Origin of the sequence: Robiginitomaculum antarcticum DSM 21748 (assembly GCF_000365025.1) — a bacterium.
GTDB lineage: Bacteria > Pseudomonadota > Alphaproteobacteria > Caulobacterales > Maricaulaceae > Robiginitomaculum > Robiginitomaculum antarcticum.
Map to the genome: position 1 here is coordinate 1,277,594 of NZ_KB823011.1, position 56,371 is coordinate 1,333,964.

Below are 56,371 nucleotides of genomic sequence, written 5' to 3' on the forward strand. Positions count from 1 at the left end.
GACTTGCTTTTGTCGATGGCCGTGACGTCCGCGCCGGCCAGAGCCAGCTGCATGGTTTTGCCGCCGGGCGCGCAGCACAGATCCAGCGCAGTTTTGCCGGATAAATCGCCGAGCTGGCGTATGGGCAGGGCGCTGGCAATATCCTGCACCCACCACTGCCCGTCCTCAAAACCCTCCAGCGCCGTGACATCGGATGCGCCGGTTAGCCGCACCGTGCCCGTGGGCAGAACCGTGCCGCCTAATGTGTCAGCCCAGCCCTGCGTATCAGATTTAACCGTCAGATCCAGCGGCGGGATCTCAGCATAAATTTCGGCCATATCGCGCACCGCCTCCGGCCCGTAATCGCGCTCCCAGCGATGGCGCAGCCAGTCATGGAAATTTGTCTCCGGCGGGACCGCGCTTGCCAGCGTTTCTTTATTTTCGGATATGCGCCGCAATACGGCATTGGCCATAGGCGCGGCATTGGCGGTCTTACGGTCACGGCTACGCTTCATCACGGCCACGGTTTCAGCGACGACAGCATGGTCGGCGACGCCCAGATAAAGAAGCTGCGCGGCGGCAGTGCGCAGCAAGCTCTCGGCCAGCGGGGAGGGCCGGCGCTCGACATATTGGGCGATGGCGTGATCAATTTGACCCAAATGGCGCAATGTGGTTGAGGCGATCAGACGCGCAAAGGCCCGGTCCCGGCCGTCCATTTCGGCATAGCGCGGCTGTTCAAATAGCGCCTGATCCATAGAAATGCGTCCATTGATTATGTCCGTGACGGCCCGGGCAGCGGACAAGCGCGCAGCGCGCCCGTTTTTGGCCGGCTTGTTTTTTTCGGGTGGGGCGTCTGGGTTATTATCTGTGCTCATAAACGCTGCATGGCACAGAAGGAGGGGTTTGGCAGCACTTTATTTACCATGCTTCTTAAACGGACATTATCTTCGTCTGTGTATGAGCACGGCACAGGGTAAATTTGCGGCGAAGTTCGCGGGCCTGCTGTTTTCGACACTGTCGTAGCGGCGCGGTCAAAAAAACCCTAACGTCAAGAGACTGCGCAAACATGGCGGAGCCTCTTGATCCGATTGGCTACGGAGCGTAATTTCCGGAGCATGAGTGGTGAGATAGATAAGACTGAGCGCCAAACCCGTCGGGATGGCGCTATTGTGCAAAAACCGGGCGCTTTGGCTCCGGGGGCTGCACCGGGCAAACTTATCTCGGCTGCGGCAAAACGGGCTCTACGCGAGGCCGATGCACGCAGACAGGCGGCATATGCCGCTGATCCCGCTCAGGCTTCCAAAGAATATTCCGGACCCAAAGGGGCTGAACCCACGCGCTTTGGCGATTGGGAACGCGGCGGAATAGCATACGACTTTTAGTCGGGCGCCCGTCTCCAGCCTTACATTTTAAGGGCCGCCTTTTGCGGTAATGGGGCTTTGCCGCGCGCAGAGTTGAATTATGGGAGCGCGTTATGCGTTTAAAATATCTAATTTGCTCCGCTATGGGCGGACTGTTTACACTGGCTGGTTCAGGATGCGCGGCTGCGGGGCCTGCCGGCAGCGATTGCGCCGTCGGTGACCGGTGTAATCCGGGCTATGTCTACAGCAAATCACCCGTACAGACCGCGCCGATGGGCGTACATTACGGACAGCCTTATGATCATTTGCGCCGCTCTGAATTTGTACAAACCCCGCAAATTAATGTCACCCGTATCGAGACGCGCGCCGCCATGGCTGAGCTCTCTGATGCGCCGTCCCATTACTGGAAAGGCTGCGGCGCCTCCGGACAGGCGATCTGCGCACGGCCTGCGCCGCGCCCGGTCTACAGGCCCGCGCCGCCTCCGCCACCTGCCGTTGATTGCAGCGTGCCAACGCGCGTTGTCTGCATCCAAAATGCACCGCAGCCTATCGCCGCGCCCGTTTTCAGGCCTCTGCCTGCCCCCGCGCCTCATCCAGTCTATACGGCTCCGGTCTCCGGCTCGACAGCTATTAGCGGATCCAGCGTTGTCGCCGTCAATTCCGACGGCACGTCATGGACACAAGCCTCCGGCCCGACTTCGGTGGACGGCCTCTATGCCTCATCTGTTTTGTGTAAACAGCCTGCGCCCGCTCCGGCCCCGGTGACTACTGTTGTGCAGCAGCATCGCTTTCAAGTCGTGCGGCCTGTTGTAAATGTTCATTATCCTGTTCCGGCGCCGGGTTGCGCCCCGCCCCCGCGTAACATCGCGCCTGCGCCTTATGGCGCGACGCAAAATTCCGGCGGCTATGGCGGAAACGTTTGGACTTATTAAAAATGTGGGGGGAGCCCGGCCGCGAGACGTCGCCGGGCCAATGAAAACCGCCGCAGCGCAATGTGGGAAGGCGCTGCGGCGGTTTTATAAGCCGGGCTATAATGCATTAGATTTTCGCCCGTCAGGAGTCTGCGCTCGACGCGCGGCGTCCGTCATATAAATATTGTCTGCGATATGGTTAGAGGTAATGACATGATAAAAACTGAAACTGGGTTAGGCGCATTGTCAGCTATAGTTATATCTCTGGCGGCGGCATTCGTCATAGCGGCGCCCGCTTCGGCAACGCCTAATTGCGCCTCGCCCGAAGGCTGCACGTCATGGACATCCGTCGGGACAAATTATGGCACATCCTATTCAAACCAGCGCGCTGCACCACCCGTTACGACATATAACAGCTATCCGGCGCAGCGCTTCGCGCTCTCAAGCCAGAATAGCTATCAAAATGTTAGCGCGCCAAGCGCCAATATGGTGCGGGTCCCGTGTCCTTATACAGTCGATGTTCCGACAGGCGGCCGCGTTCTGGATTGCTACGCCATATCACGTCCGCGCAAGGTTGTGCGCCAATATCAGCGCGCCTATCAGGTCGTGCGGCCTATAATTTACGTGCATTATCCCGTGCTTGTCCCGCCGCCCGTCTATTGCGGCGCGCCGGTTTATAACGGGTGTCGGTAAGGCTCCCTACAAAGTCAGGAGCCCCCGCGCATATTGGCGGTAATCGCGATCGCCGCTGCCCGCGGGTCGCGGGCGGCGTTGATGGGGCGGCCTACCACGATATGGCTGGCACCATTCTTAATCGCGTCAAAAGGCGTGGCAACGCGTTTCTGATCGCCTTTATCGCCGCCCGGCATACGCACGCCCGGCGTCACAATTAAAAAATCATCCGGCACGATTTTACGCGCGGCGGCCGCCTCCAGCGGGCTGCTGACAATGCCGTCCACGCCCGCGTCGAGTGCTTGCTGCGTGCGGCGCATGACCAGGGACTGCGCATCGTCGGTATAGCCAATGGCTTCGAGGGCGGGCTTATTCAGCGAGGTGAGAACGGTCACGCCAATAACGCGAAGGCCGCTGCCCGCTTTGCCGCGCGCTGCTGCGGCCATAACATCGGGTCGGGCATGAACGGTCAGGATGTCCGCGCCCAATCCCGCGACAGAGCGCACAGCTTTTTCAACCGTGGCGTCAATATCGTGAAATTTAAAATCCAGAAAAACATGTTTGCCCTGATCAATCAACTCGCGGGCCAGATCCATGCCGCCAATTGGCAAAAGCTGCAGACCAATTTTATAACTGATGACGGCATCGCCAATCGCCGCAGTCAATGCGCGCGCCTCCTCAACGCCGGGCAAATCAAGCGCCACATAAAGGCGCGGGTCCGCCCTTGTCATGTCAGCCCGCAGCGTATCAGGCGTCGTCACGGCGAAACTTTTCTGACTGTTTGCGCATAAGAGACAGCGCCAGACTTTCGGGCAGGATTTTAGCCAGCGCCGCAATGGTCTTGTTCGCCCCGCCTGTCACATGCACGGCTTTGCCCCGTTCGCAAGCAGCATAGGCGGCGGCGGTGACCTCCTCGGCTTCCTGCCACATCCAGCTTGGCATTTTAGAGACCGCGCCGCGCGTGCCATTGACGTCATGAAATTCGCTATAGGTGAAGCCCGGGCACAGCGCGCAAACATTAATGCCGTCTTCGCCCATTTCCAGATTCAGGCTCTGGGAGAATTTAATCAAAAAGCTTTTAATCGCCGCATAGGTTGTGTGACCGCGGCTGCCCGGTAAATGACCGGCTAACGACGCGACATTGATAATGCGGCCAAATCCGTCAGCCTTCATATCCGGCAAGACGCGATGCACCAGCTCGCATGGGCCGTTCAGCATGAGATCCAGGCTGGCGCGGTGGGCGTCCCAGTCCTGATCGTGATACCGTCCGGGCAGGCCATAACCGGCATTATTAATCAGGCCGTGAATTTTGCGGCCCTTGGCGTGAACGCGCGCGATAAGCTGTTCATTTTCGGTGCGGTCTGATAAATCCGCCGGAAGGATTATAGATGTGCAGTCATGCTGCGCCTTGAGGGTTTCGGCCAGCGCGACCATCGGCTCTTCACGCCGCGCGACGAGAGCCAGATCCCAGCCATTGGCCGCGTAAATACGGGCTAATGCGGCGCCGATACCGGCCGAGGCTCCGGTAATTAAAATAAGAGGACGTTGGGTCATATGCGCTCCGTTTATATGTCGTAACTCAAAATGCCCTATGGCGAGAAACGTCTAATCTAATGACAATCATGGCTTGAGGATATTTCGCCGGTGACAAGCTCGCGCCGCGCCTGCTTGATGATAGAATAAGAGCTTTTCAAAAATAATGAGGCCAGCAAGATCGCCACCACCAGATCAGGCCATGCCGCGCCGGATACAAAGACCATAATGCCGGCGATTATAACCCCTACATTTCCGATCGCGTCATTGCGCGAGCACAGCCAGACTGAGCGGATATTGGCATCGCCATCGCGCCATCGCATCAATATGACCAGACTCAGGAGATTGGCAGCCAGCGCAACCGCGCCGACAAGGCCCATAATTTGCGGGGCGGGGACGCCTCCGGCGAAGAATTTCCAAAATGTTGTGCCTAAAACGATTAGCGCGATAATAGCTAGCGACACGCCTTTGAACATGGCGGCTTTGGACCGCGTCGCCAGCGGCGCGCCGATAACGGCCAAACTTATGCCATAAGTTGCCGTATCGCTTCCGAAATCCAGCGCGTCAGCCAGCAAAGCCTGTGAGCCAATTTGGATACCGATAATAATCTCGGCAATAAACATAATGCCGTTAATAGCGATCACTATAAGCAAGGCGCGTTTATAGGCCGGGGACATGCCCGTAAATGTACTCGTATGTGACGTGCCGCAGGATTCGCTCATAGGGACTGCCTAACATGCATATTGCCGCGCGCCTATTGCGCGGTGAAGGTAAAATAATGCGGAATGCGCCCTTCGCGGGTCGCTTTTTTCTGATAGCGCGTTCCGGGCCAGCCCGTATAGGGTGTTAGGAAATCCGCCTTGCTATCAGGCGAAAAGCCAAACCCGCTATGGGCGTCGATACGGGTCAGCGTCCAATCGACATAATCGAGAATATCGCTGGCAAAACACAAAAATCCGCCCGGCTTAATCAAGCCGTGAATTTGCGTGATAAACTCCTTGGACATGATCCGGCGCTTATTATGCCGTGATTTGGGCCAAGGGTCGGGGAAAAGTATATACATACCGTCCAGACTGTGACGGCCCATAGCGGGAAAAAGATCGCGGACATCTCCGTGATAAAGCCGGATATTGTCGAGACCGCCGCGGTCAATGCCGGCGCAGGCCTTGGCCACACCGTTTAAAAACGGCTCCGCGCCGATATAAGCATTGCGCGGATTTTCCGAAGCGCGGTGCAATATATGTTCGGCCGCCCCGAAGCCGATCTCGAGATAGCGCGAGTCAAATTGCTCCAGCCCGTACAGAGGGGCGTCAACGCTCACGCTGATGTCGGGCAGAAGCGTCTCGATCAACCCGCTTTGATAAGCGGAGAGCGGTTTGCCTTTGGCGCGGCCATAAAGGCGGTTTGCGGTATCAGGAATTTGGGCAAGTGCAGACATACGGGTCCGTTAATCTAAACCGGGCATCAAATAAACAGACGTCAGACTTTATTTATCATCATCTTCGGATAGAGAGCGGGCCAATTCCAAAATCCGGCGGCGCACGGCGCGGCTTTTAATTTTGGACACCGCCATAGCCAGGGCAACGCCGTCGGTTGATTTTATAAAATCATAGACAATCGGCATTTGCTCATCTTCAGCAAAATTCATATCACCTTCATTGCCGCCCAAGCCTTCGAAGAAATATTGCACAGGAACATCCATAACCTGCGCCATTTTAAACAGACGGCTGGCACCGACGCGGTTTGTCCCGCGCTCATATTTTTGAACTTGCTGAAAGGTGACGCCCAGAGCATCGCCGAGTTTTTCCTGGCTGAATTTAAGAACTTTGCGGCGGATACGCACACGGGATCCGACGTGAACATCGACGGGATTGGCTGAACGCGGGGCGTGTGGTGATTTTTTCATATCGATCTTCTAAATGCTGAGTGATCTCTGCGGGGCGCAATATGTATGTGGCAGACATAAATTGCTGGGTTCAAAACAGAGAACTTTTGTAGAGCAAAAACGTTCCGAACATCACTCATATGCTTAACCTAAGTAAACGAAAATGCAAGCTCTGAACTATCAGTATATACTAAACCTAATGAAACTTAAATATAAATGGCTCATAAAGGAGCGGGTAAAACAGTATCAATTACAGTTAATGCATAAGGCGATGTGTCATTTAACCGGCGTCCCAAGGGATCAATAACGCCTGACACACCATTAGACGCGCTGCGCACCACCGGAAGTCCGGTCTCAATCGCCCGGTATCGCACCTGATTTAAATGCTGCCACGGTCCTGTCGAGCGGCCATACCAGGCGTCGTTAGAAATATTGAGAATATAGTCAGGTTGCGGCTCAGTCGATAAATCCGTGAAGCCCGGAAAAATAATCTCATAGCAGATCTGCGCGCTGGCGGGCGGAAGGCCGGGCGGGGCGAACAGTCCTGTCTCGCCTTTTGTGAAGCTGGCCACGGCGGCGGATAAGGTCGGCATATCGAGTTTTTCAATTAACCCGCCGCCCGGAAAATATTCGCCGAAAGGCACAAGCCTGCGCTTGTCATAAAGCGCGCTCAGGCCGGCAGAGCCGTCAGCGCCAACTGTAATGGCGGCCATGGAATTGTAATAGCGTCCCTCAAGGTCGCGCCGGGTGACGCCAAGTACTAATGTCTGTCCCGGACGCAGGGCCGATACAATCGCGTCCATGACCTCACGGCGTTCCAGCACCAATCCCGGGATCGCGCCTTCGGGCCAAATAATTACGTCGATCGTATCCAAACCTGCGCTGCGCGTAAGTTCAGTATAGCGCGTCACGATCTCATTATAATACTCCGGATCAAATTTGCGGGTTTGGTCGATTGCGGCCTGCACGACACGAATATTTAAATCCGTCATCTCAACATCACTATGAGTGTTAAGGCGCATATGGCCCCACACAAATAGTCCGGCAAAAACCGCGAGACACACTGTCGGGGCGACGAAGTGTTTGCGAGTGTCAATGAGCGCCGGGCCAAAGGCCGCGCCCAGCAATAGGGTCAGCAGAGTGAGGCCGTAAATCCCGAACAGGCTCGCGCTTTGGGATATGGGGTTTCCGCCTTCGAAAATATATCCCGGCAGATTCCACGGAAAGCCCGTCAGAATATGTCCGCGCAGCCATTCCGCAGCCCCTATAACCACCGCAAATATGAGCGCGCTCACCCCAAGATGTGTAACGCGAAGACGGGCATATAAGGACGCAGCGAAAGCCCAGAATAAAGATAGTAAGGCCGGCAGAACCACAACACAAAGCGGCATGATCCACACATAAACTCCGCCGCGCACTAAAAATGCGCTACCGATCCAGTATAGCCCGGCCAGAAAATAGCCAAAAGCAAAGGCCCATCCGCTCCAGAACACAGCGCGTTTTGGGCGATCATCCCAGCGGCTCACCGCGTCAATGCGAATCCAAAACAGAGCAAAACTCAGGATAAATGCGGGGGCGATGAAAAACGGTGCGTGACCTAAAACGCTGATGGCGCCCAGCAAGATAAGCAAAAAGAACGGCCCGCGCCCGCGCGCCGTCTGCCACCTCGTCAGCGCCCCCTGAAACATAATTATTCGGCGGGCCGGGTCGGCCGTACGCGCAGGCGTTTGACGCGCCGCGGATCGGCATCAAGAACTTCAAATTCAATGCCGTAAGGATGGGCGATAACTTCGCCGCGCTCGGGCACGCGTCCGGCCATGGTAAAGACCAGACCGCCCAGCGTATCAACATCATCTTCCTGCTCATCTGTGGCGATTTCGCGTCCGAATTTATCTTCAAAATCCGTAATAGCCGCGCGGGCTTCGACGTCCCAGACTGCGCCCATATTGGTTTCGCCAATACAGATCATTTCCGGCTCGCCGTCGCTATGCTCGTCTTCGATATCGCCGACAATTTGCTCCATCAAATCTTCGAGTGTGACGAGGCCGTCCGTGCCGCCATATTCATCCACGACTATGGCCATATGCACACGTTTGGCCTGCATCCGGCGCAGCAAATCCTGCGCCAGCATGGAGGGCGGGACATAAAGGACAGGCCGTTTAATAGATTTCAGGATTTTGCGCTCAGGATAAGTCTTGGCTGTTCGCCCGCGGGCATTAAACGCCAGATAAGGCAGCAAATCTTTGATATGCACCATGCCTGTTGGCTCGTCGAGATTTTCCCGAAACACCGGGAGCCGTGAATGGGAGGCCGTGGTAAAGGCAGCGGTTAAATCCTTCAGGCCTGTATTTTGCTCTACAGCGATAATATCGGCGCGCGGAACCATAACATCGTCGACGCGAAGGACATGGAACTGCTCCGCGGCATATATCATATTTTTCTGTGAGGCGGCGCCAACGGATTCAGGCGCGTCGCTTATTGCGGCGCGAGGCCCCAATAGCCGCGAAAAGAACCGTTTATCAGTCTCTTTTCCGGCTTCTGGCGACATTTGCGGCGCGTCAATGTCAGACATAGTTTTCCTCATAGGGGTTAGCCAAACCCAAATGGGTCATGGCCTTGGTCTCGAGCCCTTCCATAATGTTGGCGGCTTCGTCTGTATCGTGGTCATATCCCGATAAATGTAAATATCCGTGAATAATTAAATGAGTCAAATGCTCGCCGGCGCTAATGCCTTTGTTTTGTGCCTGCTTCGCAACGGTCTCGCGGGCCAGGGCGATATCGCCTAGAATATATCCGTCATCATAGGCCGGGCCGGTTGCCGGAAAGGACAGCACATTGGTCGGCTTATCCTGACCGCGATAGTCACGGTTTAATGTCCGGACTTGACAGTCGCTCATCAAGGCTATGGACAGCTCCGCTCTCGGCGCGCGGCCCAAAACATCACAGGCGGCCTGAACCGCGCCGGCAATACGCGGGACGTAATCCGGGACAAACGCCGTCCATTTCGGGTCAGAGACAGCAATATCGATTAAATCTGAGAGGGTGGGCATTATAGGTTCAGCAGGGCCGATTTGGCATCCTTTTCATAGGCTTCAACGATACGTCCGACAAGCGGGTGGCGGACCACATCACTGGCTTCAAATGTGATGGCGTCTATATTTTTGATATTCTGTAAAATGCCTAAAGCATGAGCGAGGCCGGATTGCGTGCCGCGCGGCAGGTCGGACTGGCTGGGATCGCCCGTAACGGCATAGGTGGCGCGCTCGCCAAGCCGGGTCAGCACCATTTTCATCTGCGCAATCGTCGCGTTTTGCGCTTCGTCAATGACGACAAAAGCATCCGATAATGTGCGGCCGCGCATAAAGGCCAGCGGCGCGACTTCGATCTCGCCGGACAGCTTGCGCCGCTCGGTCTCTTCGCGGCCCAAAGTCATATAAAGCGCGTCCCAGATGGGCTGCATATAGGGATCGACTTTCTCGTTCAAATCACCGGGAAGAAAGCCAAGATTTTCGCCTGCTTCGACAGCGGGGCGGCAGGCGATAAAGCGGCTAATCTCTCCGCGCGCCAGCAGGCTCGCGCCATAAGCGGTCGCCAGAAATGTTTTACCGGTCCCCGCCGGGCCAACCCCAAAGACGATCGTATTCGTACGCATGGATTTAATAAATTTTTCCTGACGCGGGGTTTTCGGCACGATCGGCCGGCGGCGCGGAAAGGGAATAACGGCTTCGACCGCGGCGGCGGCGACTTTGCCTTTACCGACGGCTTTAATCAGGGCGCGGACATCGCCCGGCCCGGCCGGCCAGCCGCGCTGCAGCCGCGCATAAAGCTCGCGCACAATCTCTGCCGCGCGTGCGCGCGACGGCCCGTCGCCATTAATCGTGACCGACGCGCCGGGCGCTTCGAGATAAACGTCAAAGGCGTCCTCGATCAGAGCCAGATTGGCGTGTCCGGCTCCGGCCATATCGCGCACCAATCCTGCATCGTCAAATTCTAGTGTATCTGTGGCTTTGCTCATGGACTCGTATGTAAGGGCACAGCGCCGTTTATGCCAGAGGTCTTATGCGCTTATTGCGGTAATGTTTCCACATGGCGGGACAAGGCGAACAGCGCATCTTGCTCTTGTGCGCGGTTAGACATGGCGACGAAACTATAGCTGCCGTCCATGGCATATATAGCAACAACATTTGTCGCGCCATTTGAGCCTGACTGCCAGGAATAGAGCTTCTCCGGCGCGCCGTCATAAGCGGTGACGCGGCCGCCATAGGCATAATTCTCGTCGGGGGTCGTGATCGTATTAAATCGGGTCAGCCCGTCCGCGCCGATGATCTTGCCGTCATAAAGCGCCTCGAAAAAGTCGAGCATGTCTGCGCCATTTGTATAGGTTCCGCCGCCAATCATGACCGGAAGAGGATAGTCGCCTGTATGGTTTTCATCATCATTGTCATAGCCGACGGCGACATCGAAATCGCCGACGTCCTTGCCATCCAGATCCATGGTGAAAACGCCGCTGCGTGTCATGCCGGCCGGGCGGAAAACATATTTATTTAAGACATTGGCATAGCTCTGGCCGCTGACGGTTTCGATAATGTGATGTATGACAACCCAATTGGTGATGTTATAATCAAAGGCGCTTCCCGGCGTAAAGTCGAGATCGCCTTGAGCATAGGCGCTCACCGCCTGTCCCAACGTCATATCTATGCCCAGCTCTTCATCCGTGGCTTTGGAATTGATTTGCAGCCGTTTGGGCAGGCTGCCGATAAGGGCGCGAAAGCCTTCGGGAAGGCCGGAGCGGTTGGTCAGTAAATCGGCGACGGTGATTTGCCCGCCCGTATCGGCGCGGTACTCCGGCAGATATGTCGTGATTGGCGCGTCCAGATCAATCACGCCCTCATCGGCCATCGCGAATATAGCGGCGGAGGCGAATAATTTATCGATAGAGCCAGTTTGAAATACGCTCTGCTCCGTTAGCCATGTTTGCCGGCGTAAATCGGCAATGCCTTTGGCATAACGGAAATCATTTTGCCCCGCGCGCCGCACAGCAATAACGCCGTTAAAGTCATTCTCCTGCACCCATTTTTTGACATAGCTGTCCAGCGCCGCTTGCGTGGCTAAGCCGGGCTGCGCCGACGCGCTGCTCTCGAATATTGAGCCTGACCCATTGCAAGCTGACAGGGATAATGCAGCCGCGCAAATGGACGTAATTAAAATGGATTTCATGATCGCCTCCTCAAAAGTCGAGGTGCCGGCGATCAGCTAGACCCGCAAATTCATCGGTGGCGATGAATTTATCCTAGCGCTTGGCACTTAAGTTATTATCGTTTTTCGATAAGGATCAAATCACGCTTTGTAAAGTAGTTTTTTGAAAATATAGATACTTTGTTGCTCTATCCATATTTTTATAACTCTAAATCCGCCATAAAACCGCGCCTTTTAAAAGACTAATCCCCGCCTTTCAAACCTGACCTATATTCAAACTGTTCTTATCTCACGGGGCAGGCAAGCGATCGTTGGCTGGCTGGGGGTGAGACGGTGTTGGAGCAAACCACGGCGTGACGAAACGTGGGGCGCTTCGCCAGTGAGAGCTAGAACGGCGAAACCCGGCTCATGGCCGCTGGCAGAGACATTGCTGTGCTGCGTCTTTGTGGAAAAGGGCGCATGTCGAAAGCTTGGGATCACATTCAAGCTGGCGGCAGGGAGTTTGATAAACGAAACGCTTTTTTACTTTTGGTCACCCAGTTTACCTTAGTCCCGCACAGACGCCCTACTAAAACAACAATAAGAGACAAAAAAGTGAGATAGACAACACACCAAACACCCGGTCATTCAGAGGGGCGCAGCCCCGAAGAATCCATACCTAGATTTTGAATTATATGCTTAACTGATAATCCTAGACTTGGATCCTTCGCCGCTTTGCGGCTCTGGATGACAGGGCGGGATGTGCGTTTGGCTGACGCTAAGCGAGGACGCCCCTGGGCTCAGAAGTAATTATACCTACCTATTTGCCAAAATAATTGTGGTAATAGCGAGAACTGCTTTAGTAGGAGACGCTACGTATTGTAGCGGGTGTGCAGCCTATACGTCTCAGGAACTTCTCGAATTCTTTGCTCAGATCCTCATGCATCTCACCGACCAAGAATTGGTAATCTTCGACACACTTTTTTGCCATACTTTCTGTAATTCGTTGAGGTTTTTCTTTGATTCTATCACAATTGTGAATGCAGTCATTTCTACGTTGGTAATGTTTAGCAAACAAGTTTCGGAAAGTCTTACCTGCATTTTTTTTAGCCGAACTTTTTTGAGTAGCCCCCAGCGATCTATATGTACGTGAGGTAATCCCATAATGGCGTTTTTTTACACGTTGGTTATGTATCCAAGAAATAATTTTATCGTCGGTCAATGCCTTGGGCATGTTAGGTTCGTAAAATACGTTGAACTTCTTTTTTACAGAATTTAGGGAAAGAAAACTTTCTTTTTCCATAATTAATCGCGAACCAATGCGGTATCCTAATCCACTAGTCCCTCTGCTAGCTATTATGCTGATCGGAAACATGACATTAAAAATTCCATCTGGAACTTCCAGATTTGATTCTCTTTGCATAGCGCGCAATGTTCTGGAAATAAGGTCGACGTAAGCTTTGCAAAAAAAAGCATCTGACGCCCCGACTGCCATCATGATGGCAGCTCGCCAAACATCTTGTCGAGCGACTTCATCACTAAAGTTTGAGCTCTGAGTTAATAACGTGAATGCTCTACTAATATCATTTTCAAAATGATTAAGAGAGGTCTTTAGTACGTGTTTTGGCAATTCAGTATAATCCCCACATTTATAGCAATTAGCTAATATGGTGTTGAAGAGCTTGTCAATATTTCGGAGAGATGCTTAGCGACTAAGCTAGGAGGCCCGTCAGGCTGTTGCGTCCGGCGTCGGTGATTTTAACCTGTACAATTTGTCCGACCGTCTCCGGTCCGGCGGCGAAATGCGTGCCTTGCAGATAAGGCGCGCGGCCAAAGACAGTGCCGTCATTTTTAGCAGATACATTTTCGACCAAGACCGGCAGTGTCTTGCCAATCAGGCTTTGGTTAAATTCGGTTTGCTGCTTTGCGAGCAGCTCTTGAAGACGGGTCAGGCGCTCTGATTTTACGTCTTCAGGCACTTGATTGTCCATGTCCGCGCCGGGCGTACCGGGACGGATAGAATATTTAAAGCTAAACGCGCTGCCATATCCGATCTCGCGCACGGCGGTCATGGTGGCTTCGAAATCCTCATCCGTCTCGCCGGGGAAGCCGACGATGAAATCAGACGACAGCGCGAGGTCAGGACGGGCGGCGCGGATGCGCGCAATTAAGTCGCGATAATGGGCGTAACTATGGCCGCGGTTCATGGATTTGAGGATTTTGTCGCTCCCGGACTGCAGCGGCAAATGCAGATACGGCATTAATTTGGACTCTGTGCCATGCGCCGCGATCAGCGCCTCGTCCATGTCGCGCGGATGCGAGGTGGTAAAGCGGATGCGCTCTATCCCGCCGATTTTGGCGACATGGGCGATAAGCTCGCCAAGGCCGAACTCGTCTTGGGTGCTACCGGCTGGCGCGGGGCCGTGATAGGCGTTGACGTTTTGGCCTAACAGCGTGACTTCGCGGACGCCTTGGGCCGCAAGACCGCGAATTTCGGCCACGATCTGGTCAACCGGGCGGGAGACTTCCGCGCCCCGCGTATAAGGCACCACGCAGAATGTGCAAAATTTATCACAGCCTTCCTGGATGGTCACAAAGGCGGCAAAGCCTTTGATCATGCGCTCTACGGGAAGCTCATCAAATTTTTCTAACGTATCGAACTGCGTCTCTAAAACTTCGTCATTGCTGCGGGCTAGGCGCGCAATCATTTCAGGCAGCTTGTGATATGTCTGCGGGCCGAGAACCATATCGACAACAGGCGCGCGGCGAGTGATCTCCGCGCCTTCGGCCTGGGCCACACATCCGGCCACAGCGACGGTCATCGTGCCCTCGCCGGATGCGTCTTTTTCCTCTTTCATTTTACGAATGCGGCCTAACTCAGAATAGACTTTTTCGGCGGCTTTTTCGCGAATATGACATGTATTGAGGATCACCAAATCCGCGCCCTCAGCGCTGTCGATCGGCGCGTAGCCAATCGGGGCCAAAATATCGGCCATACGCTGGCTGTCATAGACATTCATCTGGCAGCCATAGGTTTTGATGAAGACTTTTTTAGTGTTGGGGCCGGCGGGCGCAACGTCAAGGGTATTGGCCACGACGACATCTTTGGCCGCAAGCTCCTGCTTACGCGCGCTCACTTTGCGCTTGCTGTCTATGTCTAATGTCTTGGCCATCAGGCGCTCTCATCATCACGGCGGTAGGCGCGCGATAAAGCGCAAATGCGCCGCCAATGCAAGCGGTAGGGACAGACCCTATTTAAGGCGGGCGGCGAAAAAGCCTTTAATATCGGTCGGTCTTGTTTGGACGGGGCGCGCGATATTCGAACTTGTCAGAATTCTTTTTAATTTAATTTCAATTTTTTTTAAGTCTCACTTATGAGTTGGAACTCCATGCATTGCGCAGTCTACCTGCCTATGCCAAAACGCGCTCTGATTTGCATTCCCAATGTCAAAAAATGAAAGCCCGTCATGGCCACACCTCCTGCGAAGAAGCGCCCTAACACTATATCCCAAGCCGTGCCTGATCTATCTGTCGTTATTCCTGTTTATAATGAAGAGGATAATGTCGGGCCGCTGGCGCGCGAAGTGGATGCGGCGCTGTCTCATATTAACCACGAAATTGTTTTTGTGAATGATTGTAGCACGGATGCGACGCTGGCTAATCTTACCGCATTAAAAAAAGAATTACCGCAACTTCGCGCCGTGTCCCACCGCGCTAATGCCGGACAATCGCGGTCCGTACGCACCGGTATTTTAGCGGCCAAGGGGGCAGTAATCGCGACGCTGGACGGAGATATGCAAAATGTTCCCGCGGATATTCCGGCGCTTTATGCGCGGCTCACATCGCCCGATGCCCCCAAGGCATTGGCGCTCATTGGCGGGGACCGCACGGCGGGGCGCAAAGATACATGGTCAAAGAAACTGGGTAGCCGGATCGGCAACGGCATTCGCAAGAAACTCCTTAACGATGACTGTAATGATACGGGGTGCGGGTTGAAAGTGTTCAAGCGCGCCGCGTTTTTGCGGCTTCCCTATTTTGACCATATTCACCGTTATCTTCCCGCGCTGATGAACCGCGAGGGATATAGGTGCGAATTTATGCCGGTCAATCACCGCGCGCGCGAACATGGGGTATCCAAATACACTAATTTCGGACGGCTCATGGTGAGCTTTGCCGATCTACGCGGCGTAATGTGGCTCAATAAACGCGCCCGCAATCCTGAAGGCTGGGACGAGGCTTGACCTCTCCCAGAATGAAAATGGGATGAGAAGTCTGTTGGGGCGGTTCTGAATAGACGCGGCTATTGGCTCTAGCTCAGCCCTAATAGTTCGGCATTGCCGCCAATCGCTGCCGTATTAATTGTGATGACTTTCTCAGTGACAAAATAATGCAGATCATCTGGCAGAGGCGCGCGCTTTGCGTCCGAGATAAAGAAACGCAGAATAATTGCGCCCTCGCGATTTGCGAGTTTGCGGTTTAGCTCAACCACATTGTCTGCGGGGCCGGCATAAACAATCCCGTCAATATCCTGCGGTAGTTTTTCGTAATTATCAGCGATGATAACGACATTACCCGCCAGCGTGGCGCAATAGGCCATATCATCGGCTATGACTTGAAATTTCGGCGCGCCGCAGAGCACGGCGATGGTGCCTTTGGGCGCGTAGGAGAGGCGGTTATCCTCTCCTGTCGGGCCGGGCAGGGGCGTCTCTGCCAGTTCAATCTTGGCCAGACCTTCGCGCCAGACCATAGACGGATCGGTGAGCTCCGCCGCCGTAACATTCATAAATCGCGGCAGGTAATGCGGCCCGCCCGCCTTGGGCCCCGTCCCGGACAGGCCGCGCCCGCCAAAGGGCTGCACCCCGACAACAGCGCCGACCTGGTCGCGATTGACATAGACATTTCCGACGCGAACGGCCTTTGCAATGCGGGTACACGTCGCGTCAATGCGGCTTTGCACGCCAAAGGTCAGGCCGTAACCGGAGGCGTTTATATCGGAGATAACCGCATCCAGCTTGGATGCTTTGAACCGCGCCACATGCAAGACGGGGCCGAATTGTTCTTCGACGAGATCTGTGATGCCGCCCACTTTGATCAGCGTTGGGGCAACAAATGTTCCCGCGTCACAGGCCGCGTCCATCGCCGTTTGATAGACGATATTATTTTTATGCGCCTGAATATGCGCGTCTAATTTGGATTTAGCCTGCGCGTCAATGACGGGGCCGATATCGGCGGCGCGCGGACGCGGGTCGCCCAAACGCAGCTGCGCCATCATGCCCGTAATCATCGGGACAACACGGTCATAAATCTCGTCTTGCAGATAGAGAATGCGCGCCGAAGAGCAGCGCTGCCCCGCGCTGTGAAAGGCGCTGCGCACGGCGTCGACGGCAACCTGTTCGGGCAGGGCCGTGCTGTCCACGATCATGGCGTTCAGCCCTCCCGTCTCGGCAATGACAATAGCAGGCGCTGCGTCGCGCGCGGCGAGGCTTTGATTGATCTTGCGCGCTGTGTTGGTGGATCCGGTAAAGGCCAGCCCGTCAATGGCGGGATGGGCCGTGATCGTCTGGCCCAGATCGGGCCCGCCCGGCGCGAAAATATAGCGGTCTTTCGGCAAGCCCGCATCCATCATATGGCGGCTGGCGGCATAAGCGATGAGCGGCGTTTGCTGCGCGGGTTTGGCGATCACGCGGTTTGCGCCCAGTAATGCGGCGACGACCTGGCCTAGGAAAATGGCGAGCGGGAAATTCCACGGTGAGATACAGGCAAATGTGCCGCGCGGTGCGTAGTCCAGCGATACGCTTTGGCCATTTGAGCCGATAAAGCTGTCTGGCAAGGCTTCAAGCTGATCCGCGTAATACCGGCAAAAATCGACAGCTTCTCGAATCTCGTCAATGCCGTCCTGCCATGTTTTGCCCGCCTCGCTTTGGCATAGCGCAATAAGCGCCGGCATATCGGCGTCCAGACGATCTGCAAGATCGCGCGCCCATACGGCGCGCTGCGCTACAGGCCAATCGCTTTTCACTTTTTTATCCAGCGCCGCCGTCACATCTTCCGGCTTGGCCCATATGACATGGCCTGCAATCTGGCTGTGATCAAAGGGGCACGGCAGGGGCTGAGCCTCGCCGCGCTTTTCTTTGCCAAGGATAATCGGTTTTGCGACCGGCTTGGTTTGCGCGGCTGTTTCTACGGCCTTGCGCAGCGGTTGCCACTGGCTTTCAATATCCAGATTTACGCCTCTGGAATTTTCCCGCCCGGGCAGAATATGAGCGGGTTTCGGAATCGGCGACAGGCTAAGATTAAGGTCATTGACCGGATGGGTTGTGAGCTCTCCAATCGGGGTCTGCGCGTCAATCAGACGGTGAACGAAAGAGCTATTGGCCCCGTTTTCAAGCAAGCGGCGCACCAGATAAGCGAGCAAATCTTTGTGGTGTCCTACGGGCGCATAGATGCATACATTGACGCCGAAGCGTTTTAGCACTTCGTCATACAGCGCGTCGCCCATTCCGTTCAGACGTTGAAATTCATAATTACGATCTTCGGGCGCCATAGCGCGGATGGCGGCAACGCTATGGGCATTATGAGTCGCAAATTGCGGGTATATAGCGCCCTCGGTTGCTTTGCTCAGCATGAAGCGCGCGCAGGCCAGATAGGATAAATCCGTCGCCGGTTTCTGCGTATAAACCGGATAATCGGGCAGGCCTTTTTGCTGTGATTTTTTAAGTTCGGCGTCCCAATAGGCGCCTTTGACAAGGCGCACGGGAATGCGCTGTTTGTGATATTTGGCGAGCGCCGTAATCCACGCCAGCACAGGCAGAGCGCGTTTGGAATAGGCCTGCACAACGATGCCCAGCTCGCCCCAGCCCAGCAGGTCAGGATCGGTAAAGAGTTGCTCATAGAGTTTAAGCGACAGCTCGAGCCGGTCGGCTTCCTCGGCGTCGATATTCACGCCAACGCCTTCGCTTCGCGCTTGAACCAGCAGACGTTTCACCCGCGCGGACATTTCGGTCATAACGCGGTCAGTTTGGGAGACGTCATAGCGCGGATGCAGGGCGGAGAGCTTGATTGAGATCGTCGCCGCGCGGTTTGTCTTGCCTTCATAGCGCTCTTTGCCCATGGCCGTAATCGCGGCAGCGTAGGCGGCTTCGTAGCGGCTGGCATCCTCTTCGGTCAGCGCCGCTTCGCCCAGCATATCGAAGCTGTGGCTGGCGCCTAGGTCGCGGTCTTTGCGCGCGCGTTTAAGCGCCTCGCCAATGGTCTGGCCGAGCACAAAATGACGGCCCATTATTTTCATCGCCTCGCGCATGGCTTTGCGGACGACGGGCTCGGAGGCATTATCAACCAGTTTGGAGAGTAGGCCCGCCCCCTGCTTTTTATCCAGCGTGACCACCTTGCCCGCCACCATTAAGCCCCATGTCGAAGCATTGGCGAAGAGGCTCTCGGATTGTCCGAGATGGGCGTTCCAATTGGCCCCGCCGATCTTGTCTTCAATCAGGGCGTCTGCCGTGTCCTTGTCGGGCACACGCAAAAGCGCTTCGGCCAGACACATCAGCAAAACGCCTTCGCGGGTATCCAGCGAATACTCTAAAAGAAGCGCGTCGATTTTATGCAGGCCTTCGCCGTTGTGACGCACGGCGGCAATCAACTCCCCGGCCAGTTCTTCAATCTGCTGTGCTTCATTGCCGCGCGGCGCCGCAAGCGGCGTAAGGCGGGTGAGCCAATCCGTTTCATCAACGTCATAATGCGCTGTCACCGATGGCCAGATGTCTTCGGGCGGGCGGTTCGTGAACTCGGTCTTGAGAACGTCTACAGGATTAAATGTCATATGCGCGCCCGAAAATGCGCTCGTGTCGGCGCGGGGTGAAAGGAGCTGATTATCGTGTAAATCTGTGCTCGCAAAGCGAAAAGACGTCCCATATCGCGTTAACACCTTGCTAGCCATATGTGTTTAGCCTTCATTAAGACTTGATTCGCGCGCCGGGGCGGCGCCGCGATATTTGATTGGGCGCGCAAGGCCGCGCCGTGGGAGAGACACTATGGGATTTATGACAATTATTCCCCTCATGTTCATTCCGGTGGCGATTTATAACGTCATCGCATGGAGCGGGGAAACATTTGCCAGTGCAGACTGGGTGCGCGCGCGGCTCGATACTGACTTCATATCTGTGCCGATGGCGTCCGGCGCGACATGGGATATTACCCCCGGCGCGGCGCTGATTGCGCTCGCTTTATTGATGCTATTTTTTGAACTTTTAAAATCGACAGGCACAGGCAAAGCCGCCGTGATGAATCACGCTTTCTCTATGGTAATCTTTATCGTCTGTCTGATCGAGTTTTTGATGTTCGGCGCTTTTGCCAGCTCGATCTTCTTTTTAATAACTTTGATGACTCTGCTGGACGTTATGGCCGGATTTATGGTCACAATCGCCGCTGCACGCCGTGATTTCGGTGTCGGAGAAGGCTTTGGTGATTAATGCCGTCTGCGCCTGTTCATATGACCGATATGGACTGCGCCGCGCGTATGGCGCTGGATCTCACAGGCGCGGTCTGCGCCATTATCGATGACGGGTGCATTACATTTGAAAGTATCTCGGCGGCGGAAGCTTTATTTGGCTTTGACGCGGGAGATGCGCCAAAAACGGTCAATGCGTTGGCGGCTAATATGACAGGCATGGAGCGCGACGCCGCGCTGCAAACCCTTCGCTTCGACGGATCAAAATACCGGATACCCTATACGTACACCCGCCCTGATGGCGCTAAAATCACGCTCGAAGAACACACGCGCAGATTATCCGGTGAGGGCGAGCGCGCGACAAAGCTGCTTATTGTGTGGCGTGATATTTCGACTCAGGCGGCGCGGATAGATGACGCCTTGCGCCATGGCAGCCGCTGTACCGTAACCGGCCTGCCCAAGGGCGCGGCTGCGAGCACCGCGGTGCAAACACTGATTGATGTATCCGCGCGGTTTGGCATGTCTGGAGCACTGATGGCGTTTAAAATCGCTGACATCGATAGATTATATATCGAGCATGGGCAGACCGCTTTGAACCGTATTTTGCGCGAAATATCGCTGCGCATGAGTGACGTCTTAGACGCGCCGGAGTTTGCCGCCCGGGTCTCGCATGACACATTTATAGCCGGATTATACGGCGAAGACGGGAGCGCTGATCTGTCGCGTTTCGGCGCGCTGATGACGCAGATAACAGACCCGCCCTTTATCCTGCCCAGAGGCGCGGTCAGGGCCGCTTTTGACACGGCTCACATCACAATTGATGATAACAGCGCGGATGCGCGCGCGGCGCTGTTCAGTCTTAAGCAGAAATTGGACGGCAGCGATGCGCAGGAGACGCCGCGTGATATCGATAACGTCTTCACTGCAGATGATATATTGAGCGCGCTCGAAGAGCAGCGTATTACGCTGGCTTACCAACCCATCGTTGATGCGCGCGATGCATCCGTCCATCATTTCGAAGCGCTGTTGCGCTTGACCTTGCCGGATGGCCGCCGCGTTTCAGCGTGGCCGCTGATTGATGCGGCTGAACGTTTGGGTCTTGTGCATTTGCTCGATAAGCGCGCTCTGGATATTGCGACGCAAATGCTGGCGGCGCGTCATGACATCGCGCTCGCGCTCAATATTTCCGCAGCCACGCTCCAGAATGCGGACGCGGCCAGAGACTATATCGCCGCGCTCAACGCGCTGGGCCCGCAGGCGGCGCAGCTGACGATAGAGCTGACCGAGACGGTAGCGCTGGATGATCCTTCAGCGGCAGGCGCGTTTTCCGGCCGCGTCCGCGCGCTGGGCTGCCGCTTCGCTGTCGATGATTTTGGCGCAGGACACACCAGCTTCCAGAACCTGCTCGCGATCGAAGCCGACCAGATTAAAATCGATGGCAGCTTTGTCCGCGATATTGCCCTGACTCCGCACAAGCAGGTCTTCGTCAAAATGATTGTTGATATGGCGCAGACTTTTGACGTTAAAACTGTCGCAGAATTTGTCACCAATGACGCCGATGCCGACATGCTGCGCCGTTTCGGCGTCGATTATTTGCAAGGCTATTTATACGGCGCGCCTGTCGCCACTCCCGACTGGCCGCTCCGGTCTGCACGATTGGCCGAGACCGGATAGCGTTATTTAAGATAGGGCTTAATACGCTTAGCAATAGTTTCAGGACTATCATCTTTGGTGAAAAAGGCGGCGAATTTGCCGTCCTTATCCATCAGATACATCAAGCTCGAATGATCTACCGTGTAATCATCCGTGTCGGCGCCCATCGAAACCTTTTTTGCGTAAACTTTAAACGCGGCTTTGGCGGTGTCGACTTGCTCTACGCTTCCGGTCAAACCGATTAAATTATCCGGAAAGCCGTTTCCGGTCACATATTGCGCCATGATACCAGGTGTATCGCGTTCGGGATCGAGTGAGATTAAAATCGTCTGCAATTTTTCAGCATCTCTACCGAGCAGGTCTGTTGCCGCGCCCATTTGCTGTAAGCCCATCGGGCACACATCCGGACAATAGGTAAAGCCAAAATAGATCAGCTGCGGCTGACCGAGGAAGTCTTTGTCGGTCACAGTTTCGCCTGCGCCGTTGACCAAAGTAAACGGCCCGCCGACCTGCGCTGTTCCTGAGCTTACCACCGGGCCGGAGCGCGCCACAGGCGTTTCGGGCTGACAAGCGGGAAGAACGGCCAGTGATAATAGAGCCGAGAGAATAAATACGGTTTTCATAATGCACTCCGGTTAAATACGGGCTTTGCGCGGGCCATAGCGCGTGGCAAGCTGTGCGTCTATGAGACCGGACATCGCAGAAGATTTACCCGAACAGTCACAGCGCAGTGGACTTGCGCGTATCGCGCCGGGTCGGCTGCGTCGCAGTACGCTCGTCAATTTGCGCTGGGGCGCCGTCGCCGGACAGGCTTTGGCCGTTCTCATCGTCGTTCTGGGTCTGCGCTTTGCAATGCCGGTATTGCCTGCCATTGCGGTTATCGGAACCAGCGCGCTGGTCAATCTGGCCGTGGCGATACTCGCGCCGCTGGACCGCCGCGTCTCTGATGGAGAGGCCGTGTTGCAGCTGGGTTTTGATATCGTGCAGCTTGCCGCATTATTATGGTTGTCGGGCGGACTGACCAACCCTTTCGTCTTATTATTTATCGGCCCCGTGGTGACCAGCGCGGCGACCCTGCGTTTGCCCGTGGTCGCCTTCCTTATGGGATTGACGGCAATGCTTTCGCTGATTTTGATGCATTATAGCGCGCCGCTTCCGTGGTTTGCAGGGCAGTCATTTTCGCTGCCTGCGACCTATAAATTTGGCCTGTGGACGGCGCTGATGATCGGTATGGGATTTACCTCGCTTTATGCGTGGCGGGCCTCCTCGGAATCACAGCGTATGTCCAATGCGCTGTCGGTAACAGAAGCTGTGTTGGCGCAAGAGCAAAAGCTTTCCGCGCTGGGTGGCCTTGCGGCGGCGGCGGCGCATGAGCTGGGCACGCCGCTGGCCACTATACAAGTCACGGCTAAGGAAATGGCCAATGAGCTTCCACCGGATAGCGGGATGTATGAAGATGCGCGATTGGTCGTGGATCAGGCCAAACGCTGCCGCGATATATTGCAACAGCTCGGACGCCGTGGCGATGAAGGCGACGCCATTCACGATGTCATTACATTGGGCGGGTTATTTGATGAGGTGGTCGACCCCTTCACCGGCTTCGGAACGCAGATCGAGATTGAGCTGATGGATCACACGGGAACCCTTGCGCTTCGCCGCTCGCCGGAGATTATTTACGGCCTGACAAATTTGGTCGAGAACGCCGTGGATTTCGCCCGCACCACCGTCACCCTGCGCGGGCGATGGGATAATGAATATGTCCATATTGATGTGCTCGATGACGGCAAAGGGTTTGAGCCGCAAGTGCGCTCGCGGCTCGGCGAGCCTTATGTGACATCGCGTGAGGGCCGCGCGGATCAAGCTGGCGGGCTGGGTCTGGGATTCTTTATTGCGAAAACCCTGATTGAGCGCACGGGCGGGACTGTCACCTTTGGTAACCGACGCCGCAATCCGGGGGCATTTGTGCGGATACGCTGGCCCCGCGCGCGGTTTGAGGCGCGCGCAAAATTGTAGCCGGATAATGAGTTATGCAAAAATGCAGATCCGCTCTGTCTGACAAATCAATCGAAAACACCTATATAGACGTAGGAACCCAAGGACTATAACATTCCGACACATGTAGAGCAGCGTGACCATCGTGGCCGCGCGACATACAGGAGACGACAATGTCGACAAAATACGACCTTCCCGAAGATGCTACATTAATGATGCTGGACGATGACGGCCCGTTTCGAAACCGCATGGCCCGCGCCTTAGAGCAGCGCGGATTTACCGTCAGCGCGCTTGAAACCGTAACTGAAGCCAAAGCCGTCGCGCGCGCCAATCCCCCCGCCTTTGCGGTTCTGGATATGCGGCTGGAGGACGGCAACGGCCTCGACGTTGTCGAAGAGCTGTACCGCGCGCGTCCCGATTGCAAAATTGTGATGCTGACGGGGTACGGCAATCTGGCGACTGCCGTCGCCGCCGTCAAAGCCGGCGCGGTGGACTATCTCGCCAAGCCTGCTGACGCCGATGATGTCTGCAAAGCTTTGCTCGCCATGCCCGGCGATAGTCCCGAGCCGCCGGAAAACCCGATGAGCGCCGACCGCGTACGCTGGGAACATATTCAGCGCGTCTATGAGCTATGCGGGAAAAACGTTTCTGAAACGGCGCGCCGACTGAACATGCACCGCCGCACATTGCAGCGTATTTTGGCGAAACGGGCGCCGCGCTGAGCGATTAAATTTTCTGTGCGGGGGATAGAAAATCGCGAATCGCCGTGCCCGTTGCGCCGCGCTAAAAGCCGCGCACTACCCCGCAAGAATATTTTCGACCCAGGCCGGAACGGTGTTTCCGGCTTTGCCGAGGCGGGTCTCGTCGAAATAAAGGTTGCCCTCTGATGGCTCGAGATTTAGCTCCAGCGTCTGCGCGCCGTAATGCTTAGCGACGCGCACAAATCCGGCGGCGGGATAGACCGCGCCGCTGGTCCCGATAGAGACGAATAAATCGCACTGGCTAAGCGCGCGGTCTATGGCGTCCATGTGATGCGGAATTTCGCCGAACCAGACGATGTCGGGACGAACGGTTCCAACCGTCCTGCAAGCGAGGCACGGCGTATCGACACTAACATCGCCGTCCCAATCTGCGTGAAAATCACAGGCTGTGCAAAACACACGTTTCAGTTCTCCATGCATATGCAGGACATATTTCGCCCCGCCGCGCTCGTGCAGATCATCCACATTCTGGGTGACAATCATGACGTCACCGCCGCGCGCCCTAATCTCAGATTGCAGGCGGGCCAGTGCAATATGGGCGGCGTTGGGCGTCACGGTTTTGAGAGCTGCGCGCCGCAAATTATAAAATCGTTGAACAAGCACGGGATCCGCGGCAAAGCCTTCGGGGGTAGCGACCTGCTCCACCGGATGATCTTCCCACAGCCCGCCTGCATCACGGAAGGTTTTAATCCCGCTCTCGGCGCTAATCCCCGCGCCGGATAATATGACGATGTTCTTGCTCATCGCGCCAAGAGATATAGAAACGCATTATGCGTCAAGACCATAAACCTTCAGTCCTCTTCGTCTGCCTCGGAAACATATGCCGCAGCCCTACTGCAGAGGCCGTATTTCGCGCACGCGCCAAAGCCGCCGGATTGGACGTCGAAATAGACAGCGCGGGCACAGGTGCATGGCATGCCGGAGAGCCGCCGGACGCGCGCGCGATGGACGCAGGAGAGCGGCGCGGCTATGATTTTACCGGCCAAAGCGCGCGGGCGGTTGAAGGTCTGGATTTTGCTCGCTTTGATTATGTACTGGCCATGGACAGTGAAAACCTTGCCCATCTAAATGCGATGAAACCCGTCACTTATTCAGGGCATTTGGGACTGTTTTGCGATTTTAGCGGCGCGCAGGATACAGGCCGTGATGTGCCAGACCCCTATTATGGCGGGCCGCAGGGCTTTGAAACTGTGCTGGATATGATTGAGCGCGCCAGTGACGGCTTGATTGCGAAAATTAGATCCTAGTTTTTCGGCTGCGTCTTTTTACTATATTTGCAAATATCGATAACCGCGCAGTTCTGGCATCTGGGCGTGCGCGCCACGCAGGTATAGCGCCCGTGCAGGATCAGCCAATGATGGGCGTGAAGTAAATGCTCGTCTGCTGTGACGCGAAGCAGATTAAGCTCAACCTCCAGCGGGTCTTTACCGGGCGCCATGCCTGTCCGGTTTGAGACGCGAAAAATATGCGTATCAACCGCCATAGCGGGGATATTATAGGCCTCATTGAGCACGACATTAGCGGTTTTGCGCCCCACGCCCGGAAGGCGCATAAGCTCCTCACGGCTGCGCGGAACCTCACCGGCAAAGTCATCAATAATCATTTTTGACAGCGCAATGACGTTCTTGGATTTATTGCGATAAAGCCCAATTGTTTTTATATAATCACGTACCGTATCCTCACCCAGATCAAGCATTTTTTGCGGCGTATCGGCCACGGCAAATAACGGCCCGGTCGCCTTGTTCACACCAACATCCGTCGCCTGCGCGGAGAGGGCGACGGCGACGGTCAGCGTATAGGGATTGGAGTAAACCAACTCCGTGCGCGGGGCGGGATCGAGAGCTTTGAGGCGTTCATACAGCATATGAATTCGCGCCCGCGTCAGTTTTGGACGCGGGAGCTTTTTATACAGTTTTTCTTTTTGAGGTGTCACGTCAGCCTTTGCGGGCGACGCGGGTTTTGAGACCGTCGGCGAATTTTTCAGCGAGTTTGATATCATTGTCACGCGCGAGCAAGCCATCATCTGTAAACGCATCGCCAGCATTTCCGACGCCGCATTGCACCGGGAGAACTTCGCCCCCCAGACGGCCCAGAATGTAATTGATCTGGCGCATGCACATAATGCCGCTCATCGCGCCGGGGGTGCAGGACGCAATCCCAAAAACCGGGCTATGGTAATGCTTCATATCGCCCAGCCGTGTCAGCCAATCAATCGTATTTTTCAGCAGACCCGGCAGGCCGCCATTATATTCCGGCGAGACTATAATCACGGCGTCATGGGATTTAAAGTGCGCAGCCAGCTTTTTGGCGGACTCAGGCGCACCATGCTTGTCTTCCCAATCGCCGTTATAAATCGGCATGTCATAATCGGAGAGCGAGATTTGCGTGACCTCAAATCCGGCATCCTCTAATTTTAGGATGAGCGCGCCCGTCAGTTTGCGATTGATAGAGCCACTGCGGGTCGATCCGGAAAAAATAAGTGCTTTCATGTCAGTCCTGTCATTTGGAATTTGCTAAAGTGTGATTATATTACGTATAAGAGTTACTCACCGCGTGACGGAAAGCTGAATTAAATGATTCTTGTTGTTATCACCATTTGCCTCGTCGTGGCGTTTATTTTCGCTTTGCGTACATTTACAGGCTATCGCGGCCTCACCGCAGAAGCCCTACGTGAATATAATTACCGCCGAGAGGACGGCCTGGTTCCGACTAATGTCACCGAAACGCAATTTGTCACGGCCTATCGCCGCGCTCATGGCCCGCGCGGAGCGGCCTATATTGCTATAACCATGATCGGAGTCTGTTTGATAACGCCTGTTTTGCTCATCGCCATGCAATGGGGCTATGAATATCTCTGGCGCTGGTCGGGTCAGCCGCGCGAATTTGAGCCCGGATATCTGGTTTGGCAGTTCATGCTGTTTGGCGGCTTGCTGGCCGGCTGGGCCGTGACGGCCTTTATGGGGGCGCGTATATATTATCGCGGCGCGTCCGGAACGCTGGATGACGAACTGGCCAGAATAGCCTAACACTCACCCAATGACTGGCTTGACGGCGCATCCCTAAATCGCGACATTAGCCCCATATAAGGGGGCCGTATGAACACCGTCATTATTCTCATCATTGCTGCTATAGTTCTACTCGGCGCTTTGATTGCCATCTATAATAAATTCGTGAAATTGCGCCAGCACGTCTCTTCGGGCTGGGCGGATATTGATGTGCAGCTTAAGCGCCGCGCCGACCTTATTCCCAATCTTGTTTCTGCGGTCAAAGGCTATGCGGCCCATGAACGTGACCTGTTTACCGATATAGCGGCCACGCGCGGCAAGGCTTTGGCCGCCGGGGACGACACACAGGCCCGCGCTGCGGCCGAAAGCGCTTTGTCCGCCAGCGCAGGACGACTGCTTGCCGTGGCCGAGGATTATCCCGAACTGAAAGCCAGTCAGAATTTTCTGGATTTGCAAAATGAGCTGTCCGAGACCGAAGACAAGATCGAAATGTCGCGGCGCTATTATAACGGCACAGTGCGCAATATGAATACGGCAGCCCAGAGCTTTCCGCTTAATATCGTGGCCGGGCTGTTCGGCTTTAATAACGCGCAATATTTCAATATGGATCATGGACAGCGCCTCGCGCCGTCTATTGACCTTTAGGAGCCATTATGCGGTCATTTTTTATCGGATTATTGGTTGCGCTTACTCTCATCTTTGCGGGTTACGCCCATGCCGAAGAGCGTATCACCTCTTACGGTATCACTATGGAAGCCACGGAAAACGGCGACCTTATCATTACAGAAAATATTACGGTCAATGTTGAAGGCGACCAAATCCGGCGGGGTATTTTCCGCGATTTTCCGCGCTACCTTCTGCGTGAGACCGGCCAGAAAATTCCGCAGAGATATGAAGATATTCGCGTTACACTGGACGGTGAACGCGTCAAATACGAGACCTCCCGAAACGGCAATCAAATGCGCCTTAGAATTGGCGATGAAGATATTATGGTTTCGCACGCAATTCACACTTATGCCATTTCCTACCGCGTCCCCAATGCCTTGCGCCGCGCTGATGGCCGCGAAGAGATTTATTGGAACCCTATCGGGGCGTTTTGGCTGTTTCCAATTGATCGCGCCGAAATAACGCTAAAATTGCCTGACGGTATTAATGCGGACGGCATAGTGTTTTATCGCGGCGGTCAGGGCAGCAATAGCCGCACCGCGCCGCAGGTTGCGCGTGAAGGCCCCGTCACACGGTATGTTTTCGACACGCCCTTTGCACGCCTCGAAGGGCTGACAATGTCTTTGATCGTTGAGCAAGGCAGTTTTGCGCCGCTGACCACCGCGCAAAAACGCGCGCAGTGGTGGGAGCAATATGGCGGCTCGGCGGCGCTGGGTATGGCGCTTGCCGCGCTTCTCGCTATGTTTGGTCTGGGCTGGAATCGCGTGGGCCGTGACCCGGACAAAGGCCCAATTATTCCGCTTTATGGCCCGCCGGAAAACCTATCTCCAGCTGTGGCCAGCTATATTTATTACCGACGCATCAAGGGTCATCAGCCAATCATCGCAACACTGACCAATTTGGCGATCAAAGATTATTTGAAAATTGATGTCGATAAAAAAGTCACAACCATCATCACATTAAATAATGAGAATGGCGAAGGCCTCCCCGCCGAAGAACAGCTTCTGTATGACAAGGCTTTTAAAGGCAAAACCGTTAGGCTTGGCAGAAAGCCCAACCCCGCATTTGCCAGTGCGGCGCGCAAATTTAGCACCTATCTGACGAAGCATTTTGGCAATCCCTATTATAAACGAAATGGCGGATATGTTTTTCTATTCACCTTGCTGGCCTTTGGCGGGATTATTGCGGGAGTTACTCTGTCGCGCGGCACACTTGCGCCGCTTAGCTTTGCGTTGATTGCGGCGCTGCTGCTCACTTGGGCGGGGGCAAATTATCTGATCGCTGCCCCGACGCCAGACGGGCAGAAATTACGTAGACAAATTGCAGGGTTTCGCCTCTATCTGGAAACGGCGGAAAAAGACCGCCTGAACGCTGCAGATATTACGGGCAAACGACCGCCGCCTATGACAACGCAGCTATATGAGCGCTTCTTATCTTACGCGATTGCACTGGATGTCGAAGAGCCGTGGACGGAGCATTTCGAAGTCATCATGCCGCGCGAGTCTGCACACCATCAGCTAAATAATATTTCCGGCACTATGGGCCATGGCGGCATGTCAAATATGACCAAAGGCATGATCGCGGCGATGGCCACAGGCGTCGCCGCAGCTGCGCCTGCCAGCTCCTCAGGCTCTGTGGGCGGCGGCTCTGTGGGCGGCGGTGGCGGCGGCGGCGGCGGCGGGGGCTGGTAGTTTACCGCGCTAAAATTTGGCGGCCGTCAGCCGTTTTTAAAATGAGCGCTCCCGTGCCGTCATGATAAAAGCTTTGCACGCCGCTTAAGACGTCCAGAAACTTTTGTTCTTGGTTCATAAGGGCGGGCGCGCAAGCTCTGCGCGTTAGTGCAATGTTGCCGGCCGTCAGGTTCATACCGTCACGGCTAAATTCTGTGGTGTAGTTGTTACAGCCCGACAGACCCGATAGACGCCCATTTGCGTCAAAATTCAGCGTCATCCGCGAGCTGTCAATAATTCCGGTATTGGCGATATCTTCGACAACCCATTCGCGCCCGGTCAAATCTATTTGCAGGGGAGCGTTTTCAGTATCAGAGATTTCCATACAGCTGACTTGCGCTTCGTCATTCATCTCCATAAAAGCGCTATCCCCTTTACTCCAAAATAGAACTTTATGGTCAGGGCTGTTGAGTGAATATTTCGCGCCGGAGGCGGAAATTGTGCGGGTTAGATTATAGCTGTGGCCGCCCATGTCTAAGGCAAGATTTTCCCCTGTAAATGTCGCGTGCACAGTTTGCGTTCCGCACAGATAATGGGTCGAATAGGGAACCGTATTGTCCGCTCCGTCATCGACTTTGACCAATTGCAACAGACCCATATCCTGGTCCTCGCCATTGGTTTTAATCAGATAGGCGGTATCGGTTATCCACTCCAGATTGCCGTCGCGGTCAAATATTTTGGCCCGGACACTGTAGCGCCCGCGCGGCTTTAACGCCGACGGGTCAACATTGAGCGTAAAGGCTATCGGGACTTGTTGTCCGCCTATCGAAATATCATCACGGGCCAGAACTTTTGATGCCGGATCCATGATGGAGACATCTTCAAGCGTTACGGCGACCGAGCCGCCCGGCCGCAGCGCTATACGCTCCCGGTAACCTACTTGTCCGGTTATCTGCGTCGTCATTATAGTCGCTTCGGGACGCGGCCACGGAGTATCCGTCTGCGGAGCAGCGCAGGCCGATAATACTGTAGTGAGAGTCAAAGCGGATATTGCGGTAAGAGATTTTATCATAGCGGGCCTCTATTTTTGGATTCATAAAGTATAACGCATAAATTCGCCCCCGCGTTCCGCGGCCGAGGGGGGTAAAATAATATTTTAAAATGTAACGTGTGTTTCATAAGTATTATGTCTAATCTCCTGAGGGGGCATTTATAATCATTAAAGTCGCTTGGGCCAAAATTTGGCTAGGCCGCTTAAGGAGGAAATATGTTAAAAAATATCGTAATCACTACAGCGCTGCTTGGCATGATGGCAGCTCCGGCATTTGCCGACCCGGGTAAAGATAAGAAAAATATTAAAGTCGAAGCGCAGGTTGAGCAGTCTATGGAACGCGCCGATGATGCGCGCGCAAAAGCAGAGCAGGCCCAAATGAAAGCTGAAAAAGCCAAATTGAGAAGTGAAGATGCTCACAAAGCCGCTGAAATACGGGCTGAAGCTGCCGAAATGCGGGAGGAGGACGCCAAGATGCGAGGCCATGATAAGGCTATGGATGTTCGCGATGATGACGCGCCGGCATGGGGTCAAGGTGGCCAGACTTCTGAAGTTAGAGGCGAAGGGTACTCCCGAATGAAAGTGAAAGAAGGTGAAGTGACAGATCGCGCTCTGCCGTCTCAAGCTTTGAATTCCCGTCGCGCCCAAAGTATAAATTGTCCGTCCGGCACAACGGCTCAGCCTAATGGCACCTGTTTGATAACAGGCGACTTTAACTTTTAATGTGATCTAATTTCAAGATTTAGCCCGCCACATGGCGGGCTTTTTTTGTTATATGATGCAACTATATAAGCGTACATAATTGGGTATTCTTGACAAATATCTCCGGCAGAGCCTTTCTCTATGGTACGTTTTTATCATCGCCCTGCGGCGTAAGGGATTTAAAATCAAACAGCGCGTCATCATGCAGATGTGACGGGCGGATATGACCCAGCGCGCGCAGCATGTTGGATTTGGTACCGGGCGCGGTCATGTCCCACGCATTCAGTTTTTTGGCCATAGCTTGACGCTGCAACCCGTCTTGGGAGCCGCAGAGGTTACAGGGAATAATCGGGCAATTCAGCGCGGCGGAAAGCTTGGCCAGATCCGCTTCGGCTGTCTCAATCAGCGGGCGAAGCACGGTCACATCCCCCTCGTCATTAAGCAGCTTTGCCGGCATAGACGCCAAGCGTCCGCCATATGTCATATTCATCATAAATGTCGCCAGTGCGTCTTCGCGGTGATGGCCCAGCACAACCGCGCTGCAGCCTTGTTCGCGTGCGACGCGATATAATATGCCTCTGCGCAGCCGCGAGCATAGCGAACAATAGGTTTTCCCCTCCGGCACTTTATCGGTCACGATGGAATAGGTGTCGCGCGTCTCAATCCGGTAAGGCATGCCAATCCCGGACAGCCAGTCAGGTAGAATATGAGCCGGAAAGCCGGGCTGTTTCTGATCCAAATTGCAGGCGAGCAGATCGACGGGCAGTTCGCCGCTCATTTTCAAATCCAGTAATATCGCAAGCAGGGCATAGCTGTCTTTCCCGCCCGATAGACAGACCAGCCATCTTTGCGGCGCGCCATCCGCGCGCATCATGCCGAAACGCGAAATCGTCTCACCCGCTTGTCGGCGCAGGCGTTTTCGCAAATGATTGAAATTCGCGCTGGACGGGGCGCGCGATAACAGCTCGCGGGCAATCTGGGTATAGTCGACAGTTTTAATCATGGCTGTGTATCACTTTAGAGGGCGCGCAAAGACCGCCACTTATCAGGATTGAGCGCCATGAGACATAAATTTCATCATTGCGCTGCATAGCGGCGCGATTTGCTTAAACTTATATGGCTTTTTTATCGCAGAGGCGCTAACAGCGCGGCGAATTCAAAATAAGGAGCCCTATATGGCCTCGCCAAAAAAAGTTGTTCTCGCCTATTCCGGTGGTCTGGATACCTCCATCATTTTGAAGTGGCTACAAGAAGAAAAAGGCTGTGAGGTTGTCACCTTTACCGCCGATCTGGGCCAGGGTGAAGAGCTGGAACCGGCGCGCCGCAAGGCCGAGGCCGCAGGCGTTAAAGAAATTTACATTGACGATTTGCGCGAAGAATTTGTCCGCGATTTTGTCTTTCCAATGTTTCGCGCCAATGCGCTCTATGAAGGACTTTACCTGCTCGGCACGTCTATTGCGCGACCTTTGATTTCCAAACGCCAAATTGAAATCGCCCATATGGTCGGCGCGGATGCCGTCTGTCACGGTGCAACCGGTAAGGGCAATGACCAGGTCCGGTTCGAGCTGGCCTATTATGCGCTGGATCCGGAAATTAAAGTCATCGCGCCGTGGCGCGAATGGGATTTAAATTCCCGTAATAAGTTGATTGAGTATGCTGAAAAGCATGGCATCGAAATTGCCAAAGACAAACGCGGCGAAGCGCCGTTTTCAGTCGACGCCAACCTGCTGCATACATCATCTGAGGGCAAAGTGCTTGAAGACCCGTATGAGGAAGCGCCGGAATTTGTTTATCAGCGCACAGTCTCGCCAGAGGCCGCGCCGGATAAAGCCACTTATATTGAAGTCGGGTTTGAGCGCGGCGACGCGGTCTCCATTGACGGGAAGGTCATGTCTCCGGCGACCATCCTGACCAAGCTCAATGAGCTGGGCGGCGCGAACGGTATTGGCCGTTTGGATCTTTTGGAGAACCGCTATGTCGGCATGAAATCACGCGGTGTTTACGAGACGCCTGGCGGCACAATCCTGCTGATGGCGCATCGCGGGATTGAGCAAATCACCATGGATAAAGGCGCATCGCATCTTAAAGACGAGCTCATGCCGAAATATGCAGAGTTGATTTATAACGGATATTGGTACTCACCCGAGCGTGAGATGCTCCAAGCCGCTATTGATAAATCCCAAGAACTGGTCACAGGCATGGTTCGCTTGAAACTATATAAAGGCAATGTCGATATCGTTGGCCGTAAATCCGAGTACTCGCTCTATAGCCAAGAGCATGTGACGTTTGAGGAAGATGATGTTTATGACCAGGCCGATGCGGGCGGATTTATCAAAATTAACGCGCTGCGCCTGCGCCTTCTTAAAGCCCGTGACCGCAAGGCCGGAAAGAACGACTAGGGTATTTCGGCTCTTTTAGAGTATATTTTGGGTGCAATACGGATGACAATGGCAAGCTGACGCGCTAGCCCGCCCTGTCTTTCACCTTTGCGCGCACCCCTATGTCTTTTGAAACCTGGATTGCCCTTGTGGCCCTGTTTTTTGTGGGCGGCTTAACCCCTGGCCCCGCCGTCATGTTGGTGATGGGTAGCTCCTTTCGCTATGGCTTCTGGCCGTCCATGATGGCCGCGCTGGGCGTGGCGTCGGCCAATGTCATATGGCTGTTGATCGCGGCATCAGGCGCAGCCGCGCTGGCCAGCGCCTTCCCGCAGGCTTTTTTCGCGCTAAAGATTGCAGGGCTTTTCGTAATTTTCTGGCTCGGCGTTTCCATTATGCGCGCGCCCGTCGATCATATGCTCAAATCGGAGGCCAAAGTGCCGCCGCGCGCCAAGCTTTATCTCAAAGGCTTGACCTTGCAGTTGACTAATCCGCTGGCGCTCGTGACCTTTGCCGGTATTTTGCCGACATTCTTTGACCCGCAGCGCGCAATTGCGCCGCAATTTTTCATGATGATTTCGACTCTGACCTATCTGGAGCTCCAAGGCCTTGCCGTCTATGCCGCATTTGGCCGTCTCATTCGGGACGTGCTGCGCGATGAACGCGCGGCGCGGCTCTTCAATATTATTATCGGCCTGATTATGATTATCGCGGGCACGGCGGCCATAATCTTCACAGCATAGAGCTTGAAACTCTGTACCTATCGGCTATAGAGCGCGCGACGAATAATAAGGCCCCGTTATGGACATTTCTAAAATCAGTGTTGGCGAAAATCCGCCCTTCGATATTAACGTAATTATTGAAGTGCCGCTGGGCGGTGAACCGATCAAATATGAAATGGATAAGGCCAGCGGCGCCATGTTTGTTGACCGTTTCCTGTACACCTCCATGCGTTATCCCTGCAATTACGGTTTCACGCCGCACACCTTATCTGATGACGGTGACCCGATCGACGTATTAGTTGTCGGGCAGCGTGCCTTAATGCCCGGCTCTGTTGTGCGCGCGCGCCCTGTTGGTGTTTTGCTGATGGAAGACGAGGCCGGAATGGACGAGAAAATAGTCGCTGTGCCGCATCAAAAATTGACAAAATATTACGACCAAGTTCAGACTTACCGTGATCTGCCGCAAGTCTTGCAAGACCGCATTCCACATTTCTTTGCTCATTATAAAGACTTGGAAGCTGAGAAATGGGTTAAAATCGTGGGCTGGGAAGGCCGGGAGAAAGCCGGAGAGCTTATCCAGGCCGCGATTGCGGCACACAAAGATTAGTTACCGTTTTGCATAAGCCCTTGCGCCGCTTTGGGTTCATATTCTAGAACGCTTTGACCCTTGCTCAAGGGCCTGAAAAGAGGGGCATGGCTGCTCCGTAGTTTTGGACTGATATATGGACCCCGCCTTACAATCCTTAGCGTCCGGCTTTCCGACGCTGATATTCTTTCTGGTGCTGGCCGCAGTACTATATGTGATCGGCATGGTGGTTTATGTTAAACTCACCCCGCATAAGGAAATCGAACTGATCCGCGAAGGCAATGTCGCCGCAGCGACATCATTTGGCGCTTTTTTGATCGCGCTGGTTTTGCCTCTAGCCTCATGTATGGCCTCATCCGTAACGCTTTATGACATGTTGATCTGGGGCAGTGTCTCGATTTTGCTGCAGCTGTTTCTGTTTCGTATGACCGATCTGATGCTGCGCGGTCTGCCACAGCGTATCATCGCAAATGATATGAGCGCGGCTATTATACTGGCGAGCTTTAAAATTTCGGGCTCTATCCTTTTGGCTTCCGCTATTTTCGTAAAGTTCTAACATAGTATATGGCGTTCAAACCTCCTGATTGGTCTATTTACGCGCTGGTTCTCGGACTGATTTTTTTCTATGCAGCACGCGCCAATAACGAAATCACTCCGCAGCAAAGCCCCGAACTGGGTCCTGCTCTGCCGGATATTCTCCCCACTGATCCCGATGTTTTGGTCCAGACCAAACCGCGCCAGTCGGGTATGGGCACGGCCTTTGCAATCGATAATCGCGGCAGCTGGCTGACCGCGCGGCATGTTGTCGATGGCTGTGATCAGGTCGGCTTGGTCAGCGGCCCGCGCACAGGCGTCAAAGTGGACAGTGTCGAGATATCGAAAACGACGGATACGGCTATATTACGTACAAGCTGGTCGCGTCCGCCGCTCACCCCCGATTTTACGGAACCCCGGCGCCTTAATGAACCGGGCTATTTTTTCGGATATCCGCAAGGCAAGGCGGGCGACGTTATCGGATCTTTGCTGGGCCGCAACCGCATGATTACGCGCGGACGCTATAATAGCCGTGAAGCGGTCTTTGCTTGGGCAGAGACGCGGCGTTCACGCGGTCTTACCGGCTCTTTGGGCGGCCTGTCGGGCGCGCCCGTGCTCGACAAGGACGGCGAGCTGATCGGTGTTGTCACGGCGGAAAGTCCGCGGCGCGGACGCGTCTATACGGTTGTGCCGTCCAATATGATATCCCTCGTGCCAACGCCCAAGCGGACGGGCCGGACCCGCGCGCTGAATCTCACAAATTACGGCACGGAGGCCGATAGCTATCGCCGCGACCGGCGTATTGCCAAAGTTATTTGTCTGATAGACGCGTAACGGTCATGCTAACGGAGAAGACTTATCCATCCTGCATTAAAAATCCTGCTTAATCCTCTGCTTGTTTTTACCGTCATTGCCGGCGGCGCAGTCTATATCGGCAATAAATATGTCCCGCCGCAGCATTTGCCGTGGAAACCGCTGGACCTGTCGCGGCCTATGGGCCTTGCGACCAGTAGCCAGCTTTTCGCGTTCCAGCTCGCCAATGACGCTGTCTGCCAAAACGCGATGGAGACGCAGTTGCCGGATTTAAAATTTGCTATAGAGCCCCCGCGAGAGACAGAGAAAGGCTGCGGCTGGGATCTGGGTATTAATATGACCGCCGTCCACGATGTTGGATTTTCCCCGTCAGAAGTTATGAACCGCTGCCCCATGGCCGCCGCCAATACATTGTGGATCAAACAGATGAATATCCGCGCCCAGGAGATTTTAGGTAAGCGCGTCACGACAGTTTTACATTTTGATACATATAGCTGCCGCAATGTTGCCGGCACCAGCCGTCTGTCTGAACACGCCTATGCCAATGCGTGGGATATTTCAGGCTTTGTGCTTGAAGACGGCACAACCATTAGCGTGCTTAAAGACTGGGATAAGGCGGGGCCAAAGGCGGAGTTTCTACGCGCTGCCCGCGATGAGGCCTGCGGCATTTTCCGTGTGACGCTCTCTCCGGATTACAACGCCGCCCACGCCAATCACTTCCATGTCGATATGGGGCCAAGCCGTATTTGCCGCTAGAAAATTAAGCTGCAATACAGCCGGGGAAAGTATATTTCGCTATAGGTGTCTATGGAATGTGCATCGCCGTTTCGCAATTTTATAATACAAGAAACCCTTTCCTTGCAGAATATATTAGGTCTAGAGTTAACCGGATGGGTATTTTATGGATGCGGTACACACTAAAATGTCCGACGGACGTGATCTTTGTCTGCGGCCCTTAAATAATGCGGACGCTCCATTGATCGAAGCTGGAATAATGGCTCTATCGGATCGGTCCCGATACTTTCGGTTTTTCTCTAGCTTTAAGCAAGCGCCGCAATCTGTCTTAGACAAGCTTATCACATTTGAGGGGAAAAATCATTTAGCGTGGGGCGCGGTAGACTCCAGTCTTGATACAAAACCTGCCATTGCCGCCGCGCATATCATCCGCGCGGATTACTTACCGTATTCCAGAGGGGATTTTGCAATTGCCGTCTTGGATGATTATCACGACCAAGGCATTGCCCGAGCTATCATCGCGTGTTTATTCTCCGAGGCCGTTGATAAAGGTTTTACCCACGTCGAACTGGATGTCCTGAGCGAGAATGCAGCCGGACTATCTCTTTTCCGGTGGTTGGGAGGCGTTTCATTAAATTCTGTTACACATGTCAGACATATGGAAATCGAACTTAGGCCGGCATTGCGCATATTAAAACAATCTCCGAGTGTCACCTTAGAGGCCGTTTTTAAAGCGTTTTAGAGTTTAAAATTGTCTCACGTTTAAACCAAAACCATAAGATCGGCCTTCGCCGCTATGAAGATCTGAATTTGCGAACCTGCTACCGAATTTATACTACTGGCCTGCTCACCATGAGCCAGACGATAGCCAGAACGGCAAAAAAGGCAGGGAAACCACTCATGAACCATATGCGGTATAGACGAAAATAACGTTCGGGCAGTGCCTCTGCATTTTCGTCAGCCGTTTTGGCTATATTTCTAAGCTGATGTTGTATCCACACAACAGGTAACCAAAAGACACCGACCAAAACATACAGCAGGAGAGACCAAAGAACCCATCCCTCCAGCAGAGGCCAGCCTATTTTCCGGGCAAGCAAAATGCCTGTAATGGGTTGGATAATAACGGCAGAGGTGGTGAAAACCCAATCGGCGATGACAACGTATTTGCCTGTATGGGCTATAATTTTTGTGTCGCGTGTCCGGTGCGCCATAACCATAAAAAAAGCAATGCCTGCGCCTGTCCCGAGAAGAACGGTTGCGCCTATGACATGGGCCCATCGTAAAAAATCAACCCACATATCAACGGTCTTCCATTAAAGTGGCAATGACGAGTGCTAAAGCCATGACGGGGAAAACTTTCACCATAGGCCCTAGAGGGTCAGCCCATAAATGCGGCGTGAAATATACGCTCGCAGCGAGGTAACTTGCAGATACAAAAACAGAGGCAAAACAGGCAAAGCGCGTCAGGGGGCGAAACAATAATGCCGCGCCGATTAAAATGTCGGCTGATGCGCCTAGCCAAACAAATAAATATGAGAGGGTCTCAGGCATGACATCTTCAAGCTTTGCGGTAGCTTCAGTATGTTGCGCAAATCCAATGATACCTGAGGTTATCCAAAACCCAGCCAGCGTCAGTATTAAAAAAGGAAAAATGAGCATGACCCGCGCGTAAATACGTTCCTGTATTGTTGAGGGGAGATCATTTAAAGTCTGAGCTAATGTTTTGTTGGCCTTATTAGATAGGTCTTGCCACGATTTTGCATCACCCGTGACTCCATTTGCTAAAACGGTAAGTGACGTCGTTCGAAGTGCGGAGCGCCATCCCAACCACCCTGCTAAATCTGCGAAACGTGCGATAGATTTTCCGACCCAAAAAGGGAGTAACCAGACGGCTTTGGCGGGCGTGAACCCCAACCAAGCCCGAATACCCAAGGTAAGGTCCAGCAAAGTTTGGGGATTTTCTTCCACAAGATCTACATCTACGGAAATGATGCGCTCATTTATGGCGATAGACACGGCATCGGCCACATCCTCAATAGACACGGTTTGGATCGGAGTCTTAGACATCAAAATGGGTTGAATATATGGAAAAGCGGCGAGTGTACGTATGAGGCTTGTTCCGCCATAGGCGTGAGGTGCGATCACAAGTCCGGGTCTAAAAATTGTCCAATCAAGCGTACTGTCTTTCAAAAAATTATCAGCAGCGGCCTTGGTTTTATAAAATAGTGTTGAGGAACTTATATCAGCGCCCGGGGCGGATATTTGGACAAAGCGGTTTACGCCTGTCTGTTCACAGGCCTTAATTAAGGCAATAATTGCATCCTGCTGCAGCGTTTTAATATTATCAGAAAGTCCATTTTGCAACGCGCCAGAGGCATTTACGACGATATCAATTTGATCGAGATGGTCATGCCAGCTTTCCGGCTGCGTCAGGGTCGAAATATCAGCCCCTATCCAGTTTGCGTAAGGTATAAGGGTCATCCCTTTTTGCGCCGACCTCGCCAACCCTGTAACGGCATGGCCATCGCGGATAAGCTTCTTTGTTATGGCCGAGCCGATAAGCCCGTATCCACCTAGAACAAGAACTCTCATATGACCTTCAGACATTATTAGATTGGCCTTATGTTGGCTTAATAAGCGAGAAAACATTATTTAACTTGCTTCGCGTTAATCCCTAAATGCTCAACTCTTCAATCGCCAGAGCGCTTAGGGATTTGATCTCGGCTTTGCCCGTTTTCATATGCCGGCGCGCCGTCAGGTCCATCAACCCGCCGACGCCGCACATGCTCATAATGTGGCTGCCGTCTTCGGCGTTCACCATAATATGAACTAATGTTCGTACATTCTCAGTCACGGCCTGAATGCCACTGTAAAAATCATAGGCCTGACCGGGCAGGGCGTCGGGGCCGAAGGCCAGCCGCGCTTCAAGCAAGGCGCCGCTGATCTTGCCGTAATTATCGGCATCATAATTCTCCGGCCAGGCCTGATCGAAATGCCCGACCGTCGAGGTCACGCGTCCGAACAGAGCGGGCTGGGCGATACGGCCAAAGCTGTCGGCTTCTTCGGGAAGAAAGACGCCCGTGCCAATATAATTTTGTCCCCATGCTTTGACTTGCTCAGCATCCGGGCGCTGCGGCGCAGCGTTCAAATCGACGCCGCGCGGGCGCGCGAAATCGGGCAGGGTTGTCATATTGCCTTGTGCGGCGTCGCGGGTGCGCTGCGGCCACTCAAATAGCCCTAATGTGCGCTGCGAAATATGCTCGACAGTCTCGCGCAGAGTGGCGGCGGGGCGACCGTCAACATGATACATGATATGCAAAATATCCGCGCCGTGATCGGACAGGGCCAAGACGCCGGAGCGGATGAGCAGCGGCGCGCCGGGCCGCGCTTCGGCCAGATAACGGATATGGCAGTCGGTCGGGCGGATTTGTGATGTTGCGCCGTACTCAACGGCTTCAGGTAAGTTCAGCGTATAGGCAAAGCGCGCCCGCGCCTGAGCGAATTTATAGACATAGTGGCGCATATTCATGTGGCCCAGCTCGTCACATTCCCACGCGCTACACTCCCCTACCCATGTCAGCGGCATCGGCTCCATAATTACGCTGCAGCGCAGTCAGGACAAATTCCGTAATGTTCCACAATGGAGCGTTTGACGGTAAACCCTGCGGGCGGAGTAACACTGTGGTCACTGATGTGGCGCTCGATTACCTTGTTACAGCTGTCACAAATATAGAATTCCGCGCGGGCATTTTCGTGGACATGGTCACAGACGACATAGGCATTTAGCGCTTCGACGCGGTGGATGAGCCCAAGTTTGGACAGAAATTCCAGCGCACGGTATATAGTCGGCGGTCGTGGTGAGCCGTAATCGGGATGCAATCGATCCAAAAGGTCATAGGCTTTGACGGGTTCTTGGGTGTTAACGATTAACTCGAAAATATGAGAGCGTAGCGGCGTGAACCTTTCACCAGCTGCGTCGCAAATCGATTTGGCTATCGCTAAATGGTGATCCAGATCCCCGGGAGCGCAATCATCATCATGGTTGTGCGACTCCTTTATGTGGGCAGGGTGTTGTTGCGTGCTCATGAATCTTTCCTGTGATTTGATTGTCTTTATCACAGGCGGCGGGGCTTGCGCCACCCTTGTGCGTCGCAATTATATCGCGGCTTGAGAATAGCCCTTATATCCGCTAAGAGCGCGCGAGAATTCCGGCAGGACAGGCCTGCCACCACCAAAACAAATAAGTCATAGGACCCATCATGGCCAAAGCCCCCGAAAGTACCGGCATTACCGGAAACGTTCTCCTTTATAAAAACCCGAAACCGCTAACCAAAGAGGCGCATAGCAAAATGGGCGTTTCTGCCAAACCGCAGCCCTTTGACTTTTTGCGCAAATCCCACTTTGTTCCTATTACCGCTCCTGAATTCGGCGCGGCAGCAAATAGCTACCCGATCATTTTTGCCGGCGCGAATAAGAACCCGCTGGCCGTTATGGGTATTCGCGGTGAAGAAAACCTTTTCGTACAAGAGGACGGTCAATTTAACCCTGATTATTATATGCCTGCTTTTGCACGCCGCTATCCCTTTGTCCTGGCCGGTGACGAAGCCAATAACCGCTTCGTTGTCTGCGTCGACGAACAAGCGGATTGTGTGGTTAAGAAAAATCCCGAGCGCCCTTTCTTTGAAGGCGACCAATTATCCGCGTTCACCCAGGAAGCCTTTGAGTTCCTCCAAGCGTTTGAGCGTGACCGCCGCGCGACCGAAGAAATGATCAAAATTTTCAACGAGCATGATTTGTTCGAACAAAAAGAAATGAATTTCCAAGGCAATAATGCTGATGGGTCGCTCGCGGAAAAACAAAAAATCGCTGAATATTTCGCGATCACCGAAGAGCGCTTGAAAAAGCTTGATGACGCGACATTGCGTTTATTCTCTGACCGCGGTTACCTTGCCGTTGCTTATGCGCACATCCTGTCCCTATCCAACTGGCAGCGTTTAGTAAATATCACGCTTCGCAAGATTTCCGACGAGCAAAAAGCGTAAGCTCTTGATATAGGGCCGAAACATTCGGCATTTTATTTAACCCGGTTTGCGTATCTGCAGGCCGGGTTTTTTATGCGCCCCGCATTATTACAATGCGTTTATGGGGCGTAATACCCTATTGAGAATTTGGCCTTAGCTTATATGAGATAGCTTAGGAGCCTGTATGCGTCACATGTCAAAATTAGTATTATGCTGGCTGATCGCCATGACCGTCTTTACGCCTGTCTATGCGGCAGAGACATCCGGCGTCGAGATTGATGAATCGCGCGTGACTGTTGTGACAGATCACGATGTCATCGCGCCGGGGCAAAGTTTCTACATGGCTGTGCAATGGGCGATGGAGCCGGGCTGGCATGTCTATTGGAAAAATCCCGGCGATAGCGGGGAGAGCCTGCAAATAGATCTGGACCCGCGCACTGCGTTTATGGCCGGAGAGATCATCTGGGCGACGCCCAAAGCCGTGGCGACAGGGCCTATTATAAATTACGGCTATGAAGGCCGCGCGCTCTTTCCGGTATTAATTACGGCGTCAGAGGATTCAGTGCCCGGCGAGACACTGACCCTGTCCGGCTCCGCCTACGCGCTGGTCTGCGCCGAGATATGCATTCCGCGCACCGTGCCTTTTTCTCTGTCGCTCCGTGTTGGAGAGCCGCAGATTGATAATCGCTGGCAAAATAATATCGAACGCACGTTAAAAAAAGTGCCGCCGCCCAGCGCGGCCAAAGCCAGCGCCTATTTGGATGATGGCGCGCTGTTCGTTGATGTTGCGGATATGGAGCTCGCTGACGGCGTTATCGAAGACGCCTATATTTTCCCCGATGAGCCCAGCTTTATTTCCCCCAGCGACGCGCAGCAAATCACCCTTGGCCCGCAAGGCTTGCGCGCACGCCTCGTGCCGGGATATAAAACCGAAAACGGAGTTGAGTCCGAGATCCCGTTCATTCTCGCCTTTACCCAAGACGGTGAGTATAAAGGCGTGCACCTCACGGCAAAACCGGGCCCGCCGCTTGACGTCGGTCTCGCCGTCATCCCCTCTGCATCGACAATTGCAGGCGGAGAGATTAGCCTTCTGATCGCCGTGCTATTTGCACTGCTGGGCGGGGTTATTCTCAACCTTATGCCCTGCGTCTTTCCGGTCATCTCTATAAAAATACTATCATTTGCCAAATCCGGCGCGATGAGCGCCGCGCAAATCCGCGCTAAAGGCTGGGCCTATGCGGGCGGCGTCTTCGCGACATTTGCTATTTTGGTTGCCATATTAATTGTTATCAAATCCACCGGACAGCTTATTGGCTGGGGATTCCAATTTCAAAACCCGGCCATTCCGGCGGTGCTTGCGCTGCTGATGTTTATGATCGGGTTAAGTCTTCTCGGTGTGTTTGATATCTCCGGACCTTGGCAAAATACCGGGCAGGATTTAACGGCCCGCCGCGGTCTGGGCGGATCTTTTGCGACAGGCGCGCTAGCCGTTGTCGTGGCAACCCCTTGTACGGCGCCGTTTATGGCAGGCGCAATTGGTTACGCCCTTGCGGCCCCGATGATGAGCATGATCGCCGTATTTGCGGCGCTGGCCTTGGGGTTCGCCTTGCCGTTCCTTATTTTGTGCTACGTGCCCAAATTGTTACAAAGCCTGCCTAAGCCCGGGCCTTGGATGAAAACCTTTCAAGAAATTTTGGCGTTCCCGATGTTTGCAACCGCCATCTATCTGGCGTGGGTTGTCAGCCAGCAGACAGGCGCGAACGGCGCGGCCAAAGTCTTAATCGCCATGCTGCTCGCGGGTTTCGGTATATGGCTGCTGCGCCGCACCCATATTGCTTTTAAAGCGCTGGCTATTCTGGCCCTTATTGTAGCCGTAGCATTGCCCTTCACACTCGAAACAGACGCCGCTATAGGAACGCTTTCGGCAGATGCCGGCTATGAAAAACTGGTCTGGAGTCCCCAAAAAGTGGCGGAGCTTCGCGCAGAAGGCCGTGCCGTATTTGTTGATTTCACTGCGGCATGGTGCGTGACCTGCAAGGTTAACGAGAGAGGCGCACTCGCTGACAAAGATGTGGCTGCGGCGTTTAACGCAACCAACACCGCCTTTCTGGTCGCTGACTGGACTAACCGCGACGATGTTATCGCTGCAGAACTGAAACTGTACGGCCGCGCCGGCGTGCCGCTTTATCTCTATTTTCCGCCACTGGCGGCCGGGGAGGCGCATGATCCCGCAGGGGCACAGATTCTGCCGCAAGTTCTTTTTTCGGGAAAAGTGATCGAAATATTACAGGGCGGTTAGCCTTATCACATTTCGCTTCACGTCTCTGTGAGCCGATTGAACCTTTACGAATATATCGCGTATATAAGGTATATAGCGGGATTGTCGGCCCGCACATTTCGTTCAAATCAGGAGAGAGACTATGATCCGTCGCACCTTGCTTGCCTTAACCGCCGCATCCGCAATCGCCATTTCAATCCCCGCTCTGGCCGCTGTAAAGACAGGCGACGCCGCCCCCGGCTTTACAGCCGTAGACAGTAATGGCGTGTCTCACAGCCTGTCCGATTTTGCGGGTAAAACTGTTGTCCTTGAATGGACCAATGATGGCTGCCCTTACGTAAAAAAACACTATAATAGCGGCAATATGCAAAAAATTCAAAAAGACGCGACCGATAACGGCGTCGTCTGGCTTACCGTGATTTCATCGGCTCCCGGCAAACAAGGCTATGTCGACGGCGCAGGCGCCAATACCCTTACGGAAAATTATGGCGCGTTTCCAACCGCCGTCCTGCTGGATCCGGCGGGCGATTTGGGCCGTATGTATGACGCTAAAACAACGCCGCATATGTATGTCATCAATGCTGCTGGAAACCTGGTCTATCAGGGCGCGATTGACAGCAATCGCAGCTCTGATCCTGCAACTATCCCCGCCGCAACAAATTATGTTTTGGCCGCACTGGACGCAGTAGAAAATGGAGAAACCCCGCAGACCATGCAATCCGAAGCCTATGGATGTAGCGTAAAGTATTAAGAAGAGCTTTTACGTCTCATGACAGCCGATGCTCCTCCCCAAATAAGCATCGGCAAAACGGCCCGCCTTACCCCGGCGGGCCGTTGACCGTTTGGGAGAATGATTTAAGAGGCAAGCTCATACTTAGGAGCCGCCGCAATGTCGTCAACCTCACTCAAGAAATCTGAAATCTGGTCTGATATGAAGGCGCGCGGCGCTGCTGGCGGACCCAATATTGCAAATCTGTTTTCGGATAAAGACCGCCTGTCGAAAATGAGTCTGACCGTGGGTAAGATTTATGCGGATTTCTCCAAACACGCCGTAGATGACGGCACATTTAAAATTTTAATGGATCTTGCCAAAGCCTGTGATCTTGATGGATGGCGGACACGTTTTCTTTCGGGAGAGCGCATTAACGTCTCTGAGAATCGCGCCGTATTGCATCCTGCTTTGCGCGGACTTGGCGGTGATGCAGGCGTGCAAGAGGCCGTGGCTGATATGCGGGTTCGTATGGCTGAATTTGCGGATCAGATTCGCGAGCAGGGCCGGTTCGAAAACATTGTCCATATCGGTATTGGCGGCTCCGACCTTGGTCCGCGTCTGGTCGCGGATGGGCTCAAAGCGACAGTAGACGCGCAGCTTAACCTGGTGTTTGCGGAAAATGTAGACGGCGCGTCGATTAACGATGCTCTGGATGGCCTTGATCCGACAAAGACTATGGTTGTCGTCGTCTCCAAAAGCTTTGGCACGCAAGAGACTAAAATGAACGCCGACAGTGCGCGCGCTTGGTTAAAGGCCGCAGGCTGTGACCCCGCTGATCACGTCATTGCCGTCTCGGCTAATCGCGAGGGCGCGGTAGAATTTGGTATTGCGCCGGATAATATTTTCGACTTTTGGGACTGGGTCGGGGGACGGTACTCTGTTTGGTCTGCTGTCGGTCTGTCGCTTCAAATTGCCTATGGCCCTGATGCCTTTGACGAATTCCTCGGCGGCGCAGCCCTTATGGACGCGCATTTTGCGCAGGCTGACTTCAACAAAAATATGCCCGTTCTGATGGCGTTGATCGGCGTGTGGAACCGTAACGGTCTGGGCTATGACAGTCTTGCCGTTATTCCCTATTCGCGCCGTCTGCGTAAATTTTCCGCCTTCCTGCAGCAGCTGGAAATGGAGAGTAACGGCAAAGCTATAGGCCGTGACGGCAAGCCCGCCGGCCAGACTTGCCCTATTATTTGGGGGGATGAAGGCACAAATGGACAACATGCTTTTTTCCAATGGCTACACCAAGGCTCGTCCATTGCGCCGGTCGATTTTGTTGCTGTGGCCACGGACCATGAAGGCCGCCCTAATCACCATAAAGCATTGCTCGCCAATTGCATTGCACAGTCCGAAGCCCTGATGGTTGGCAAAACCGAAGCCGAAGTGCGCGAAGAGCTTGGCGATCATCCCAAGGCGGATGAGCTTGCACCGCAAAAGACATTCTTCGGCAACCGCCCCTCAACCACATTGCTGCTTGATGATCTCTCCCCCGAAGCGCTGGGCAGCCTCATTGCGCTCTACGAGCATAAAGTCTTTGTCCAAGGCGTCATCTGGGGCGTGAACAGCTTTGACCAATGGGGCGTACAACTCGGCAAGGTGCTGGCGACGCAGGTGCTGTCCGATCTGAATGGCGGCAACGGCAAACATGACCCGAGCACAATGGCGTTAATCGGGCGCTTGAAGACTTAAAAAACAACCAAGACTGGACGGTTTAGATATTATACTATAGATTGCATATCTGCGGGCATACAATCTAAAATTATTTACCATGCCCATAAATTTTAACGGGGCAAAATCATGACAATCCATCAAAATCCGGTCAATCCAACTCTGACTTTATCATGCGCGCAAGCCGTCATTTCGGCCTATGGCGATTATGCTGAAAAGGAATTTACCATACCTGAAGGCTATGAATTCGTCGGCAGGTTCACCGGATGGGCGACAATGGCGGGCTTTCCGGGTGAGGCTCGATTTGGTCTGGTTTTTAAAGAAATTAAAAACGCCAAAGCCTATCTTGTGGCGTTTCGTGGAACGCAGGGATGGGCCGATATATGGAACGATCTATGGTCCTATACGGTTGCGTTTAATCCATTCATCAACGGGGAGGACTTTCCCAAAGATGTGAATGTGGCTTGGGGATTTTACAGCATTTACGCAGATGCCGGCAGTAAAAGCCCGTCTATGCGAGAGCAGGTCTTTAAGCTCTTGGGCGATCCTAAAAATGTCGAATCTGTCGCGATATGCGGCCATAGTCTGGGCGGGACATTTGCCAGTTTGTGCGCGCTCGACCTGCGCGTGGCGTACCCGTCAATGGCCATTCATAGCACGACCTTTGCCAGCCCCCGTGTTGGTAAGCACGAATGGAAGAAAACGTATGATTCCACATATCATTTAAAGGATTCGACGACGCGTATTTATAATTATAGTGACTATGTCCCCTCTCTGCCGCCGGCAGGCATTCCTACATATTTTGACCATGTTGGCGAGCCGTTTCAGATTAATACATATGTCAAAGATGCCACTTTACCATATGCAATATCGCGGCATTCCATGGATAATTATCGCACTGTGCTGACACACGCCGTGCATCAAGATCCCCAGATATGGCTGGGCGAATATCCAGATGCTGTTTACGAATATTGTACAATGCTCAGCGCAAAATTGGTGGATGCACCGATGCCGGAATGGGCCGCTATACACCGCTTCATGACACAACATCCTGAAACAGCGATACGGTATCATGAGGCTATGAAGGCCGAATATGAGGCGTAACGCGTTCGCTCAAAATGATGTCAAAGCCATGTGGAGACGCCAGTTTTTACCAAATATCTTTGCGTGAGAGCACTTAAAACTTTTATATGCCGAAGCGCGTATAGAGGTTATGAAACACTTTAGACGTTCTCTGATGCCCGCCTTGTTAATCGCAATGACTGCAAGCGTGACAAGCCTTGCGGCCTGCCAAATATCGCAGGACGTTTCAGCACAGGATAATATTATGGATATCAATCTGGGCGATATGGCGCAGGCAGGACAATGGCGGGTTGTGAATGATGGCGTGATGGGCGGTAAAAGCCGCGGCGAGCTGCAAAGCACGGATGGTTTTATGCGCTTCGCCGGAGGGATCGTGACCGATGGCGGCGGGTTTTCCTCCATTCGCCGCGCCATAAGCCCGGGCGCGCTGTCCGGCGCAGAAAGCATCACAATGAAAATCCGCTCTGACGGACGGCAATATCAGTTGAACTTTCGCACTGATGAGACCTTTCGCGGACGCTCCGTGGCCTACCGCGCTGATATACCCCCCACGGCGCAAGATGAGTGGGAAACGGTCACGGTATCGCTATCCGGTTTATCGACATCCGTTTTTGGCCAAGATGTTCCGGCTGCTCCGTTCGACAAAACCAAAGTCCGAATGATGGGCATCATCCTCGCCGACGGACAAGACGGCGCGTTTGGAATTGATATTGCGCGGATCAGCGTGCGGTAAACAGCCGCCCTTATGGATTGAAAGGCGCAACGAAACCGCCTAGACCCCGCCCATGAGCAAAAAGAACAAACCGTTTCGTCCCAAAGCCCGCCGTCCGCGTGGATTTGAAGACAAGCCTGCTGAGATGCTACGGGCCGAGCGCGCGCTGATCGATGCCGCTTTTGGTGTCTATGATAGCCGCGGTTTCGAGCCGCTGCAGACGCCGGCTTTCGAATATGCCGACGCGCTGGGTAAATTCTTGCCCGACGAAGACCGTCCCAATGCGGGAGTCTTTGCGATGCAGGATGATGACGAGCAGTGGATGGCACTGCGTTATGATCTGACCGCGCCAATGGCGCGCTATGTTGCCGAAAATTACGACGGTATCGCCAAACCCTATCGCCGCTATCAAGCAGGCAGCGTCTACCGCAATGAAAAACCCGGGCCGGGCCGGTTCCGCGAATTTGTACAATGCGATGCTGACAGTGTTGGCGCGCCCGGCGCCGCCGCCGACGCGGAAATGATAATGATCGCCGCCGATGTGATGCGCGCCGTCGGTCTGAAAGACAGTGAATATCAAATTCGGATTAATAACCGGAAATTACTCGACGGTATTTTGGAGAGCTCCGGCGTACCGAATACTGACGCCGGCGCGGTGCAGCGCATACAGGTGCTGCGCGCCATTGATAAATTAGACCGCCTTGGCGAGCAGGGCGTGACGGACCTTCTCGGCGAAGGCCGCGAAGACGAGTCCGGTGATTATACGCAAGGCGCAAAATTATCTCCCGACGCGATTAAAGCCGTGCTTGGCTTTTCACTTGCGGGGCAATCGTCACGTACAGAAACATTATCCCGTCTTGAAAAAGTCGTGGGCAGTTCGTCTCATGGCCGCGCGGGCGTGGCCGAGCTCGCCGAGATTGACCGCTTGCTGACCGCCTGCGGTTATGGCCCCGATCAATGCGCCTTTGATACGTCTATTGTGCGCGGCCTTGGCTATTATACCGGGCCGGTGTTCGAAGCTGAATTACTGGCCGATATCCGCGACCGCAAAGGCCGCCTTGTGCGCATTGGCTCCATTGGCGGCGGCGGGCGATATAACGGCCTTGTGTCGCGCTTTCGCGGGCAGGAAGTCCCTGCGACCGGCTTTAGCTTCGGTGTGTCGCGCTTCCTCACCGCACTGGAGCGCATGGGTCACACCAAGGGCGAGGTCATCGCGCCGGTTCTGATCTGCGCCTTCGATAAAGAGTTGATGCCGGATTATTTTGCGATGGCGGAGGAGCTGCGAAATGCGGGCATTCGCGCGGAAGTCTTCATCGGTGCCGGTAATGTTACCAAGCAGTTTAAATATGCTGACCGCCGTGAATGTCCTGTCGCTGTGCTAATGGGATCAGATGAAAAAGTATCCGGAACCGTGACGCTCAAAGATCTTAAATTGGGTCTGGAAATGGCCAAGACAATTGAGAGCAATGAAGAGTGGCGCGAGAGTCGTCCCGCGCAACAGGAAGTTCCGCGCGTGCAAATGGTAGCCGCCGTAAAAGCCATTATTGACGCTTAACGGCGTGCCTAAAAGATTATTGCGGCGCGCTGACCATGTCGATTTCGACATGTATACTGCGACGCTCGCCGTCCATACTGACGGTCTTCTCGACAGAAATGTCCATGGGCTCACCTTTATCAACGAGAGCTGCATTGCGCTGGCCCCGCTCGCGCGCAGAAAACCCTGCGCCGAGCACCGTCTTGCCATTATTGAAAATCTCGACGGTGCCATCCGGCGAGATTCTGACGACAGTTTCGCCGGTCAGCTCAATAAGCTGCCGGTCGTCCGAAGCGGTTAGTTCTGGCGGCGGTGCGCGCTCCGGCAGCTGCAATTGCGGCTCTCCATCCACCATGATAACCCGAACCTCTGCTTGGGGTTTAGCTTCGGTAGGGGGATCGGAAATGCCGTCGTCAGACGCAGGCTCAGAGACCTGATCACTGCTAAGCAGGCGAGAAATGGTTTGCGATGCACTCGGATCCGCTTGCTGCGCCGTGACAGGCGCGCCTATAAACACTGCGACCGCACACCCAAAGCTGAAGGTTGTTTTCGACAATAAGGGCATAACAATCCTGTGCTTCACGATATACAACATATATTCTAACGCAAAGGGCGGACATAAGCAAAGCCGTCGCCGAAGCGCGGTCAGGCCATAAATTTTACATTTCGTCGAATTAAACGAGGTTGGACTTATCCCATTCGCCGTCCCAAGACAAAGGCCCGGTTTCATGGCTGAATACATTGTTTTCAGGCGAGTCGAAACCTTCAGACGCTACTGCGCCTTCGAAATCTAGATCTTCCATAATTATCCCACTTCCGAACATCACAAGGATGTGCATTATATTCCCACATAAACGACTCTTTCGAACCGAATTAACGTAAATACACTATTTATTAACACGAGTCGAATCGCTTTTTTTCGTCTCATAGGCGTATAAAAATAAATTAAGATGATATTATGACACAGATAAAAAATACTCCGGCGCTGGATTTACAAATTATTCCGGTGACGCCCTTTTCCCAAAACTGTTCGCTTCTCTACGATCGGGAAACGATGTCGGGCGTCTTGGTTGACCCCGGAGGAGAGGTTGATAAATTACTCAGCGCGGCCAAGGATAAAGGCGTTACCATCACAGAAATTTGGCTCACTCACGGACATCTGGATCATGCCGGCGGCGCGGACGAGCTGCGCGAGCGCCTTGGCATAAAGGTGATCGGTCCGCATAGAGATGACCAGTTTTGGATGGATGACATCGCTGAACACTGGGCCCGTTACGGTCATCCCGGTATGGGACGCAATGTTGTGCCGGACCGTTATCTTGAAGATGGCGAGACTTTGTCTCTTGCGGGGGCAGAATTCCACGTTCTGCACACGCCCGGTCACACACCAGGCCATGTCGTGATTTATAATAAAGATTTGAAAATCGCCTTTGTGGGTGACGTGCTGTTTGCAGGCTCTATCGGACGCACAGATTTTCCTAAGGGTAACCATCAACAATTGCTGGATAGCATTACCCAAAAGCTCTGGCCGCTGGGCGGGGATATGCGCTTTATTCCGGGTCACGGCCCGATGAGCACATTTGGCGCAGAGCGGGCTGGAAATCCTTATGTCGGTGACCGTGCCATCGCCAATAGCCAGCCTAATACAAGCGGTCCGGGATAAGGCAGCGCCACAACCAACCGCGCGGCCCTAGTTTATTATAAGACGTTTTAATTTGTGGTGATGGCGCAATCCCAAGCCTAAAATGAACGGCGTAGTTTCAATGCGACAATCCGCGCTGATATTCTTCCCTGTCCTTTTGGATATGAAGATTGTATATCGGAACGCAATTGCGGCCTAAGGGCTGCTTTCACGCTATACAAAAATGAGGTTTCGATGCGCGCATCGTTTATATTCAAAGGGTTAGCGCTCAGCGCCCTCACAGCAACGGCTCTTTTCGGCGCCTCGCATTTCGGACTCGATTCCGCGCTGGCTGAGGCGGGTAAGCCTACTGACGGTGCGCTATATCTTCAAGAGGCCGCAACGCCGACCGCAACGGAGCTACGCTGGCTTCATGATGTGGTTATGATTATCATTACAGCCATTGTCGCTTTGGTGACAGGTTTGATGGCTTTCATCTTTATTCGGTTCAATAAAAAAGCCAATCCGGTGCCCTCGCGGACCAGCCATAATACGCTGCTGGAAGTCGTCTGGACAGCGGCGCCTGTTGCGATCGTTCTAACCTTGATCGCGATTGCGACCCAGCCGCTCTATAATCAGGATGTTATCCCTGAGACTGAAATGACAGTTAAAGTTGTCGGCAATCAGTGGAACTGGACCTATGTCTATCCTGATCACGGCGATTTTGATTTTACATCGTCCCTGCTTCCTGAGGAAGACGCCAAAGCACAGGGCCGTCCTTATCTTTTGGCCGCTGATGAAGCGATGGTCGTTCCCGCTAAGACAAAAATCCGTGTCCTTGTGACTGCATCAGACGTTTTGCACAGCTTTGCTATGCCAAGCTTTGCCGTCAAAATAGACGCTGTGCCGGGCCGTATCAACGAGACATGGTTTGTTGTGGACGAGCCGGGCACATATTACGGTCAGTGCAGCGAAATTTGCGGCCGGGAACATGCTTTCATGCCGATTGAAATTAAGGTTGTGCCACAAAATGAATTTGTAGCTTGGGTCCAAACCCGCAATCCCGAATACGCGGCCGCTCCGGCCACACAACAAGATGCCTCACTTACCCCTGCCGCAACCGGCGGGAATTAGGAGATAGACAATGGCAAGCCTTTACCCCGCAGCTGACGGTCATCACGATGATGGTAAGCCCGCTTTCTTCCGGCGCTGGTTCTACTCCACCAACCATAAAGATATCGGAACTATGTATTTGTGGTTCGGTATGCTGTCGGGCCTCATTGGCGGTGGGTTGTCCTTTATGATGCGTTTGGAACTGGGCGAGCCCGGTATTCAATTCTTCACAAATTACCATACTTATAATGTGTTCGTGTCGATGCATGGCTTGATCATGATCTTCTTCATGGTGATGCCGGCGTTGATCGGGGGCTTTGGGAACTGGTTTGTGCCGCTGATGATCGGCGCGCCGGATATGGCCTTTCCGCGCATGAATAATCTGTCCTTCTGGCTTCTACCTGTTGCGCTGGTCCTGTTAATGACCAGCTTCTTTGTGCCCGGCGCGGGCGCGGATAACGGCTTTGGCGGAGGTTGGGTAATGTATCCACCGCTCTCGACAACAGGGCATAGCGGCCCCGCCTTTGACCTAATTATCATGGGTCTATTGGCGGCAGGCTTCTCGTCTATTTTTGGTGCGATCAACTTTATTACAACGATTTTAAACATGCGCGCACCGGGCATGACTATGCATAAAATGCCTTTGTTTGCCTGGTCCGTTTTGGTCACAGCCTTCCTGCTCTTGCTGGCTCTGCCGGTTCTGGCGGCGGCTTTGTTTATGCTGTTCTTTGACCGCAATGCAGGCACAGGCTTCTTTAATCCCGCGATGGGCGGCGACCCTGAAATGTTCCAGCATTTGTTCTGGTTCTTTGGTCATCCTGAAGTCTATATTATGATCCTGCCGGCTTTCGGGATTATCTCTCACGTTGTGAGCACATTTAGCCGCAAGCCGATCTTTGGGTATCTGGGCATGGCTTACGCCATGGTGTCTATTGGCGTTGTCGGCTTCGTGGTCTGGGCTCACCATATGTATACGGTAGGTATGGACGTTGATTTGAAACTTTACTTCATGGTCGCGACATTGGTCATTGCCGTGCCGACAGGCATAAAAATCTTCTCGTGGCTGGCGACCATGTGGGGCGGGTCAATCACTTTTGCCATTCCGATGCTATGGGCGATTGCTTTTATCTTCCTCTTCGTCATTGGCGGCGTCACGGGCGTTGTCCTGGCTATGCCCGCGGTTGATGTGGTGCTGCATGATACTTATTATGTCGTCGCGCATTTCCATTATGTTTTGTCGATGGGCGCGGTCTTCGGTATATTCTGCGGCTTCTATTATTGGTTCGGTAAAATCTTTGGCGTGATGTATAATAAGGTTCTGGCGCATATCCATTTCTGGCTATTCTTTATCGGCGTGAACCTGATTTTCTTCCCGCAGCATTTCCTCGGCCTGAACGGTATGCCGCGCCGTTATGTGGACTATCCGGTTGAATTTACGTTCTTTAACCAGCTCTCTACATTTGGCGCTCTGGTGACATTGGCTGGTACTGCCGCATTCTTCATCATGCTGATTGAGGCCTTTATCATCCGCCGTCCGGCAGAGGATAATTATTGGGGCGAAGGCGCAACCACGCTGGAATGGACACTCCCATCCCCGCCGCCTTATCACCAATTCAACACCCTCCCGCGCATCAAATAGCGGCGCCGCTACGGTGGTAGCGATGGTAAACATAATAAAAGCCGGATTCCTCGCGGGTCCGGCTTTTTTGTTGGCGGGATGTGTGGGCGCGTCTCCCGTTAGTGTTCAGCATGAGCTTTGGTTTGTCGGGCGTCATGAGTTTTTTCTTCCGCTAAGCGTCATTTTGATAGGGCTTTTGACTTTTGTGATCTGTAAATTTTTTCCGATATTTGGGCGGTCAATTCTGAGGGTGTTTAGAAGACCAATTATCTTGCCAGCGTTATGGGTGTTTAGCGCTGCTTTGTTTATAGTCGCTAAGGGAGCTACGAAAGCGCTCATGTCGGTTCCGGCTATAGCCTTGAGGCTGCAAGACTCCTATTTTCTCGGATCGTCGTCTTTAGAGCTGGTGAGTTTTATTGTCAGCTTTCTCATTGCGGCGATAGTTTTTGCCCTGTGGCCAAAAATTTTAAGCATGGGGTATAATGTCTGGCTCGCGTGGATATGCTGGCTATTTTATACGCTGGGCGCTGCGTTAATTGTATTTCCACGACTGTGGCCTGCAAACAAAAGCACGCCTAATCGCTACGTTGAGTATAACAATAGCTATGGATTTTGGGACTATATTTATGGCGCGGGAATAGTCTTATGCGGCATCGCCCTTGCGACATTTGTCATCCTTGTGATTGAAGCGCTTGTTGTGCGTCGTCCTTTGCGCGATAAGGCCGCCGACACCGTATTGGACAATGTTAAATGACTGACACATCGTCAACATCACCGCTCTCGCCGTCCGGTCTCGGCACGGCGCAGCCGCGTGATTATTTCGCGCTGATGAAGCCGCGCGTGATGAGCCTTGTTGTGTTCACCGCATGGGTTGGGTTGTTTGTTGCTCCGGGCCAGCTCTCATGGCCCCTCGCTGCCGCGTCGATCCTTTGCATTGCCGTCGGCGCAGGCGCATCCGGCGCGCTCAATATGTGGTGGGAAGCGGAGAGCGACGCGCTGATGTCGCGCACCAAAACCCGGCCTATCCCCGCCGGAAAGCTCTCGCGTGACAGCGCGCTGGGCTTTGGCGTCATTATGTCTGCGCTGTCGGTGCTGGGTCTGGCGATGGCCAGCAATTATTTCGCCGCCGCTTTTCTCGCTTTTACAATCGCGTTTTACGCTGTGTTTTACACCATGTGGCTGAAACGGGCGACTCCGCAAAATATTGTCATTGGCGGCGCGGCGGGGGCTTTCCCGCCCATGGTCGGCTATGCCGCCGTAACCGGCAATATCAGCTGGGACAGCATCATTTTATTTTTGATTACATTTATGTGGACGCCGCCGCATTTCTGGGCGCTGGCGCTGTATAAAACGATTGATTATGACAAGGCGGGCATTCCGATGATGCCCAATGTTGCGGGCGCGAAATCAACGCGGCGGCAGATATTTATTTACGCGCTCGCTCTGGCGGGCGTTTGCGTGTTGCCGCTGCTAACCGGTCTAGGCGGACCATTATACGGCGTCGTCGCGCTGGCGCTCAATGCCGGGTTTGTCGGGCTGGCCTATCGCGTGTGGCAATCTCGCGCAGGGGATCGCCCTGAACATGGCGACGAAAGATCACTATATGATGTAAAAGCAGGCGATAAAGCTGCGCGTAATCTGTTCGCATTTTCGCTGTTTTACCTGTTTACGATATTTGTCGCGATTGCGGCAGAACACGCTTTAAAACTCGTAGGATAAATCATGCAGCC

Annotated in this window: 59 protein-coding genes (2 of these 59 cut by a window edge); 33 read left to right on the forward strand and 26 right to left on the reverse strand. The window is 53.8% G+C overall.

Annotated features, from left to right (window positions below; genetic code table 11):
* On the reverse strand, window positions 1-854 hold the 5' portion of the coding sequence (locus H142_RS14605; RefSeq protein ID WP_017931223.1) for an RsmB/NOP family class I SAM-dependent RNA methyltransferase. 502 nt of this gene lie to the left of the window's left edge; 854 of the gene's 1,356 nt are visible here — the first part of the coding sequence; the start codon lies at window positions 852-854; its stop codon lies off the left edge, out of view.
* A gap of 240 nt (window positions 855-1,094) precedes the next feature.
* Between H142_RS14605 and H142_RS0106095 the strand changes: the two genes are divergently transcribed.
* The 3 genes from H142_RS0106095 (at window position 1,095) to H142_RS0106110 (ending at window position 2,944) form a co-directional block, all read left to right on the forward strand.
* Window positions 1,095-1,361, forward strand: a complete 267-nt coding sequence (locus H142_RS0106095; protein ID WP_017931224.1) for a DUF1674 domain-containing protein — start codon at window positions 1,095-1,097, stop codon at window positions 1,359-1,361.
* Window positions 1,362-1,453: 92 nt separating this feature from the next.
* Window positions 1,454-2,272, forward strand: coding sequence for a hypothetical protein (locus H142_RS0106100; RefSeq protein ID WP_017931225.1), 819 nt, complete (start codon window positions 1,454-1,456; stop codon window positions 2,270-2,272).
* Between the two features lie 192 nt (window positions 2,273-2,464).
* The gene (locus H142_RS0106110; RefSeq protein ID WP_156811901.1) at window positions 2,465-2,944 is read left to right on the forward strand and encodes a hypothetical protein; all 480 of its coding nucleotides are present in this window, start codon (window positions 2,465-2,467) and stop codon (window positions 2,942-2,944) included.
* A 14-nt stretch (window positions 2,945-2,958) separates the two neighbouring features.
* Here the strand turns inward: H142_RS0106110 and pyrF are convergent, their stop codons facing one another.
* The 12 genes from pyrF to miaB all read right to left on the reverse strand — a co-directional run bounded on the left by pyrF (window position 2,959) and on the right by miaB (window position 14,689).
* Window positions 2,959-3,654 carry an orotidine-5'-phosphate decarboxylase gene (gene pyrF, locus H142_RS0106115; protein WP_017931228.1) on the reverse strand — a complete coding sequence of 232 codons (696 nt, stop codon included), beginning with the start codon at window positions 3,652-3,654 and terminating at the stop codon, window positions 2,959-2,961.
* Between the two features lie 16 nt (window positions 3,655-3,670).
* The gene (locus H142_RS0106120; protein ID WP_017931229.1) at window positions 3,671-4,477 is read right to left on the reverse strand and encodes an SDR family NAD(P)-dependent oxidoreductase; all 807 of its coding nucleotides are present in this window, start codon (window positions 4,475-4,477) and stop codon (window positions 3,671-3,673) included.
* 56 nt (window positions 4,478-4,533) lie between these two features.
* Window positions 4,534-5,178, reverse strand: a complete 645-nt coding sequence (locus H142_RS0106125) for a cation transporter (RefSeq protein ID WP_017931230.1) — start codon at window positions 5,176-5,178, stop codon at window positions 4,534-4,536.
* A gap of 32 nt (window positions 5,179-5,210) precedes the next feature.
* Window positions 5,211-5,894 (reverse strand): tRNA (guanosine(46)-N7)-methyltransferase TrmB, encoded by a 684-nt coding sequence (gene trmB, locus H142_RS0106130; protein WP_017931231.1) that lies wholly within the window; start codon window positions 5,892-5,894, stop codon window positions 5,211-5,213.
* A 48-nt stretch (window positions 5,895-5,942) separates the two neighbouring features.
* Window positions 5,943-6,362: a helix-turn-helix domain-containing protein gene (locus H142_RS0106135; RefSeq protein ID WP_017931232.1), complete on the reverse strand. Its 420-nt coding sequence runs from the start codon at window positions 6,360-6,362 to the stop codon at window positions 5,943-5,945.
* 200 nt (window positions 6,363-6,562) lie between these two features.
* Window positions 6,563-8,029: an apolipoprotein N-acyltransferase gene (lnt, locus tag H142_RS14610; protein WP_017931233.1), complete on the reverse strand. Its 1,467-nt coding sequence runs from the start codon at window positions 8,027-8,029 to the stop codon at window positions 6,563-6,565.
* A gap of 2 nt (window positions 8,030-8,031) precedes the next feature.
* A complete protein-coding gene (locus H142_RS0106145) occupies window positions 8,032-8,913 on the reverse strand; it encodes a hemolysin family protein (protein WP_017931234.1) in 882 nt (293 codons plus the stop codon).
* Entirely contained in the window at window positions 8,906-9,391 is a 486-nt protein-coding gene (gene ybeY, locus H142_RS0106150) for an rRNA maturation RNase YbeY (RefSeq protein ID WP_017931235.1), read from the reverse strand. The genes H142_RS0106145 and ybeY overlap by 8 nt, the downstream gene beginning before the upstream one ends.
* Window positions 9,391-10,356, reverse strand: a complete 966-nt coding sequence (locus H142_RS0106155; RefSeq protein ID WP_017931236.1) for a PhoH family protein — start codon at window positions 10,354-10,356, stop codon at window positions 9,391-9,393. The genes ybeY and H142_RS0106155 overlap by 1 nt, the downstream gene beginning before the upstream one ends.
* A 50-nt stretch (window positions 10,357-10,406) precedes the next feature.
* Window positions 10,407-11,558 carry a serine hydrolase domain-containing protein gene (locus H142_RS0106160; RefSeq protein WP_017931237.1) on the reverse strand — a complete coding sequence of 384 codons (1,152 nt, stop codon included), beginning with the start codon at window positions 11,556-11,558 and terminating at the stop codon, window positions 10,407-10,409.
* A gap of 817 nt (window positions 11,559-12,375) precedes the next feature.
* Window positions 12,376-13,146 carry a hypothetical protein gene (locus H142_RS0106165; protein WP_156811902.1) on the reverse strand — a complete coding sequence of 257 codons (771 nt, stop codon included), beginning with the start codon at window positions 13,144-13,146 and terminating at the stop codon, window positions 12,376-12,378.
* Window positions 13,147-13,228: 82 nt separating this feature from the next.
* Complete coding sequence (gene miaB, locus H142_RS0106170) at window positions 13,229-14,689, reverse strand: tRNA (N6-isopentenyl adenosine(37)-C2)-methylthiotransferase MiaB (RefSeq protein ID WP_017931239.1); 1,461 nt, start codon at window positions 14,687-14,689, stop codon at window positions 13,229-13,231.
* Between the two features lie 294 nt (window positions 14,690-14,983).
* Between miaB and H142_RS0106175 the strand changes: the two genes are divergently transcribed.
* Entirely contained in the window at window positions 14,984-15,757 is a 774-nt protein-coding gene (locus H142_RS0106175; protein WP_017931240.1) for a glycosyltransferase family 2 protein, read from the forward strand.
* A gap of 68 nt (window positions 15,758-15,825) precedes the next feature.
* On the opposite strand, the gene putA is transcribed toward H142_RS0106175, so the two are convergent.
* On the reverse strand, window positions 15,826-19,335 hold the full coding sequence (gene putA / locus H142_RS14615) for a bifunctional proline dehydrogenase/L-glutamate gamma-semialdehyde dehydrogenase PutA (protein WP_156811903.1): 3,510 nt from the start codon (window positions 19,333-19,335) through the stop codon (window positions 15,826-15,828).
* A 211-nt stretch (window positions 19,336-19,546) separates the two neighbouring features.
* Between putA and H142_RS0106185 the strand changes: the two genes are divergently transcribed.
* Both H142_RS0106185 and H142_RS16205 read left to right on the forward strand, forming a co-directional pair.
* Window positions 19,547-19,984: a hypothetical protein gene (locus tag H142_RS0106185; RefSeq protein ID WP_017931242.1), complete on the forward strand. Its 438-nt coding sequence runs from the start codon at window positions 19,547-19,549 to the stop codon at window positions 19,982-19,984.
* On the forward strand, window positions 19,984-21,636 hold the full coding sequence (locus H142_RS16205; RefSeq protein ID WP_017931243.1) for an EAL domain-containing protein: 1,653 nt from the start codon (window positions 19,984-19,986) through the stop codon (window positions 21,634-21,636). Before H142_RS0106185 ends, H142_RS16205 begins: the two co-directional genes overlap by 1 nt.
* 2 nt (window positions 21,637-21,638) lie before the next feature.
* On the opposite strand, the gene H142_RS0106195 is transcribed toward H142_RS16205, so the two are convergent.
* The gene (locus H142_RS0106195; RefSeq protein ID WP_017931244.1) at window positions 21,639-22,238 is read right to left on the reverse strand and encodes an SCO family protein; all 600 of its coding nucleotides are present in this window, start codon (window positions 22,236-22,238) and stop codon (window positions 21,639-21,641) included.
* Between the two features lie 61 nt (window positions 22,239-22,299).
* Between H142_RS0106195 and H142_RS14625 the strand changes: the two genes are divergently transcribed.
* Complete coding sequence (locus tag H142_RS14625) at window positions 22,300-23,628, forward strand: ActS/PrrB/RegB family redox-sensitive histidine kinase (RefSeq protein ID WP_017931245.1); 1,329 nt, start codon at window positions 22,300-22,302, stop codon at window positions 23,626-23,628.
* Between the two features lie 152 nt (window positions 23,629-23,780).
* Window positions 23,781-24,329 (forward strand): ActR/PrrA/RegA family redox response regulator transcription factor, encoded by a 549-nt coding sequence (locus H142_RS0106205; protein ID WP_017931246.1) that lies wholly within the window; start codon window positions 23,781-23,783, stop codon window positions 24,327-24,329.
* 75 nt (window positions 24,330-24,404) lie between these two features.
* Here the strand turns inward: H142_RS0106205 and H142_RS0106210 are convergent, their stop codons facing one another.
* Window positions 24,405-25,112, reverse strand: coding sequence for an NAD-dependent deacylase (locus tag H142_RS0106210; protein ID WP_017931247.1), 708 nt, complete (start codon window positions 25,110-25,112; stop codon window positions 24,405-24,407).
* Window positions 25,113-25,138: 26 nt separating this feature from the next.
* On the opposite strand from H142_RS0106210, the gene H142_RS0106215 reads away from it, so the two are divergent.
* The gene (locus H142_RS0106215; RefSeq protein ID WP_017931248.1) at window positions 25,139-25,615 is read left to right on the forward strand and encodes a low molecular weight protein-tyrosine-phosphatase; all 477 of its coding nucleotides are present in this window, start codon (window positions 25,139-25,141) and stop codon (window positions 25,613-25,615) included.
* Here the strand turns inward: H142_RS0106215 and nth are convergent.
* Entirely contained in the window at window positions 25,612-26,352 is a 741-nt protein-coding gene (gene nth / locus H142_RS0106220; RefSeq protein WP_407689921.1) for an endonuclease III, read from the reverse strand. The genes H142_RS0106215 and nth overlap by 4 nt on opposite strands.
* Complete coding sequence (locus H142_RS14630; protein ID WP_017931250.1) at window positions 26,303-26,857, reverse strand: NADPH-dependent FMN reductase; 555 nt, start codon at window positions 26,855-26,857, stop codon at window positions 26,303-26,305. Before H142_RS14630 ends, nth begins: the two co-directional genes overlap by 50 nt.
* Before the next feature lie 84 nt (window positions 26,858-26,941).
* Here H142_RS14630 and H142_RS0106230 point away from each other — a divergent pair, with 84 nt between their 5' ends.
* The 3 genes from H142_RS0106230 to H142_RS0106240 all read left to right on the forward strand — a co-directional run bounded on the left by H142_RS0106230 (window position 26,942) and on the right by H142_RS0106240 (window position 29,730).
* A complete protein-coding gene (locus tag H142_RS0106230; protein ID WP_017931251.1) occupies window positions 26,942-27,394 on the forward strand; it encodes a hypothetical protein in 453 nt (150 codons plus the stop codon).
* 69 nt (window positions 27,395-27,463) lie between these two features.
* Window positions 27,464-28,018 carry a LemA family protein gene (locus H142_RS0106235; RefSeq protein ID WP_017931252.1) on the forward strand — a complete coding sequence of 185 codons (555 nt, stop codon included), beginning with the start codon at window positions 27,464-27,466 and terminating at the stop codon, window positions 28,016-28,018.
* Window positions 28,019-28,026: 8 nt separating this feature from the next.
* Window positions 28,027-29,730: a DUF2207 domain-containing protein gene (locus H142_RS0106240; protein WP_017931253.1), complete on the forward strand. Its 1,704-nt coding sequence runs from the start codon at window positions 28,027-28,029 to the stop codon at window positions 29,728-29,730.
* A 1-nt stretch (window position 29,731) separates the two neighbouring features.
* Here the strand turns inward: H142_RS0106240 and H142_RS16210 are convergent, their stop codons facing one another.
* Window positions 29,732-30,781 carry an META domain-containing protein gene (locus H142_RS16210; RefSeq protein WP_017931254.1) on the reverse strand — a complete coding sequence of 350 codons (1,050 nt, stop codon included), beginning with the start codon at window positions 30,779-30,781 and terminating at the stop codon, window positions 29,732-29,734.
* A 195-nt stretch (window positions 30,782-30,976) separates the two neighbouring features.
* On the opposite strand from H142_RS16210, the gene H142_RS14640 reads away from it, so the two are divergent.
* On the forward strand, window positions 30,977-31,483 hold the full coding sequence (locus tag H142_RS14640; RefSeq protein WP_017931255.1) for an alanine-zipper protein: 507 nt from the start codon (window positions 30,977-30,979) through the stop codon (window positions 31,481-31,483).
* Between the two features lie 118 nt (window positions 31,484-31,601).
* Here the strand turns inward: H142_RS14640 and ttcA are convergent, their stop codons facing one another.
* The gene (gene ttcA, locus H142_RS0106255; RefSeq protein ID WP_017931256.1) at window positions 31,602-32,465 is read right to left on the reverse strand and encodes a tRNA 2-thiocytidine(32) synthetase TtcA; all 864 of its coding nucleotides are present in this window, start codon (window positions 32,463-32,465) and stop codon (window positions 31,602-31,604) included.
* A 172-nt stretch (window positions 32,466-32,637) separates the two neighbouring features.
* Between ttcA and H142_RS0106265 the strand changes: the two genes are divergently transcribed.
* From H142_RS0106265 to H142_RS14645, 7 genes are all read left to right on the forward strand, one after another.
* On the forward strand, window positions 32,638-33,861 hold the full coding sequence (locus H142_RS0106265) for an argininosuccinate synthase (RefSeq protein ID WP_017931258.1): 1,224 nt from the start codon (window positions 32,638-32,640) through the stop codon (window positions 33,859-33,861).
* Window positions 33,862-33,962: 101 nt separating this feature from the next.
* Window positions 33,963-34,580: a LysE family translocator gene (locus tag H142_RS0106270; protein WP_017931259.1), complete on the forward strand. Its 618-nt coding sequence runs from the start codon at window positions 33,963-33,965 to the stop codon at window positions 34,578-34,580.
* Window positions 34,581-34,638: 58 nt separating this feature from the next.
* Entirely contained in the window at window positions 34,639-35,166 is a 528-nt protein-coding gene (ppa, locus tag H142_RS0106275) for an inorganic diphosphatase (RefSeq protein ID WP_017931260.1), read from the forward strand.
* A 115-nt stretch (window positions 35,167-35,281) separates the two neighbouring features.
* Entirely contained in the window at window positions 35,282-35,701 is a 420-nt protein-coding gene (locus tag H142_RS0106280) for a DUF350 domain-containing protein (protein WP_017931261.1), read from the forward strand.
* Window positions 35,702-35,709: 8 nt separating this feature from the next.
* The gene (locus H142_RS0106285; RefSeq protein ID WP_017931262.1) at window positions 35,710-36,513 is read left to right on the forward strand and encodes a S1 family peptidase; all 804 of its coding nucleotides are present in this window, start codon (window positions 35,710-35,712) and stop codon (window positions 36,511-36,513) included.
* 126 nt (window positions 36,514-36,639) lie between these two features.
* Window positions 36,640-37,248 carry an extensin-like domain-containing protein gene (locus H142_RS0106295; protein WP_051048546.1) on the forward strand — a complete coding sequence of 203 codons (609 nt, stop codon included), beginning with the start codon at window positions 36,640-36,642 and terminating at the stop codon, window positions 37,246-37,248.
* 145 nt (window positions 37,249-37,393) lie between these two features.
* The gene (locus tag H142_RS14645) at window positions 37,394-37,969 is read left to right on the forward strand and encodes a GNAT family N-acetyltransferase (RefSeq protein WP_017931265.1); all 576 of its coding nucleotides are present in this window, start codon (window positions 37,394-37,396) and stop codon (window positions 37,967-37,969) included.
* Between the two features lie 88 nt (window positions 37,970-38,057).
* On the opposite strand, the gene H142_RS0106305 is transcribed toward H142_RS14645, so the two are convergent.
* From H142_RS0106305 to H142_RS0106320, 4 genes are all read right to left on the reverse strand, one after another.
* Window positions 38,058-38,525 carry a DUF2269 family protein gene (locus tag H142_RS0106305; RefSeq protein ID WP_017931266.1) on the reverse strand — a complete coding sequence of 156 codons (468 nt, stop codon included), beginning with the start codon at window positions 38,523-38,525 and terminating at the stop codon, window positions 38,058-38,060.
* Window position 38,526: 1 nt separating this feature from the next.
* Window positions 38,527-39,819 (reverse strand): SDR family oxidoreductase, encoded by a 1,293-nt coding sequence (locus tag H142_RS0106310; protein WP_026147842.1) that lies wholly within the window; start codon window positions 39,817-39,819, stop codon window positions 38,527-38,529.
* An 82-nt stretch (window positions 39,820-39,901) separates the two neighbouring features.
* Window positions 39,902-40,822, reverse strand: coding sequence for a thioesterase family protein (locus H142_RS0106315; protein WP_156811904.1), 921 nt, complete (start codon window positions 40,820-40,822; stop codon window positions 39,902-39,904).
* Between the two features lie 2 nt (window positions 40,823-40,824).
* Window positions 40,825-41,313, reverse strand: coding sequence for a transcriptional repressor (locus H142_RS0106320; protein WP_017931269.1), 489 nt, complete (start codon window positions 41,311-41,313; stop codon window positions 40,825-40,827).
* A gap of 173 nt (window positions 41,314-41,486) precedes the next feature.
* Between H142_RS0106320 and H142_RS0106330 the strand changes: the two genes are divergently transcribed.
* The 7 genes from H142_RS0106330 to hisS all read left to right on the forward strand — a co-directional run bounded on the left by H142_RS0106330 (window position 41,487) and on the right by hisS (window position 50,310).
* Window positions 41,487-42,269, forward strand: coding sequence for a SapC family protein (locus H142_RS0106330; protein WP_017931270.1), 783 nt, complete (start codon window positions 41,487-41,489; stop codon window positions 42,267-42,269).
* Window positions 42,270-42,441: 172 nt separating this feature from the next.
* On the forward strand, window positions 42,442-44,547 hold the full coding sequence (locus H142_RS14650) for a protein-disulfide reductase DsbD family protein (RefSeq protein ID WP_017931271.1): 2,106 nt from the start codon (window positions 42,442-42,444) through the stop codon (window positions 44,545-44,547).
* Window positions 44,548-44,668: 121 nt separating this feature from the next.
* A complete protein-coding gene (locus H142_RS0106340; RefSeq protein WP_017931272.1) occupies window positions 44,669-45,277 on the forward strand; it encodes a redoxin family protein in 609 nt (202 codons plus the stop codon).
* 138 nt (window positions 45,278-45,415) lie between these two features.
* On the forward strand, window positions 45,416-46,981 hold the full coding sequence (pgi, locus tag H142_RS0106345) for a glucose-6-phosphate isomerase (protein WP_017931273.1): 1,566 nt from the start codon (window positions 45,416-45,418) through the stop codon (window positions 46,979-46,981).
* Window positions 46,982-47,089: 108 nt separating this feature from the next.
* Entirely contained in the window at window positions 47,090-48,064 is a 975-nt protein-coding gene (locus H142_RS0106350; RefSeq protein WP_017931274.1) for a lipase family protein, read from the forward strand.
* 223 nt (window positions 48,065-48,287) lie between these two features.
* The gene (locus tag H142_RS14655) at window positions 48,288-48,776 is read left to right on the forward strand and encodes a CIA30 family protein (RefSeq protein WP_169331816.1); all 489 of its coding nucleotides are present in this window, start codon (window positions 48,288-48,290) and stop codon (window positions 48,774-48,776) included.
* Between the two features lie 52 nt (window positions 48,777-48,828).
* Window positions 48,829-50,310: a histidine--tRNA ligase gene (gene hisS / locus H142_RS0106360; protein WP_017931276.1), complete on the forward strand. Its 1,482-nt coding sequence runs from the start codon at window positions 48,829-48,831 to the stop codon at window positions 50,308-50,310.
* Window positions 50,311-50,326: 16 nt separating this feature from the next.
* On the opposite strand, the gene H142_RS0106365 is transcribed toward hisS, so the two are convergent.
* Together H142_RS0106365 and H142_RS17145 are read right to left on the reverse strand one after the other, a co-directional pair.
* Entirely contained in the window at window positions 50,327-50,884 is a 558-nt protein-coding gene (locus H142_RS0106365) for a hypothetical protein (protein ID WP_156811905.1), read from the reverse strand.
* Between the two features lie 79 nt (window positions 50,885-50,963).
* Window positions 50,964-51,092 (reverse strand): hypothetical protein, encoded by a 129-nt coding sequence (locus tag H142_RS17145; RefSeq protein WP_267878804.1) that lies wholly within the window; start codon window positions 51,090-51,092, stop codon window positions 50,964-50,966.
* Window positions 51,093-51,247: 155 nt separating this feature from the next.
* On the opposite strand from H142_RS17145, the gene H142_RS0106375 reads away from it, so the two are divergent.
* The 6 genes from H142_RS0106375 to H142_RS16805 all read left to right on the forward strand — a co-directional run.
* Complete coding sequence (locus tag H142_RS0106375) at window positions 51,248-51,952, forward strand: MBL fold metallo-hydrolase (protein ID WP_017931279.1); 705 nt, start codon at window positions 51,248-51,250, stop codon at window positions 51,950-51,952.
* A 213-nt stretch (window positions 51,953-52,165) separates the two neighbouring features.
* Entirely contained in the window at window positions 52,166-53,044 is an 879-nt protein-coding gene (coxB, locus tag H142_RS0106380) for a cytochrome c oxidase subunit II (RefSeq protein ID WP_017931280.1), read from the forward strand.
* 10 nt (window positions 53,045-53,054) lie between these two features.
* Entirely contained in the window at window positions 53,055-54,662 is a 1,608-nt protein-coding gene (ctaD, locus tag H142_RS0106385) for a cytochrome c oxidase subunit I (RefSeq protein WP_017931281.1), read from the forward strand.
* A gap of 385 nt (window positions 54,663-55,047) precedes the next feature.
* Window positions 55,048-55,395, forward strand: coding sequence for a hypothetical protein (locus H142_RS16800; protein ID WP_169331818.1), 348 nt, complete (start codon window positions 55,048-55,050; stop codon window positions 55,393-55,395).
* Window positions 55,392-56,360 (forward strand): heme o synthase, encoded by a 969-nt coding sequence (gene cyoE, locus H142_RS0106395; protein ID WP_017931283.1) that lies wholly within the window; start codon window positions 55,392-55,394, stop codon window positions 56,358-56,360. The genes H142_RS16800 and cyoE overlap by 4 nt, the downstream gene beginning before the upstream one ends.
* A gap of 3 nt (window positions 56,361-56,363) precedes the next feature.
* Window positions 56,364-56,371: the 5' portion of a hypothetical protein gene (locus H142_RS16805; protein WP_017931284.1), read on the forward strand. 151 nt of this gene lie beyond the right edge of the window; 8 of the gene's 159 nt are visible here — the first part of the coding sequence; its start codon is at window positions 56,364-56,366; its stop codon lies off the right edge, out of view.

Bases quoted from the DNA above. Each gene is read 5' to 3' on its own strand.
- H142_RS0106215 (WP_017931248.1), top strand. From the start codon at position 25,139: ATGCGTCAAGACCATAAACCTTCAGTCCTCTTCGTCTGCCTCGGAAAC.
- ybeY (WP_017931235.1), bottom strand. From the start codon at position 9,391: ATGCCCACCCTCTCAGATTTAATCGATATTGCTGTCTCTGACCCGAAA.
- putA (WP_156811903.1), bottom strand. From the start codon at position 19,335: ATGACATTTAATCCTGTAGACGTTCTCAAGACCGAGTTCACGAACCGC.
- H142_RS0106330 (WP_017931270.1), top strand. From the start codon at position 41,487: ATGGCCAAAGCCCCCGAAAGTACCGGCATTACCGGAAACGTTCTCCTT.
- H142_RS0106135 (WP_017931232.1), bottom strand. From the start codon at position 6,362: ATGAAAAAATCACCACACGCCCCGCGTTCAGCCAATCCCGTCGATGTT.
- ppa (WP_017931260.1), top strand. From the start codon at position 34,639: ATGGACATTTCTAAAATCAGTGTTGGCGAAAATCCGCCCTTCGATATT.
- pgi (WP_017931273.1), top strand. From the start codon at position 45,416: ATGTCGTCAACCTCACTCAAGAAATCTGAAATCTGGTCTGATATGAAG.
- hisS (WP_017931276.1), top strand. From the start codon at position 48,829: ATGAGCAAAAAGAACAAACCGTTTCGTCCCAAAGCCCGCCGTCCGCGT.
- H142_RS14640 (WP_017931255.1), top strand. From the start codon at position 30,977: ATGTTAAAAAATATCGTAATCACTACAGCGCTGCTTGGCATGATGGCA.
- H142_RS0106350 (WP_017931274.1), top strand. From the start codon at position 47,090: ATGACAATCCATCAAAATCCGGTCAATCCAACTCTGACTTTATCATGC.
- H142_RS0106095 (WP_017931224.1), top strand. From the start codon at position 1,095: ATGAGTGGTGAGATAGATAAGACTGAGCGCCAAACCCGTCGGGATGGC.
- H142_RS0106240 (WP_017931253.1), top strand. From the start codon at position 28,027: ATGCGGTCATTTTTTATCGGATTATTGGTTGCGCTTACTCTCATCTTT.
- miaB (WP_017931239.1), bottom strand. From the start codon at position 14,689: ATGGCCAAGACATTAGACATAGACAGCAAGCGCAAAGTGAGCGCGCGT.
- cyoE (WP_017931283.1), top strand. From the start codon at position 55,392: ATGACTGACACATCGTCAACATCACCGCTCTCGCCGTCCGGTCTCGGC.
- coxB (WP_017931280.1), top strand. From the start codon at position 52,166: ATGCGCGCATCGTTTATATTCAAAGGGTTAGCGCTCAGCGCCCTCACA.
- H142_RS0106365 (WP_156811905.1), bottom strand. From the start codon at position 50,884: ATGTTGTATATCGTGAAGCACAGGATTGTTATGCCCTTATTGTCGAAA.
- H142_RS0106145 (WP_017931234.1), bottom strand. From the start codon at position 8,913: ATGTCTGACATTGACGCGCCGCAAATGTCGCCAGAAGCCGGAAAAGAG.
- H142_RS0106285 (WP_017931262.1), top strand. From the start codon at position 35,710: ATGGCGTTCAAACCTCCTGATTGGTCTATTTACGCGCTGGTTCTCGGA.
- H142_RS0106205 (WP_017931246.1), top strand. From the start codon at position 23,781: ATGTCGACAAAATACGACCTTCCCGAAGATGCTACATTAATGATGCTG.
- H142_RS14650 (WP_017931271.1), top strand. From the start codon at position 42,442: ATGTCAAAATTAGTATTATGCTGGCTGATCGCCATGACCGTCTTTACG.
- H142_RS0106195 (WP_017931244.1), bottom strand. From the start codon at position 22,238: ATGAAAACCGTATTTATTCTCTCGGCTCTATTATCACTGGCCGTTCTT.
- H142_RS0106265 (WP_017931258.1), top strand. From the start codon at position 32,638: ATGGCCTCGCCAAAAAAAGTTGTTCTCGCCTATTCCGGTGGTCTGGAT.
- H142_RS0106120 (WP_017931229.1), bottom strand. From the start codon at position 4,477: ATGACCCAACGTCCTCTTATTTTAATTACCGGAGCCTCGGCCGGTATC.
- H142_RS0106175 (WP_017931240.1), top strand. From the start codon at position 14,984: ATGGCCACACCTCCTGCGAAGAAGCGCCCTAACACTATATCCCAAGCC.
- H142_RS0106320 (WP_017931269.1), bottom strand. From the start codon at position 41,313: ATGAGCACGCAACAACACCCTGCCCACATAAAGGAGTCGCACAACCAT.
- pyrF (WP_017931228.1), bottom strand. From the start codon at position 3,654: ATGACAAGGGCGGACCCGCGCCTTTATGTGGCGCTTGATTTGCCCGGC.
- H142_RS0106280 (WP_017931261.1), top strand. From the start codon at position 35,282: ATGGACCCCGCCTTACAATCCTTAGCGTCCGGCTTTCCGACGCTGATA.
- H142_RS16205 (WP_017931243.1), top strand. From the start codon at position 19,984: ATGCCGTCTGCGCCTGTTCATATGACCGATATGGACTGCGCCGCGCGT.
- H142_RS0106340 (WP_017931272.1), top strand. From the start codon at position 44,669: ATGATCCGTCGCACCTTGCTTGCCTTAACCGCCGCATCCGCAATCGCC.
- H142_RS0106125 (WP_017931230.1), bottom strand. From the start codon at position 5,178: ATGAGCGAATCCTGCGGCACGTCACATACGAGTACATTTACGGGCATG.
- H142_RS17145 (WP_267878804.1), bottom strand. From the start codon at position 51,092: ATGGAAGATCTAGATTTCGAAGGCGCAGTAGCGTCTGAAGGTTTCGAC.
- H142_RS0106235 (WP_017931252.1), top strand. From the start codon at position 27,464: ATGAACACCGTCATTATTCTCATCATTGCTGCTATAGTTCTACTCGGC.
- H142_RS0106270 (WP_017931259.1), top strand. From the start codon at position 33,963: ATGTCTTTTGAAACCTGGATTGCCCTTGTGGCCCTGTTTTTTGTGGGC.
- H142_RS14630 (WP_017931250.1), bottom strand. From the start codon at position 26,857: ATGAAAGCACTTATTTTTTCCGGATCGACCCGCAGTGGCTCTATCAAT.
- H142_RS0106100 (WP_017931225.1), top strand. From the start codon at position 1,454: ATGCGTTTAAAATATCTAATTTGCTCCGCTATGGGCGGACTGTTTACA.
- H142_RS0106155 (WP_017931236.1), bottom strand. From the start codon at position 10,356: ATGAGCAAAGCCACAGATACACTAGAATTTGACGATGCAGGATTGGTG.
- H142_RS0106310 (WP_026147842.1), bottom strand. From the start codon at position 39,819: ATGAGAGTTCTTGTTCTAGGTGGATACGGGCTTATCGGCTCGGCCATA.
- H142_RS14655 (WP_169331816.1), top strand. From the start codon at position 48,288: ATGGATATCAATCTGGGCGATATGGCGCAGGCAGGACAATGGCGGGTT.
- H142_RS14625 (WP_017931245.1), top strand. From the start codon at position 22,300: ATGAGACCGGACATCGCAGAAGATTTACCCGAACAGTCACAGCGCAGT.
- ctaD (WP_017931281.1), top strand. From the start codon at position 53,055: ATGGCAAGCCTTTACCCCGCAGCTGACGGTCATCACGATGATGGTAAG.
- trmB (WP_017931231.1), bottom strand. From the start codon at position 5,894: ATGTCTGCACTTGCCCAAATTCCTGATACCGCAAACCGCCTTTATGGC.
- H142_RS0106210 (WP_017931247.1), bottom strand. From the start codon at position 25,112: ATGAGCAAGAACATCGTCATATTATCCGGCGCGGGGATTAGCGCCGAG.
- H142_RS0106110 (WP_156811901.1), top strand. From the start codon at position 2,465: ATGATAAAAACTGAAACTGGGTTAGGCGCATTGTCAGCTATAGTTATA.
- lnt (WP_017931233.1), bottom strand. From the start codon at position 8,029: ATGTTTCAGGGGGCGCTGACGAGGTGGCAGACGGCGCGCGGGCGCGGG.
- H142_RS0106375 (WP_017931279.1), top strand. From the start codon at position 51,248: ATGACACAGATAAAAAATACTCCGGCGCTGGATTTACAAATTATTCCG.
- H142_RS0106230 (WP_017931251.1), top strand. From the start codon at position 26,942: ATGATTCTTGTTGTTATCACCATTTGCCTCGTCGTGGCGTTTATTTTC.
- ttcA (WP_017931256.1), bottom strand. From the start codon at position 32,465: ATGATTAAAACTGTCGACTATACCCAGATTGCCCGCGAGCTGTTATCG.
- H142_RS16210 (WP_017931254.1), bottom strand. From the start codon at position 30,781: ATGATAAAATCTCTTACCGCAATATCCGCTTTGACTCTCACTACAGTA.
- H142_RS0106315 (WP_156811904.1), bottom strand. From the start codon at position 40,822: ATGGAGCCGATGCCGCTGACATGGGTAGGGGAGTGTAGCGCGTGGGAA.
- H142_RS0106160 (WP_017931237.1), bottom strand. From the start codon at position 11,558: ATGAAATCCATTTTAATTACGTCCATTTGCGCGGCTGCATTATCCCTG.
- H142_RS14645 (WP_017931265.1), top strand. From the start codon at position 37,394: ATGGATGCGGTACACACTAAAATGTCCGACGGACGTGATCTTTGTCTG.
- H142_RS0106185 (WP_017931242.1), top strand. From the start codon at position 19,547: ATGGGATTTATGACAATTATTCCCCTCATGTTCATTCCGGTGGCGATT.
- H142_RS0106305 (WP_017931266.1), bottom strand. From the start codon at position 38,525: ATGTGGGTTGATTTTTTACGATGGGCCCATGTCATAGGCGCAACCGTT.